The 51,325-nt window shown below is 61.1% G+C and carries 46 protein-coding genes; 15 read left to right on the forward strand and 31 right to left on the reverse strand.

Going from position 1 to position 51,325, the window contains the following annotated elements:
• Nucleotides 1-79: 79 nt before the first annotated feature.
• From glyA to KGA88_RS21315, 4 genes are all read right to left on the reverse strand, one after another.
• Complete coding sequence (gene glyA, locus KGA88_RS21295) at nt 80-1,336, reverse strand: serine hydroxymethyltransferase (RefSeq protein ID WP_223594112.1); 1,257 nt, start codon at nt 1,334-1,336, stop codon at nt 80-82.
• 30 nt (nt 1,337-1,366) lie between these two features.
• The gene (gene gcvH / locus KGA88_RS21300) at nt 1,367-1,750 is read right to left on the reverse strand and encodes a glycine cleavage system protein GcvH (RefSeq protein WP_223594114.1); all 384 of its coding nucleotides are present in this window, start codon (nt 1,748-1,750) and stop codon (nt 1,367-1,369) included.
• A 379-nt stretch (nt 1,751-2,129) separates the two neighbouring features.
• The gene (locus tag KGA88_RS21310; protein ID WP_110660514.1) at nt 2,130-3,638 is read right to left on the reverse strand and encodes a sigma-54-dependent transcriptional regulator; all 1,509 of its coding nucleotides are present in this window, start codon (nt 3,636-3,638) and stop codon (nt 2,130-2,132) included.
• 69 nt (nt 3,639-3,707) lie between these two features.
• Nucleotides 3,708-4,622: a LysR family transcriptional regulator gene (locus KGA88_RS21315; RefSeq protein ID WP_223594116.1), complete on the reverse strand. Its 915-nt coding sequence runs from the start codon at nt 4,620-4,622 to the stop codon at nt 3,708-3,710.
• A 151-nt stretch (nt 4,623-4,773) separates the two neighbouring features.
• Here KGA88_RS21315 and speB point away from each other — a divergent pair, with 151 nt between their 5' ends.
• The 5 genes from speB (at nt 4,774) to KGA88_RS21340 (ending at nt 11,521) form a co-directional block, all read left to right on the forward strand.
• Nucleotides 4,774-5,775 carry an agmatinase gene (gene speB / locus KGA88_RS21320; RefSeq protein WP_095151590.1) on the forward strand — a complete coding sequence of 334 codons (1,002 nt, stop codon included), beginning with the start codon at nt 4,774-4,776 and terminating at the stop codon, nt 5,773-5,775.
• Between the two features lie 53 nt (nt 5,776-5,828).
• A complete protein-coding gene (locus KGA88_RS21325; RefSeq protein WP_223594122.1) occupies nt 5,829-7,340 on the forward strand; it encodes an aldehyde dehydrogenase family protein in 1,512 nt (503 codons plus the stop codon).
• Between the two features lie 219 nt (nt 7,341-7,559).
• Nucleotides 7,560-9,134 carry a purine-cytosine permease family protein gene (locus KGA88_RS21330; RefSeq protein ID WP_223594124.1) on the forward strand — a complete coding sequence of 525 codons (1,575 nt, stop codon included), beginning with the start codon at nt 7,560-7,562 and terminating at the stop codon, nt 9,132-9,134.
• Between the two features lie 2 nt (nt 9,135-9,136).
• Nucleotides 9,137-10,825: a choline dehydrogenase gene (gene betA, locus KGA88_RS21335; protein ID WP_223594127.1), complete on the forward strand. Its 1,689-nt coding sequence runs from the start codon at nt 9,137-9,139 to the stop codon at nt 10,823-10,825.
• Nucleotides 10,826-11,026: 201 nt separating this feature from the next.
• The gene (locus tag KGA88_RS21340) at nt 11,027-11,521 is read left to right on the forward strand and encodes a GNAT family N-acetyltransferase (protein ID WP_223594130.1); all 495 of its coding nucleotides are present in this window, start codon (nt 11,027-11,029) and stop codon (nt 11,519-11,521) included.
• Here the strand turns inward: KGA88_RS21340 and KGA88_RS21345 are convergent.
• Nucleotides 11,499-11,804 (reverse strand): NIPSNAP family protein, encoded by a 306-nt coding sequence (locus KGA88_RS21345; protein WP_056723739.1) that lies wholly within the window; start codon nt 11,802-11,804, stop codon nt 11,499-11,501. The two genes, KGA88_RS21340 and KGA88_RS21345, sit on opposite strands and share 23 nt — an antisense overlap.
• Before the next feature lie 212 nt (nt 11,805-12,016).
• Here KGA88_RS21345 and KGA88_RS21350 point away from each other — a divergent pair, with 212 nt between their 5' ends.
• Together KGA88_RS21350 and KGA88_RS21355 are read left to right on the forward strand one after the other, a co-directional pair.
• The gene (locus tag KGA88_RS21350) at nt 12,017-12,679 is read left to right on the forward strand and encodes an ATPase (RefSeq protein ID WP_223594133.1); all 663 of its coding nucleotides are present in this window, start codon (nt 12,017-12,019) and stop codon (nt 12,677-12,679) included.
• Between the two features lie 59 nt (nt 12,680-12,738).
• Nucleotides 12,739-13,077 carry a hypothetical protein gene (locus tag KGA88_RS21355; protein ID WP_223594135.1) on the forward strand — a complete coding sequence of 113 codons (339 nt, stop codon included), beginning with the start codon at nt 12,739-12,741 and terminating at the stop codon, nt 13,075-13,077.
• Nucleotides 13,078-13,350: 273 nt separating this feature from the next.
• Here KGA88_RS21355 and ppk2 read toward each other — a convergent pair whose 3' ends face one another.
• A complete protein-coding gene (gene ppk2 / locus KGA88_RS21360; protein ID WP_223594137.1) occupies nt 13,351-14,268 on the reverse strand; it encodes a polyphosphate kinase 2 in 918 nt (305 codons plus the stop codon).
• Between the two features lie 177 nt (nt 14,269-14,445).
• Between ppk2 and KGA88_RS21365 the strand changes: the two genes are divergently transcribed.
• Both KGA88_RS21365 and KGA88_RS21370 read left to right on the forward strand, forming a co-directional pair.
• Complete coding sequence (locus KGA88_RS21365) at nt 14,446-15,375, forward strand: Ppx/GppA family phosphatase (RefSeq protein WP_223594139.1); 930 nt, start codon at nt 14,446-14,448, stop codon at nt 15,373-15,375.
• Between the two features lie 208 nt (nt 15,376-15,583).
• Nucleotides 15,584-15,973, forward strand: coding sequence for a c-type cytochrome (locus KGA88_RS21370; protein WP_223594141.1), 390 nt, complete (start codon nt 15,584-15,586; stop codon nt 15,971-15,973).
• On the opposite strand, the gene KGA88_RS21375 is transcribed toward KGA88_RS21370, so the two are convergent.
• On the reverse strand, nt 15,974-16,834 hold the full coding sequence (locus tag KGA88_RS21375; protein ID WP_223594143.1) for a LysR substrate-binding domain-containing protein: 861 nt from the start codon (nt 16,832-16,834) through the stop codon (nt 15,974-15,976).
• A 134-nt stretch (nt 16,835-16,968) separates the two neighbouring features.
• Here KGA88_RS21375 and KGA88_RS21380 point away from each other — a divergent pair, with 134 nt between their 5' ends.
• Genes KGA88_RS21380 through KGA88_RS21395 form a run of 4 tightly spaced genes read left to right on the forward strand, consistent with a single transcriptional unit; the run spans nt 16,969 to nt 21,209 of the window.
• Nucleotides 16,969-18,021, forward strand: a complete 1,053-nt coding sequence (locus tag KGA88_RS21380; RefSeq protein WP_223594145.1) for an agmatine deiminase family protein — start codon at nt 16,969-16,971, stop codon at nt 18,019-18,021.
• Nucleotides 18,022-18,025: 4 nt separating this feature from the next.
• Nucleotides 18,026-18,934 (forward strand): N-carbamoylputrescine amidase, encoded by a 909-nt coding sequence (aguB, locus tag KGA88_RS21385; RefSeq protein WP_110659317.1) that lies wholly within the window; start codon nt 18,026-18,028, stop codon nt 18,932-18,934.
• A 1-nt stretch (nt 18,935) separates the two neighbouring features.
• Nucleotides 18,936-20,036, forward strand: a complete 1,101-nt coding sequence (locus KGA88_RS21390) for an extracellular solute-binding protein (protein WP_223594147.1) — start codon at nt 18,936-18,938, stop codon at nt 20,034-20,036.
• A gap of 48 nt (nt 20,037-20,084) precedes the next feature.
• Nucleotides 20,085-21,209: an agmatine/peptidylarginine deiminase gene (locus KGA88_RS21395; protein WP_223594149.1), complete on the forward strand. Its 1,125-nt coding sequence runs from the start codon at nt 20,085-20,087 to the stop codon at nt 21,207-21,209.
• 149 nt (nt 21,210-21,358) lie between these two features.
• Here the strand turns inward: KGA88_RS21395 and KGA88_RS21400 are convergent, their stop codons facing one another.
• The 19 genes from KGA88_RS21400 to KGA88_RS21490 form a co-directional block, all read right to left on the reverse strand.
• Nucleotides 21,359-21,787 (reverse strand): nuclear transport factor 2 family protein, encoded by a 429-nt coding sequence (locus tag KGA88_RS21400; protein WP_110659314.1) that lies wholly within the window; start codon nt 21,785-21,787, stop codon nt 21,359-21,361.
• Nucleotides 21,788-21,789: 2 nt separating this feature from the next.
• Nucleotides 21,790-22,524 carry an SGNH/GDSL hydrolase family protein gene (locus tag KGA88_RS21405; protein ID WP_223594151.1) on the reverse strand — a complete coding sequence of 245 codons (735 nt, stop codon included), beginning with the start codon at nt 22,522-22,524 and terminating at the stop codon, nt 21,790-21,792.
• A gap of 26 nt (nt 22,525-22,550) precedes the next feature.
• A complete protein-coding gene (locus KGA88_RS21410) occupies nt 22,551-22,751 on the reverse strand; it encodes a helix-turn-helix transcriptional regulator (protein WP_103395545.1) in 201 nt (66 codons plus the stop codon).
• On the reverse strand, nt 22,748-23,122 hold the full coding sequence (locus KGA88_RS21415; protein WP_110659312.1) for a hypothetical protein: 375 nt from the start codon (nt 23,120-23,122) through the stop codon (nt 22,748-22,750). Before KGA88_RS21415 ends, KGA88_RS21410 begins: the two co-directional genes overlap by 4 nt.
• Before the next feature lie 138 nt (nt 23,123-23,260).
• Nucleotides 23,261-23,833: a chorismate mutase gene (locus tag KGA88_RS21420; protein WP_223594153.1), complete on the reverse strand. Its 573-nt coding sequence runs from the start codon at nt 23,831-23,833 to the stop codon at nt 23,261-23,263.
• Nucleotides 23,834-23,914: 81 nt separating this feature from the next.
• Nucleotides 23,915-24,205 (reverse strand): hypothetical protein, encoded by a 291-nt coding sequence (locus tag KGA88_RS21425; protein ID WP_223594155.1) that lies wholly within the window; start codon nt 24,203-24,205, stop codon nt 23,915-23,917.
• A 134-nt stretch (nt 24,206-24,339) separates the two neighbouring features.
• The gene (locus tag KGA88_RS21430; RefSeq protein ID WP_223594157.1) at nt 24,340-24,609 is read right to left on the reverse strand and encodes a PAAR domain-containing protein; all 270 of its coding nucleotides are present in this window, start codon (nt 24,607-24,609) and stop codon (nt 24,340-24,342) included.
• Complete coding sequence (locus tag KGA88_RS21435; protein WP_223594158.1) at nt 24,606-26,162, reverse strand: DUF2875 family protein; 1,557 nt, start codon at nt 26,160-26,162, stop codon at nt 24,606-24,608. The genes KGA88_RS21430 and KGA88_RS21435 overlap by 4 nt, the downstream gene beginning before the upstream one ends.
• Nucleotide 26,163: 1 nt before the next feature.
• Nucleotides 26,164-26,433 carry a PAAR domain-containing protein gene (locus tag KGA88_RS21440; RefSeq protein ID WP_223594159.1) on the reverse strand — a complete coding sequence of 90 codons (270 nt, stop codon included), beginning with the start codon at nt 26,431-26,433 and terminating at the stop codon, nt 26,164-26,166.
• Entirely contained in the window at nt 26,430-28,109 is a 1,680-nt protein-coding gene (locus KGA88_RS21445; protein WP_223594160.1) for a DUF2875 family protein, read from the reverse strand. Before KGA88_RS21445 ends, KGA88_RS21440 begins: the two co-directional genes overlap by 4 nt.
• On the reverse strand, nt 28,106-30,130 hold the full coding sequence (locus KGA88_RS21450; RefSeq protein ID WP_223594161.1) for a DUF3274 domain-containing protein: 2,025 nt from the start codon (nt 30,128-30,130) through the stop codon (nt 28,106-28,108). Before KGA88_RS21450 ends, KGA88_RS21445 begins: the two co-directional genes overlap by 4 nt.
• Before the next feature lie 64 nt (nt 30,131-30,194).
• Nucleotides 30,195-31,883 (reverse strand): DUF2875 family protein, encoded by a 1,689-nt coding sequence (locus KGA88_RS21455; RefSeq protein ID WP_223594162.1) that lies wholly within the window; start codon nt 31,881-31,883, stop codon nt 30,195-30,197.
• Nucleotides 31,880-33,904 (reverse strand): DUF3274 domain-containing protein, encoded by a 2,025-nt coding sequence (locus KGA88_RS21460; RefSeq protein WP_223594164.1) that lies wholly within the window; start codon nt 33,902-33,904, stop codon nt 31,880-31,882. Before KGA88_RS21460 ends, KGA88_RS21455 begins: the two co-directional genes overlap by 4 nt.
• On the reverse strand, nt 33,901-36,456 hold the full coding sequence (locus KGA88_RS21465) for a type VI secretion system Vgr family protein (RefSeq protein ID WP_411740862.1): 2,556 nt from the start codon (nt 36,454-36,456) through the stop codon (nt 33,901-33,903). The genes KGA88_RS21460 and KGA88_RS21465 overlap by 4 nt, the downstream gene beginning before the upstream one ends.
• A 212-nt stretch (nt 36,457-36,668) precedes the next feature.
• On the reverse strand, nt 36,669-38,231 hold the full coding sequence (locus tag KGA88_RS21470; protein WP_110659321.1) for an amino acid permease: 1,563 nt from the start codon (nt 38,229-38,231) through the stop codon (nt 36,669-36,671).
• A gap of 160 nt (nt 38,232-38,391) precedes the next feature.
• The gene (locus tag KGA88_RS21475; protein ID WP_223594166.1) at nt 38,392-39,552 is read right to left on the reverse strand and encodes an iron-containing alcohol dehydrogenase; all 1,161 of its coding nucleotides are present in this window, start codon (nt 39,550-39,552) and stop codon (nt 38,392-38,394) included.
• A gap of 3 nt (nt 39,553-39,555) precedes the next feature.
• A complete protein-coding gene (locus KGA88_RS21480) occupies nt 39,556-40,947 on the reverse strand; it encodes an aldehyde dehydrogenase family protein (RefSeq protein WP_223594167.1) in 1,392 nt (463 codons plus the stop codon).
• 7 nt (nt 40,948-40,954) lie between these two features.
• Entirely contained in the window at nt 40,955-42,328 is a 1,374-nt protein-coding gene (locus KGA88_RS21485; RefSeq protein ID WP_223594168.1) for a glutamine synthetase family protein, read from the reverse strand.
• Nucleotides 42,329-42,613: 285 nt separating this feature from the next.
• Nucleotides 42,614-44,203: a winged helix-turn-helix domain-containing tetratricopeptide repeat protein gene (locus KGA88_RS21490; RefSeq protein WP_223594169.1), complete on the reverse strand. Its 1,590-nt coding sequence runs from the start codon at nt 44,201-44,203 to the stop codon at nt 42,614-42,616.
• A 259-nt stretch (nt 44,204-44,462) separates the two neighbouring features.
• Between KGA88_RS21490 and KGA88_RS21495 the strand changes: the two genes are divergently transcribed.
• Both KGA88_RS21495 and KGA88_RS21500 read left to right on the forward strand, forming a co-directional pair.
• Nucleotides 44,463-45,215, forward strand: coding sequence for an SDR family oxidoreductase (locus KGA88_RS21495; protein ID WP_223594171.1), 753 nt, complete (start codon nt 44,463-44,465; stop codon nt 45,213-45,215).
• 44 nt (nt 45,216-45,259) lie between these two features.
• Nucleotides 45,260-45,673, forward strand: coding sequence for a cupin domain-containing protein (locus tag KGA88_RS21500; RefSeq protein ID WP_110660400.1), 414 nt, complete (start codon nt 45,260-45,262; stop codon nt 45,671-45,673).
• A gap of 64 nt (nt 45,674-45,737) precedes the next feature.
• Here the strand turns inward: KGA88_RS21500 and KGA88_RS21505 are convergent, their stop codons facing one another.
• The 5 genes from KGA88_RS21505 to KGA88_RS21525 all read right to left on the reverse strand — a co-directional run bounded on the left by KGA88_RS21505 (nt 45,738) and on the right by KGA88_RS21525 (nt 50,852).
• The gene (locus KGA88_RS21505; protein WP_223594173.1) at nt 45,738-46,100 is read right to left on the reverse strand and encodes a hypothetical protein; all 363 of its coding nucleotides are present in this window, start codon (nt 46,098-46,100) and stop codon (nt 45,738-45,740) included.
• Between the two features lie 240 nt (nt 46,101-46,340).
• Nucleotides 46,341-47,033: an RES family NAD+ phosphorylase gene (locus tag KGA88_RS21510; protein WP_110660398.1), complete on the reverse strand. Its 693-nt coding sequence runs from the start codon at nt 47,031-47,033 to the stop codon at nt 46,341-46,343.
• Entirely contained in the window at nt 47,027-47,431 is a 405-nt protein-coding gene (locus KGA88_RS21515; RefSeq protein WP_223594176.1) for an antitoxin Xre-like helix-turn-helix domain-containing protein, read from the reverse strand. Before KGA88_RS21515 ends, KGA88_RS21510 begins: the two co-directional genes overlap by 7 nt.
• Before the next feature lie 147 nt (nt 47,432-47,578).
• Nucleotides 47,579-49,168 (reverse strand): ArnT family glycosyltransferase, encoded by a 1,590-nt coding sequence (locus KGA88_RS21520; RefSeq protein ID WP_223594178.1) that lies wholly within the window; start codon nt 49,166-49,168, stop codon nt 47,579-47,581.
• A 187-nt stretch (nt 49,169-49,355) separates the two neighbouring features.
• Nucleotides 49,356-50,852 (reverse strand): methyl-accepting chemotaxis protein, encoded by a 1,497-nt coding sequence (locus tag KGA88_RS21525; RefSeq protein WP_223594180.1) that lies wholly within the window; start codon nt 50,850-50,852, stop codon nt 49,356-49,358.
• Nucleotides 50,853-51,325 lie beyond the last annotated feature (473 nt).

The following is a 51,325-nucleotide window of genomic DNA, read 5'->3' on the forward strand; positions in this document are numbered from 1 at the left end:
TGTCAGTCGACATCAATATTGACTGACACACCGCCTTCGCGAGCAAGCCCGCTCCCACAAGGGGGTTTGTGTTGTGGGTTCAATCGCGGTAGACCGGGAAGTCGGCGCACAGGGCGGCCGCTTGTCGTGCGACATTGGCCTTGATGTCGGCATCGCCGAGGTGATCGAGGATGTCGCAAATCCAGCCGGCCAGGGCAATGCTTTGCGCTTCCTTGAAGCCACGGCTGGTGATCGCCGGCGTGCCGATGCGCAAGCCCGAGGTCACGAACGGTGACTGCGGGTCATTGGGTACCGCGTTCTTGTTCACGGTGATGCCGGCACGCCCGAGAGCAGCGTCGGCATCCTTGCCGGTCAGGCCCTGGCGGATCAGGCTGACCAGGAACAGATGGTTGTCGGTACCGCCGGACACCACGTCGTAACCGCGCTCGATAAAAACCTGCGCCATGGCCTGGGCATTGCGGATCACCTGCGCCTGATAGGTCTTGAAGCCTGGCTCCAGCGCTTCCTTGAAGCACACGGCCTTGGCGGCGATCACGTGCATCAGCGGGCCGCCCTGACCACCGGGGAATACCGCGGCGTTGAGCTTCTTCTCCAGCTCCGCATTGGCCTTGGCCAGAATCAAACCGCCACGCGGGCCGCGCAGGGTCTTGTGCGTGGTGGTGGTGACCACATCGGCGTAGGGCAGGGGATTGGGGTACAGACCCGTGGCCACCAGCCCGGCGACGTGGGCCATGTCGACGAAGAAATACGCACCGACCTTGTCGGCGATCTGGCGGAAGCGCGGGAAATCCAGGGTCTTCGAATAGGCCGAGAAGCCGGCGATGATCATCTTCGGTTTGTGCTCGACCGCCAGGCGTTCGACTTCGTCGTAGTCGATCAGGCCGGTGCGGGTGTCGATGCCGTACTGCACGGCGTTGTAGAGCTTGCCGGAAAAACTCACCTTGGCGCCGTGGGTCAGGTGCCCGCCATGGGCCAGGCTCATGCCCAGCACGGTGTCGCCGGCTTGCAGCAGGGCCAGATAAACCGCCGCGTTGGCCTGGCTGCCGGAGTGCGGCTGGACGTTGGCGTAGTCGGCGCCGAACAGCTGTTTGGCGCGGTCGATGGCCAGTTGCTCGACCACGTCGACGTGCTCGCAGCCGCCGTAGTAACGCTTGCCCGGATAGCCTTCGGCGTACTTGTTGGTCAGGCCGCTGCCTTGTGCTTCCATCACCCGTTGGCTGGTGTAGTTTTCCGAGGCGATCAGTTCGATATGGTGTTCCTGCCGCGCATCCTCGGCGTTCATCGCCGCCAGCAGTTCGTCGTCATAGCCTTTGATCTGGTCGTGCTTGCTGAACATGGTGTGGTCCTTGTGTGGAAGGGGTGGGCTTCAAGCGTCGGCGTGTTCTGCGGTCAGGCGTTCATAGGCGTCTTGATCGAGTAGATCGCTGAGCGCCTCGATGTCGACCGGTTTGAAGCGAAAGAACCAGCCTTCGCCCAAGGGGTCTTCGTTGACCAGTTCCGGGCTGCTCTCGAGCGTCCCGTTGACCTCGACCACTTCACCGTCCAGCGGCATGCCGATACTGCTGGCGGCTTTCACTGATTCCAGCACCGACACTTCAGCGCCTGCATCGAAGGCGCCCAGTTCCGGCACCTGAACAAACACCACATCCCCCAGCGCCTGCTGGGCAAACGCCGTGATGCCGACGGTGACCAGGCCATTGCTCTCAAGGCGCAACCATTCGTGATCGACGGTGAAACGCAATTCGCTCATATCAACTCCTTATTGTTTTGCGCTCGTGGCGGGGCGACGAGCGGGGTTGGAGGAGTAATAGCAAGGGCGGTGCCAATGTTTTTTATTTGTTATAAATCAATGACTTGAAGTGATTTTATTCAGTGCGACAGATTTCATGCGTATTGAAATCAATACAGGCGGGCAGGGCTGTGGGCGCAGACGCCGTAAATGCGGGAGGGAAAGGTTTTGTCTTGATTTCGCTACGCTGTATCGATTTGAAGACAGTTGGCCCGGCAACAACACTGATCCCCTGTGGGAGCGGGCTTGCTCGCGAATGCGGTGTGTCATTCACCGTCGATGTTGTCTGACACGACGCTTTCGCGAGCAAGCCCGCTCCCACATTTTTTCCGAGCCAGGTTCAGGGTTTGGTGGGAATCCCGTACTTGCGCAGGCGAATCGCAATCGCGCTATGGGACGTCTGCAACCGCGCCGCCAGCAACCGACTGGACGGATAGCTGCGATACAGCTGTTCCAGCAGGTTCCTCTCGAAGTCGCCCACAGCCTCTTCCAGGCTGCCGACTTCGCCGTCGTTCTGCCGCTCCACCGCCGTGCGGGCGATGTCCAGGTCATCGATGTCCACCAGCGGGTTTTCGCAAATCGCCGCCGCGCGAAAGATCACGTTCTGCAGTTGCCGCACGTTGCCCGGCCAGCGGTTGCCGAGCAGGGCGCTGAAGGTGCTCGGGGCCAAACGGCACGGCGGTCGCTGGATCTGCGCGCAGGCCTGTTGCATGAAGTGATTGGCCATCAGCAGGATGTCGTGGCCGCGCTCGCGCAGTGGCGGCACTTGCAGGTTGAGCACGTTGAGGCGGTAGAACAGGTCTTCACGGAAACGCCCTTCGGCGACCATTTTTTCCAGGTCGCGGTGGGTGGCGCTGAGTACCCGCACGTTGACCCGGACCTCTTTGTCGCCACCGACCCGACGGAAGCAACCATCGCTCAAGAAACGCAGCAATTTGGCTTGCAGGTACGGCGACATTTCCCCCACTTCATCGAGGAACACCGTGCCCTGATCCGCCAGCTCCAGCAGGCCGAGCTTGCCGCCCCGTTGCGCGCCGGTGAAGGCGCCGGGGGCGTAGCCGAACAGCTCGCTTTCGGCCAGGCTCTCCGGCAGTGCCGCGCAGTTCAGGGCCAGGAACGGTGCGTCGTGCCGTGGGCTGATGGCATGGCAGGCGCGGGCCACCAGCTCCTTGCCGGTGCCGGTTTCACCCTGGATCAACAACGGCGCATCGAGGGCCGCCACCCGTTGTGCACGGGCCTTGAGTGCGCGGATCGGCGGCGATTCGCCGAGCAGCGCATCGAAGCCTTCGGCATGGTCGTGATGCAACGCCGACAGGCGTTCGCCAATGCGGTTCGGTTGATACAGGGTGAGCAGGGCGCCGGCGTCGGTGATCGGCATCGCGTCGAGGAGCAAGGTCTGGCCGCCGAGGCTGACCTCGTGCATCGGCAAGCGGAAATGGTGAGCGATCAAGGTGCGTTGCAAATCGGCATCGTCGAACAGCGCGGTCAGCGATTCACCGGCCGGTTCGCGACCGCACAGGGCGATCAGTGCCGGGTTGGCCAGCAGCACATGACCTCGGTCATCCACCGCCAGCACCGGGTCGGAACTGGCGGCCAGCAACGCGTCCAGTTGCAGGCGCCGGCGTTGCCCCGGAAGGATGTCGACCATGGTCACCGCTTGCACGCCGCGCACGTCGAAAAGCGCTTCGCGCAGCTCCTCCAGCACCTCGGCGCCAAGGGTCGGGGCGTCGATGTAAACGTTCGGCGGGACCATCTCCACCGCGTCCAGGTTGAAACTGCGTCCACCGAGCAGGGCCAGCACTTCCTGGGTGATGCCGACGCGGTCGATGAAGGTGACGTGGATGCGCATGACGGGCCTGCAAGGTTGGCGAACTAAAATCAGTATGCCCGGCAAATTTTGAATTTGGCGAGCGTCACATCACGGCTTGGCGGTTTTACGGGCGCTGGCGGCCAGGTCCTCGAGGAACGCCTGGAGGATCGGCGGCGGTGCCGTGCCGCGCCGGGTGATCACGTCGAAAGGCGATTTCAGACGCAGACTCCCGGGGGCCAACTGGTGCATCTCGCCGCTCTTGACCCACTGGGCGGCGAAGTGCTCAGGCAGGAAGCCCAGGTAGGCGCCGGAAATGATCAGGATCGCCGTGGCTTCGATGTTGTCCACGGTGGCCGCCGCCTTGCTCACGCCCAAGTGTTCGAGGTCGTATTGCTGCATGTAGCCACGCACGACGATGCGCCCCGCAGCGACTTCTTCGAGCAGTTCCTCACCTTCGGCGTGGCTGCCGTACAACGGGTGACGCCGCCCGCAATACAAGCCCAGGGCTTCCTGATACAGCGGTGATTGCAGCAGGCCCGGCACATGGATCGGGAAGTGTCCGATGGCCAGGTGCAAGCGACCGTCGAGCACCCGTTCTTCGAGTTCCGCCGGGGTGCCGACGTACACGTTCAGGTGCACGTCATGGCCCCGTGAAACGAAGCGCTGGGTGGTGCGCGGGATCGGCGAATCGGGGTCGGTGATCGTCGTGTCGATGATCCCCAGGTTGAGCTTGCCGCTGATGTGCTGCTTGAGCACGTCGGCGTCCATGCAGAAATTCTCCACCGCCGACAGCAGGCGCTGGGTGGCTTCGTGAATCGCCACGCCCTGTTCGGTCAGGCGAAAGCCGCTGCGCCCGCGCTGGCAGAGTTTGACCCCGAGACGGGTTTCCAGGTGGGTCATCTGTTCGCTGATGGTCGACTGCCCGGCATTGAGCGCCGCCTGAGCGGCCGAGAACCCCCCGCAGCGGACAATCGTGGCAAACACCCTGAGCAGTTTCAGGTCGACATCGTGCAGCTGGATCATCTGGCACCTCCGGCACGTGGATGCATCGGGAATGCCGATATGAGTATCTGATGTTTAGCATTTTTTCCACGAAAACCTGCGCCCATAGTCTTTCCAACGGCGGTCGCCTTGCAGTCCGTCAAGCCGATAACAAGAAGTGGAGAGGCTAGAAATGTCGAACAACGGTTATGAATCCGGTCGCCTGAACCTGCCATTCGTGGGTCATTGCACCTTTGGCAAATCCCCGGTGTGCACCGACTGGGATGCACTGGATGCCGACGTCGCGGTGCTCGGCGTGCCCAACGACATGGGCACCCAGTGGCGCTCCGGCGCACGCTTCGGACCACGCGGGATTCGTGAAGCATCGACGCTGTTTTCCTTCGGCCACGCCGGCGCCTACGACCACGAAGATGACGTGATGTACCTCACCGCATCGGACGTGCGCATGGTCGACGTCGGTGATGCCGACATCGTCCACACCGACATGGTCACCAGTAACAAGAACACCGAATACGCCGTGCGCAAGATCCTCGACGCCGGCGTGATGCCGGTGGTGCTCGGCGGCGATCACTCGGTGCATGCGCCAGTGATCAAGGCCTTCGAAGGCCGCGGTCCGATCCACATCATTCACTTCGATGCACACCTGGATTTCGTCGACGAACGCCACGGCGTGCGCTACGGCCACGGCAACCCGCTGCGTCGTGCCTCGGAAATGAACCACATTGTCGGCATGACCCAGATGGGCATCCGCAACGTTTCGTCGTCCAACCGCGACGACTACGAAGCGGCCCATGAAGCCGGCTCGAAAATCCTCTCGGTGCGTGACGTGCGTCGCCTTGGCGTCGAGGGTGTGCTGGCGCTGATCCCGCAGAACATCAACTACTACATCACCATCGACATCGACGGTTTCGACCCGTCCATCGCCCCCGGCACCGGCACCCCGAGCCACGGCGGCTTCCTCTACTACGAAGTGCTGGAAATCATCCAGGCCCTGGCCAAGCGCAGCAAAGGCAACATCGTCGGCATGGACCTGGTGGAAGTGGCGCCGGTGTACGACCCGACCGGCATGACCTCGATCCTCGCCGCGCAACTGTTGCTCAACAGCATCGGTTTCATCTTCCACGAGCGGGGCAAGGTGCGGGCGGCCGCCGAGAGCGAAACCGCATCAGCCTGATCATCGAAACCAGTGACCCGGCAGGCTCTGACTGCCGGGCAGAGAGAGTAAAAATGGACACGATCGTCAAAAGTTACCTGCAAAAATTCGGCGTCAGCGAAGCCACCCAGACCTTCCTCAGCAAGGTCCAGAAAATGTTCATCGGTGGCGCCTGGGTCGAATCCAGCAACGGTGAAACCTCCGATGTCATCGAACCCTCGACCGAAGGCCTGATCACCCGCATTCCCATGGGCACCACTGACGACCTGGACCGCGCCGTGCAAGCCGCACGCGCCCAGTTCGACGGCGGCGCCTGGCGCCAGGCCAAACCGGCCGAGCGCGAGCGCATGATGCAACGCCTGGCCGACCTGATCGAACAGAACGCTGCTGAACTGGCGGAAATCGAATCGATCGACATGGGCAAATCGGTTGCCTTCGCCAAGGACGTGGACATCCAGGGCACCGTGGATACCCTGCGTTATTTCGCCGGCTGGGCCACCAAGCTGCACGGCCGCACTGTCGAACCTTCGCTGCCGGGCAACTACCTGGCCTATACCCGCAAGGAAGCGGTGGGCGTGGTCGGCGCCATCGTGCCGTGGAACTTCCCGCTGCAGACTATGGCCTGGAAGCTCGGCGCGGCGCTGGCGACCGGTTGCACCGTGGTGGTCAAGCCCGCCGAACTGACTTCGCTGTCGGCCCTGCGTTTCGCCGAGCTGGTGCAGGAAGCGGGCATTCCCGACGGCGTGATCAACATCGTCACCGGGCGCGGTAGCGTGGTCGGCGCGGCCATGGCCACCCACCCGGGCATCGATAAACTGACCTTCACCGGCTCGACCCCGGTCGGCCAGACCGTCGGCCGCGCAGCGCTGGATGACATGAAGCGCCTGACCCTCGAGCTCGGTGGTAAATCACCGGTCATCGTCTGCGCCGATGCCGACATCCCGGCCGCTGCCCAAGCGGTCGCCAACGGCGTGTTTTTCAACTCCGGGCAGGTATGCGACGCCGGTACACGGGCCTATATTCATAGCAGCGTCTACGACGAATTCCTGCGTGAACTGATCGCCTACACACGCACCCTGAAAATGGCCCCGGGCCTGGACCCGGACTGCTTCATCGGCCCGCTGGTCTCGGCCCTGCAGAAGCAGCGCGTGACCGAGTACATCGAGACCGGCAAGGCCGAAGGCGCCGAACTGGTCTACGGCGGCCAACCGATCGATGGCCCTGGCTTCTTCGTCGAGCCGACCATCTTCGCCAACTGCCGCAACGACATGCGCATTGTCCAGGAAGAAATCTTCGGCCCGGTGCTGGTCACCGCACCCTTCGACGATGAAGAGGATGCACTGGCCCTGGCCAACGACTCGCCTTACGGGCTGGCCGCGGCACTGTATTCCAACGACCTGGGCAAGGTGCACAGCCTGATTCCGCGCTTGAAAGCAGGCTCGGTCTACGTCAACGCCCACGGCACCCTCGACCCGTCGATGCCGTTCGGTGGCTACAAGCAGTCCGGATTCGGCAAGGACCTGGGCGCCGAGCAGCTCGACTACCTGCTCGAAACCAAGGCGGTGTGGATCACGCTGCCAAGCTGACGCGCTCCCACAATCAAAACGCATCTGCAACAACGCCAGGTAGGCATGGGCAACACTGAACTTGTGGCGAGGGAGCTTGCTCCCGCTGGGGCGCGAAGCGGCCCTGAAAATGGGACTGCTGCGCAGTCCAACGGGAGCAAGCTCCCTCGCCACAGGGGAGTCGTTCACCCGAAAGAACGCGGTTATCTCGTCATGATCTTCCAACAATAAGAGTCCATCATGAACACTAACGCCAAGTCCGCCACGAGCGTGTCCAGCCTCGACGAAAAATCCGTCGTCGAGGCGCATTCGATCGACTTCATCCCCGAGAGCGAGCGCACCGACAAACTGTCGAGCCAGGGCCCGTTCTGGTTCCTCGGCAATTTCACCTTCTTCACCATGACCATCGGCTTCGTCGGCCCGAGCGTCGGCCTGACCGCGCTGTGGACCACCCTGGCCGGCACGCTGGGCATCATGTTCGGCACGCTGTTCATGGCATTTCACGGCTCCCAGGGCCCGCACCTTGGCCTGCCGCAGATGATCCAGTCCCGTGCGCAGTTCGGTTATCGCGGGGTGATCCTGGTGCTGCTGGCGACGCTGTTCGTGTTCGCCGGCTTCAACATCGTCAACCTGGTGTTGATGATGCAGGGGCTGCACACGTTGTTCGGCTTCAACCCCGCGGTGATCGCGGTGGCGGTGACCATACCGGCGGCGGTGCTGGCGATTCTCGGCCATGACTGGATGCACCGCAGCTTCAAATGGGCGCTGTTCCTGTCGTTGCCGCTGTATGGCCTGGTGACCATGGCGGTGGTGATGGGCTGGGTGCCGGATGCAGTGCTGCCGGCACTCGCGGAAGGCGAAGTGGCCCGTGAGCCGCTGGGTTTCAACTGGACCGGTTTCATCGCGCAGTTTGCGGCGGCCGCCAGCTACAACATCGCTTACGCGCCTTATGTGTCGGACTACTCGCGCTACCTGCCGAAAAATACCTCCAGCGGCAAGCTGATCGCCGTGGTGTTCCTCGGTGCCTCGTTGTCCGGTGCATGGATGATCTCCGTGGGTGGCTGGCTGGCCGATCACCTGCACTCCACTGACGTGCTGGTGGCCCTCGGGCAAGTTGGCAACACCGTGTCGCCGCTGGTGGGCACGGCGGTGGTGGTCGTCACCATCCTGGCGTTCCTGCCGGTGATCGCGATGAACATCTACAGCGCCAAGCTGACCACGCTGACCTGCGTCGACTCGATCAAGCACATCGAACCCACCCGCAGGGCGCGCATCCTGGCCATCGGCTTCGTGATCCTGCTGCAACTGGGCGTGGCCCTGAGTATCCAGAGTTCCGGCAAAGGCCTGTCGGTGCTGGGGATCTACCTGGTGGTGATGCTGTACTTTCTGGTGCCCTGGACCTCGGTCAACCTCACCGACTACTTCTTCGTGCGCAAGGGCCGCTACGCCATCCCGCACTTCTTCATGCCCCACGGCAACATCTATGGCAGCTGGGGACTGCGCGGTATCGCCGCCTATGCCATCGGCTTTATCTCGATGATCCCGTTCTTCTACATCTTCGACGGCGTTGAACAGCGCGAAGTGTATGTCGGCCCGCTCGCCAAGGCGCTGGGCAGCATCGACATCGCCTGGCTGGTCGGGCTGATCGTGTCAGGCCTGGCGTACTACTGGCTGAGCCGTTCGATCGACCTCAAGCAAGAAGAAGTGGTGATCCAGCAGATCGAGAAAAACTCCCCGCAATACACCACCGGCGACACGCTGACCCACAAACAGCAGCCACAGCCGGTATTCACTGAATCGACGGTCGGGAGATGACCATGATTACGCAAAAATACGACTACATCATCATTGGCGCTGGCTCGGCAGGTTGTGTGTTGGCCAACCGCCTGAGCGAAGACCCGGCCACCTCGGTGCTGGTCCTGGAATTCGGCGGCAGTGACAAGAGTGTAGTGATCCAGATGCCGAGCGCATTCTCGATCCCGATGAACACCAAGAAATACAACTGGCGCTACGAAACCGAGCCGGAGACCCACCTCAACGGCCGACGCATTCACTGCCCACGGGGCAAGGTGCTGGGCGGCTCCTCGTCGATCAACGGCCTGGTGTACATCCGTGGCCACGCGCTGGACTTCGACGAGTGGGAATCCCTGGGTGCCGAAGGCTGGGGCTATCGCAACTGCCTGCCGTACTTCAAGCGCGCCGAGAGTTACGAGTCGGGTGGCGACAGCTACCGCGGGCAGACCGGGCCGCTGCACACCACCAACGGCAACCACATGAAAAACCCGCTGTACGGCGCCTGGGTCGAAGCTGGCGCGGAGGCGGGCTACATCAAGACCGAAGACTGCAACGGCTACATGCAGGAAGGTTTTGGCGCCATGCACATGACCGTGAAAAACGGTGTGCGTTGCTCAACCGCCAACGCCTATCTGCGCCCGGCCATGGGCCGTCCGAACCTGACGGTGATCACCCACGCGATGACCCGTCAGGTCATCCTCGAAGGCAAGCGTGCGGTGGGGGTCATGTATGACCACGGCGGCCAGACCCACCAGGTGTATTGCAACCGCGAAGTGCTGATCTCATCCGGGCCTATCGGTTCGCCGCACCTGCTGCAACGCTCGGGCATCGGCCCGGCGGACGTCCTGCGCAAGGCCGGGATCGGCGTACGCCATGACCTGCCGGGGGTAGGGGAGAACCTGCAGGATCACGCCGAGGTGTACATCCAGTTTGGCTGCAAGGAACCGGTTACCCTCAACAGCAAGATGGATCCGCTGAGCAAGCTGATGATCGGTCTGCGCTGGCTGCTGTTCAAGGACGGCCTGGGCGCCACCAACCATTTCGAGGCCGGTGGGTTCATCCGTTCCGAGAAGGGCCTGCGCTGGCCGGACATCCAGTTTCACTTCCTGCCGGCAGCGATGCGCTACGACGGCAACAAACCGATCAAGGGCCACGGTTTCATGGTGCTGACCGGGCCGAACAAACCGAAAAGCCGTGGTTATGTGCGCGTGCGTTCGGCCGACCCGTACGAGCATCCAGAAATCCGCTTCAACTACCTGGAGCGCGAAGAGGACCGCGAAGGTTTCCGCCGCTGCATTCGCCTGACCCGCGAGATCATTGGCCAGAAAGCCATGGACCGCTTCCGCGACGGCGAAATCGCCCCGGGCGCGCAGGTGACCAGTGATGAAGATCTCGACGCCTTCGTCCGTGACAACCTGGAAAGCACCTACCATCCGTGCGGTTCATGCCGCATGGGCGAGGACGACATGGCGGTGGTCGATTCCGAATTGCGCGTACGCGGCATCGCCGGCCTGCGGGTGATCGACTCCTCGGTGTTCCCGACCGAGCCGAACGGCAACCTCAATGCACCGACCATCATGCTCGCCGAGCGGGCGTCCGATCTGGTGCGTGGCGTGCAGATGCTGCCATCAGCGGATGTGCCGGTGGGGTTGGTCGAAGGCTGGGAAAGCAGCCAGCGTAGCTCCTTGCCAGGGCGTAACGTGCGCGTTTGACTGAAACACACCAACACCCCTGTAGGAGCTGGCTGGTCGGGTCGCCGCATCGCAGCGATGGCGGCCGGCCTGACACACCGCGCCGACTGGTTCGCCAGCAAGCCGGCTCCTACAGTTGATCTTCGTCGGGACAAATTATCCGTCGCTGGTCCTTCGTCATTGCTAGTCTGTAATTCCTTGAGACCGCAATGGAGCACCCTCATGGCTATTCAGGCCCTGCGCGCCGACGCATCGCATATCGACCAGATCACCCCTTTGTTTGACGCCTACCGGATGTTCTACGAGCAGCCGTCGAACCTGGCGCAATCGCGCGCCTTCATCGCCGAGCGACTTGCCCGGGACGAGTCGGTGATTTTCCTTGCCCAGGACAGCGACGGTGAAAACCTCGGCTTCGTCCAACTGTTCCCAACCTTTTCCTCGATCGACGCCCACCGTACCTGGCTGCTCGGTGACCTGTTCAGCACACCCGCCGCCCGGGGCAAAGGCGTCGGCACGCTGCTGATGAACACCGCCCGGGATTTTGCGAAGCTGGCCGGCGGCAAAGGCATGACCCTGGAAACCGCCACCGACAACTTCACCGCCCAGCGCCTGTATGAATCCCTGGGCTGGGTGCGCGACCCTGGTTACTACACCTACTGCCTGGATCTGAAAAAAGACTGCCCCAGCGATCCTGTCAGCCAAACACCGGACGCATGAATGAACGCTCGTAGCTGAGGATGAATTTCTTCTCTTCGGCGTATTTGAACGCCGCGATGCACTCCGGATCATTCATCGACTGCTGTCGGTAATGCTCGTACGCCGCCAGGCTCGGGAAGGTGAACAGCGCCAGGGCGATGTTGTTGGCGCCCTCCGAAGGCAAGAAGTAGCCGTGGTGCTGGCCGCCGAATTTTTCCACCAGGGGAATCCACAACTTGCCGTAGTGCTCGAAGGCTTCGAGCTGGTAGGGATCGAGCACGTATTTCAGGTAGCAGGTCACCATTGTTCCATTCCTTGATCGGGTTTTGAGTGCAGACGCCACTGTAATGAACCGTGGGCGCCCGGCACAGCCGCTTGTTCGACATCGACCGGTAAGTTTGCGCCAGATGCACTATTGGTTCAGTCAATAGTCACCATCAAGAATCGCAAGTTCTGTTTTCTGCGCAAAGGCGGAAAATTGCCAGCATTGAACACGCTGCTCAAGGAACCTGCGCGATGAAAATCTTGACCCGACTGGCTGTGATTGCCCTGTTGCTGGGCAGTGTTGCATCCACCGCATCGGCCTACGCCGAGGACGCACGCGCCTGCCATCTGCCGCCCATCATGGCGAGCCAGGGCGGATTGCAATACGGGCAGACGGTCGGGGTGCTCTACAGCGAAAACACCGTGGAAAACCTGCAATACCTTGAGCAATACCACTCGGTGGCCGTGAATGGCGCGAAAAACGCACTGGATGCGCGGATTCGCCAGGCCTTTGTCGACAGCTCCGATCCGCAACTGGCCATCGACTGGCTGGTGAGTTCGCTGCACAAGACTTTTCTGTCGGTGACGGTCTACGACAACCTCGATGCGCTGGTGCAGGCGCATCCCGATGTAGTGGTGATGCTCGATACCCACAACCAGTTGCTGACCCAGCGCAACGACCGGGTCGAGGCGCGTTTCGCCGCGCGGTTCTACGACGCCAGCCTGCAGTACATCGGCAAGGCCGAAGGCGCGGTGGCAAAACAACTGCCGTCGGTGTGGGTGCATGACAAGGCAGCCCCCGAGATTGCCGCGCAGATCGAGCAGCAACGCGACCTGCAACTGACCGCGTTGAAACAGTTCGATGCGTCGTTGAAGGCACTGGTATCCGCCGGATTGACCGCAGCTACAAATTAACTGTCCCGACATCCATTGAATGGCGGGCAAGCCAACGATTTTTTTCCAGGACCTGATTGATGCGCACTTTTTTCACCCCGACTCTGGCAATCGCTTCGCTGCTGCTGTCCGGTTGCGCCACGCCGAACGACCCGACGATGACCTTGCAGACCAGCAAGTCGCCCGAGGAATACACCCATTGCGTGGTGCCGAAGTTGCAGCACGATGCACTGGCGCCGACGGTGTCGCAGACCCAGCGCAGCTACCGGATTGTCGTATCAAGCAAAGTGGCGGCGGACAACGTACTGGAAACCTACAAGGCCTCGAACGGCGGCAAGGTGTTCCTGTACGAGCGCAAGCTGCTGGCCTCGGCGTTCGTGCCGTCGACGTTCGAGCGTGCGGCGCAGGAATGTTTGTAAGGCGGATTTCAGGCAAAAAAAAGCCGCCGGGAAAGGCAGCAGAAAGTTAAAGCACGCATTGGATGACCTGAGTATGGCACCCGCTTCATGACGATTCGATGACGGCTTGATGGTCATTCATCAGGATGCCGAAAATCCTGCTGCGAGTGATTAACTGTGGCGAGGGGGCTTGCCCCCGTTGGGTTGCGAAGCGACCCCAGCAATCTTCGGGCATATACGACTGCTGCGCAGCCGAACGGGGGCAAGCCCCCTCACCACAAATCTTGTGTCGAGTCAGTAAACCTCCGGCACGATGATTTCCTGCGGTACGGGCCCCCGTGAATAGTCTTTCTGGCGCTCGCGCTGGGGCAATTCGATCACCGGCAACTCGACTTCTTCATACGGCATCTGGTTCAGCAGGTGATGAATGCAGTTGAGCCGCGCCTTCTTCTTGTCGTCAGCCTGCACCACCCACCATGGCGCTTCGGCGATGTGGGTGCGCTCGAGCATGATTTCCTTGGCCTTGGTGTAGGCCTCCCAGCGGCGGCGCGACTCCAGGTCCATGGGGCTGAGTTTCCACTGCTTGAGCGGGTCGTGAATGCGGCTGAGAAAGCGCAGGTTCTGTTCCTGGTCGGAAATCGAGAACCAGTACTTGATCAGCTGGATGCCGGAGCGGGCGAGCATGCGCTCGAATTCCGGCACGGTGCGGAAGAACTCTTCGTACTGGTCGTCATTGCAGAACCCCATGACCTTTTCGACCCCGGCGCGGTTGTACCAGCTGCGGTCGAACAGCACGATTTCCCCGGCGGCGGGCAAGTGCGAAACGTAGCGCTGGAAATACCACTGCGTGCGTTCGCGGTCATTGGGCGCGGGCAGGGCGGCGACCCGGCAGACCCGGGGGTTGAGGCGCTGGGTGATGCGCTTGATCACGCCACCCTTGCCGGCGGCATCGCGACCTTCGAACAGGATCACCACCTTGTGCCCGGTCTTGACCACCCAACTCTGCAATTTCACCAGTTCGCCTTGCAGGCGAAACAGTTCGGCGAAGTAGCGGCGTCGGGCTTCTTTCTCGCTGCCATCCTCGATGTGTTCATCGAACAGGGCGTCCAGGTTGTGTCCGTCTTCCGATAATTCCAGTTCCAGCTCTTCGTCACTGATATCGAGCAGCTCGCGGTGGATGCGCTGGATCAAGGTGTCCTGATTGGAAAGCATGGTGAGCACTCGGGTCGTGGGTGGCACAGCCGATCCTGGTCACAGTTTGTTACGAATTGGTGATGGCCACTGGTGTCATCTGGGTGTCATCGAAGCCATGGCAACATCCTCGCAATCCGTCTCGAGTGCCCGGTAGGCCGCCAGCCTGCCGGCAGATGAATGTGCAAGGAACCCCGTATGAAAGACGCCCCGCTGTTTGCCGCCATCGACCTGGGCTCCAATGCGTTCCGCCTGATGATTGGCCAGTCGGTGAGGCGCAACCAGCAGATGGTCATCCAGGAGGTGAAGACCTTGCGCGAACCGGTGCGTCTGGCCGAAGGCCTGCAGGGCGGGGCGCTCGATGAGTTGGCGCTGGACCGTGGCTGGCAGGCGCTGGCGCGGTTCGGCAAGAAGTTGCGCGGTTTCGAGGCCGGGCGCGTGCGGGCGGTGGCCACCAGTGCCGTGCGCGAAGCAGACAATGCGCCGTTGTTCCTGGCCAGTGCCGAACGCCACCTGGGCTTTCGCATCGACGTCATTTCCGGTCACGAAGAGGCACAACTGGTCTACGCCGGCGTGGCCCACACCTTGCCGGCGCAAAGCACGCGGCTGGTGGTGGATATCGGCGGTGGCTCCACGGAAATGATCATCGGCCGTGGCGACCAGTTGCTGGTCACCGAAAGCATTGCCATTGGCAGCGGCACCTTCGGCGCACATTACTTCCATGGCGGACGGATCGTCGCCCAAGCGCTGCTGGAGGCAGAGCGCGCGGCGACGGTGCAGTTCGAACGCATTGCCCGCCGCTATCGCGCCATGGGCTGGCAGCAGGCGATCGGCTCTTCCGGGACGGCGCGGATGCTGGCCAAGGTGCTCAAGGCCAACGGCTTGAATGATGACGACCAGAGCGGCATCACCTACGGCGGCCTGTTGCGCCTGTCATTGCGCCTGCTGGAAGTCAAACATGTGAAACATCTCAAGCTGGCGGGCCTGCCCACCCATCGCCTGAGCATTTTGCCCGGCGGCCTGGTGGTGATGCTCGCGGCGTTCAAGGTGTTCGGGATCACGCATATGATTGCGTCGGAACCGGGTCTGCGGTTCGGCGTGCTGCATGGATTGATGAGCAAACACTGAAATCCCCGCAAGATCATCCAGCAGGCCGGCATTCCCGGGAAACTGTAGGAGCCGGCTTGCCGGCGATGGACTCACGTGCGCCGCGTTTATCCAGTTCTTACGCGTTATCGTTAACGATTATCGCTGGCAAGCCAGCTCCTACAAGGGATTTGGGATCTCCCCGGCCTGCATGTTCCAATACCCGGCATCGCCAGACTGGAAACGGAACATGAAGAACATCGCAGCACTGCCCCTCGCCCTGGCGCTCAGCGCTGGCCTGTTCAGCATGCCCACCCTTGCAGCAGGCGATGCCCAGGCCGGGGAGAAAGTGTTCAAGCGCCTCTGCAGTGGCTGCCATCAGATCGGCGAGTCGGCTCGCGCCTTTTTCGGCCCGCAGCTCAATGGCGTGATCGGTCGCCACTCTGCCGTCACCACGGACTACGTGTATTCCGATGCGATGAAATCCGCCAACCTGGTCTGGGACCGCGACACCCTGATCGCCTATCTCGAAGCACCAAAGAAAGTCGTCCCTGGTACCCGCATGATTTTCTGGGGGCTCAGCGATCCGGAAAAGATCGAAGACCTGTTGGCCTATCTGCAAACTTTTCCGGCGCAGTAATCACTCGCTGGCAAGGTTGTCGACCAGCCATTCGGTAAAGGCCCGCGCCATCGGGATGTTCTCGCTGTCACGGTGGGTCAGCAGTGCCCAGTTCGGGCCACGGATGGTTTGCTCCACCATCGGCTGCAACAGCCCGGTGGCCCGCGCCTGACGACTCAGCAACTGGCTGACCAGCGCAATGCCGAGCCCCATGCAGGCCGCGTCCAGCAGTAAACCCGGATCGGAAAAATTCAGCCCCTGATCCATCTGCCCCACATCAATTCCCGATTCCACCGCCCAGTGGCTCCAGTCCATTTCCCGCTCGCCATGCAGGGTGGTGCGCTGCTCAACCGGTACGGCCAGCAGGCTTGGATGGCAGGCCGGGTAGAGGCGGTCGGCGTGCAGCACCTTGAAGCTGCATTCGGCCTGGGAACTGATGTCGTCGCGCACCGCCAGGTCGATGGTCTGGCTGGTCATGTCCGGCACTTCATCGGTGCTGAACATCCACAGGTCGACCTGCGGATGCTGGCGCCGGAAATCCCCCAGGCGCGGCAACAACCAGTGCCGGGCGAAGGCCGGCGTGGTGTTGAGCACCAGTTGATTGGGTTTCTGGTACTGCCCCAACCGGCGAATCCCTACCGCCAATTGCTGCAACAACGCCTGGGTGGTGCTGAGCAAGTCGTGACCGGCATCGGTGAGGCTGACGCTGCGCCCGCTGCGATGGAACAGCGGTTGTTCCAGGTACGCCTCAAGGCTGCGGATCTGTTGGCTGATCGCCGACTGGGTGAGGTGCAACTCGTCGGCGGCCTTGTGAAAACTGCCCAGCCGGGCGGCGGCTTCGAAGCCGCGCAGGGTACTCAGGGGCGGCCAGTGTTTGAGCATATCGATAAGCTCCTCTAATCAGTTGCCTGCAAAATCCATCGTTTGTTTGCCCGTTTTACCAGTCGTAGCATGCATGCCAAGACCGCCAAGGCCGTTTTCATTGAACACAATGACTTAACTCAGAGGTACTTGTCATGCAGCAGAACGAAATTCAAAACAGTGGTTGGATGATGCCGGCCGAGTGGGTCACCCACGCCGCCACCTGGATGGTCTGGCCGCACAACAAGGCCCTGTGGGAGTCCGGCTGGCGTGTGACCCTGCCACAGGTTCAAGAGGACTTCGCCCGGGTGGCCAACGCCATTGCCCGCTTCGAACCGGTGAAACTGGTGGTCGACCCTTCAGCCGTCGCCAGCGCCAAGGCGTTGTGCGGGCCGAACATCGAGCTGATCGAACTGGCGGTCAACGACAGCTGGTGCCGCGACTCCGGCCCGAGCTTCGTCTGCCACCCGCAGCAAGGCCTGGCCGGTGTGAGCTGGCGCTTCAATGCGTGGGGCGGCAAGTCGGCCCACGATCTGGACGAGAGCCTGGCCCGCCGCGCGCTCAACCACCTGGGCCTGGAGTGTTTCGGCACGGCGCTGAGCAACGAGGGCGGCGCCATTCACGTGGACGGCGAAGGCACGCTGATCACCACCGAATCGGTATTGCTCAACCCCAACCGCAACCCGGGCGTAACCAAGGCCGAGATCGAAGAGATCTTCACCCGCCTGCTCGGTGTGAAGAAAACCATCTGGTTGCCGGGCGATCCGGACTACGTGACCGGTGACATGACCGACGGCCACGTCGATGGCGTGTGCGCCTTTGCCCGTCCCGGCGTGCTGCTGGTGGACGCCACCCACGACAAGCAATCGGTGTACGCCGAAGTGGCCCGCGAGAACCGCCGCGCCCTGGAGCTGGCCACCGACGCCCAGGGCCGCAAGTTCGAGCTGATCGAGCTTTATGAGGCCAGTGATGCGGTGGACACCGAGACCGAAGTGTTCTGCGCCTCCTACACCAATTTCTACATCGCCAACGGCGCGATCATCATGCCGGCCTATGGCATCGACGCCGATAACGTTGCCGCCGAAGTGTTGGCGCAGGCATTCCCGGGGCGTGAAGTGGTGCCGGTGCGGATCAACCATCTGGCCCATGGCGGCGGCGGTGTGCATTGCATCACCCAGCAACAGCCGGCCTGGCCGGTGCGGGGTTGATGCCATGACGCTGCTGACTATCGCCACCACCCAGATGCCTTGCACCTGGGACCTCAAACACAACCTCGACGAGGCCGAGCAATTGGTCCGCGAGGCCGCGGCCAAGGGCGCGCAGGTGATCCTGTTGCAGGAACTGTTCGCCACGCCGTATTTCTGCATCGAGCAACACCACAAACACCTGGCGCTGGCCGAGGAGTATCGCGACAGTCACGTGCTCAAGCGCTTCGCTGCGCTGGCCAAGGAACTCGGCGTGGTACTGCCGCTGAGCTGGTACGAGAAAGCCGGCAACGCCTACTTCAATTCGTTGAGCGTGGCCGACGCCGATGGCCGTCTGTTGGGCGTGTACCGCAAGACCCACATCCCCAACGCCATCGGCTATCAGGAGAAGGAGTACTTCAGCCCCGGCGACAGCGGTTTCCGGGTCTGGGACACCGCGTTCGGGCGCATCGGCCTGGGCATCTGCTGGGACCAGTGGTTCCCGGAAACCGCGCGCTGCCTGGCCTTGATGGGCGCCGAAGTGCTGCTGTTCCCGACCGCCATCGGCTCCGAGCCCGGCTGTGCCACCCTCGACTCGCGCGATCACTGGCAGATGACCATGCGCGGTCACGCCGCCGCCAACCTGCTGCCGGTGGTCGCGGCCAACCGTGTCGGCCGAGAAGCGGCGACCACCGATCCGACCCTGCAAATGAACTTCTACGGCTCGTCGTTCATCTGCAACCACAAGGGTAAATTGCTCGCCGAAGCCGACCGCGACAGCACCGGCGTGCTGGTGCACAGCCTGGACCTGGCGGCCATGCGCGAAGACCGCCTGACCTGGGGCATCTATCGCGATCGCCGTCCGGACATGTACGGCGCCTTGCTGACCCAGGACGGTCGCCAGATCCACTCACGCTGGGCAACCCAAGGGGTGTGACATGAACACGATCAACAAGCGGTGCCTGGCTATGGGGCTGGCGTTGAGCTGTGCGGTGCCGGCGTTGCACGCCGAGGAGAAAACCCTGCGGCTGTACAACTGGGCCGACTATTTTGCCGAAGACACCCTGAGCAAGTTCACCGCCGAAACCGGGATCAAGGTGATCTACGACGTCATGGACGGCAGTGAAACCCTTGAGGCAAAAATGCTCGCTGGCGGCAGCGGCTACGACCTGATCTTCCCCGGTGACACCGTGGCCGAACGCCTGATGCGCGCTGGCAGCCTGCAACCGCTGGACCAGTCCAAAATCACTGCTTTGGCCGACGTCGAGCCCGGATTGCAGAAACTGCGCTCGCACTATGAGCATTCGAGCAAAGCCACGGTCCCGTACACCTGGGGCACCATCGGCCTGACCTACAACGCCGAGCAGATCGCCCAGCGTGCGCCGGACGCGCCGGTCAACAGCCTGGACATGCTGTTCAAACCGGAACTGGCGGCGAAGTTCGCCGACTGCGGCATCTCGATGATCGACTCGCCGGACGAAGTGCTGGCGGTGGTGCTCAACTACCTCGGCCGCGATCCGCGCAGCGCCAAACCGGCGGACCTGGCGGCGGCCAGTGACATGCTGATGAAGATGCGGCCATACATCCGCAAGTTCCAGTCGCAACCGGTGACCGACCTGGTCAACGGCAACCTGTGCATGTCCCTGGGCTACAGCGGCGACATGACCCAGGCGCAGCGCACGTCTGACAGCGCCGGCAAGAAAACCACCTTCCACTACCGCATCCCCCGTGAAGGCACCACGGTGTGGATGGACACCATGGCCATTCCCGTCGACGCCCGTCACCCGGAATACGCCTACGCTTTCATCAACTTCGTCATGCGCCCGCAAAACATGGCGGCCATCAGCAACTTCACCGGCTACCCGACCTCCAACGCCAAGGCGCGGCCGGACGTCGATGCGGCGATGCGCAACAACCCGGACATCTACCTCGATGAAGCCACCTACGCGCGGTTGATTCCCGGCAAGGACATTCCCCAGGCCGACATGCGGGCACGCATGCGCACCTGGACCAAGTTCAAGACCGCAACGGTCAAATGATCACCGGCCGGCCCGCGGGCCGGCCAAACCCGGATTTCAGGAAAATACATGCCGACACGTCGAACATTCATCAAGCAGGTATCAGTCGTCGCCGGATTGGGCGCGGTGGCGTCCATGGGATTGGGCTTCGGGTCCATGCCGGCGCGAGCGGCCAGCCAAGGCAAGGGGTACATGCCCGATGAAGGTGATAAACACCAGCGGGCCTTCATTGCCTTCGGGGCGCAGGACGCGATCTGGGAAGATTTCACGCCCCACGTGCAAGACGCCCTGGGCCTGATCGCCCGTACCATTGCCGAATACGAGCCGGTCACCGTGTTCTGTCGCCAGAGCGAACGGCGCCTGGCCGAAACCAAATGCGGCAGTCGCAACACCACCTTCGTGATCGCCGAGCTGGACGACATCTGGATGCGCGACATCGGCGCCAACTTTGTCGTCGATGGCAGCGGCGGCCTCGGCGCCGTGGACTTCAACTTCAACGGCTGGGGCAACAAACAGCAGCATGCGGACGATGCGCAACTGGCGGCGCTGGTCGCCAAAAATGCCAAGGCGCAATACCTGCGCAGCGAGCTGGTCGGCGAGGGCGGTGCCATCGAAGTGGATGGCCACGGCACCGGGATCATGACCGAAAGCAGCTGGATCAACCGCAACCGCAATCCCGACTGGAGCAAAGCCGAGGTCGAAGCAGAGCTGAAGGAACGCCTGGGGCTGCGCAAAATAATCTGGCTGCCAGGCATCAAGGGCAAGGACATCACCGACGCCCACGTCGACTTCTATGCACGCTTCATCAAGCCCGGCGTGGTCATCGCCAACCTCGACAACGACCCCGAGTCCTACGACTTCAAGGTCACTCGCGCCCACCTGCAGATCCTCGAAAACGCCACCGATGCCGATGGCCGCAAATTGCAGGTGCATACCCTGTCGCCGCCGCTCAACCCGCGCAACAGCCGGTTCAGCAAGGACAACCCGGACTTCGCCGCCGGCTACATCAACTACTTCGTGATCAATGGCGCGATCATCGCACCGGAATTCGGCGACAAGGAAGCGGATGCCAAGGCCTTCGACCTGCTGTCCGAGCTCTACCCGGACCGCGAAGTGGTGCAGCTCAACATCGACGCGATCTCCGCGGGCGGGGGCGGGATTCACTGCGTGACCAGTCACCAGCCGCTGGTGTGAGGATTCCAGACGTTACACAAAACCTGTAGGAGCGAGCCCGCTCGCGATGGACTCAAGAACGCCGCGTTTATCCAGCAAGCACGCGTTTTCGTTAACGCCCATCGCGAGCAGGCTCGCTCCTACAAGGGATTTTTGGTGAATCAGGTAAATCAGGTCTTGCTGGCTTTCAGGTAAGCCCCGAGGCGTCGGCCCATTTCTTCACCCAGCGCCTGCAAGCCACTCAGTGGCCGCACCATCACTTCAAACTCGACAATCCTGCCCTGTTCGTTGAAGCGGATCATGTCGATGCCCTTGAGCTCTTTCTCGCCGACTTTGGCGCTGAATTCGAGAATCACGTTCAAGCCATCCGCCGTGGCCAACTCACGGTGGTAGGCAAAGTCCTCGAACACGTTCATGACCGTGTTGAGGATCATCGACACCACCGGCGCCCCCGGATACGGCGTGTGCGCCATCGGCGAGCGGAACACCGCCTGCGGGTCGAGCATTTCGGGCAGGCCGCTCAAGTCGCGGTTGCCGATCATCGCGTGCCACTGCTTCAGGGACGCTGCGACATTGGGGTTCAGGTTCAGCTCAGACATGTTCAACTCCTGTTTTTTATTGTTGTGGTGCGAAAACCCTGGTCGATCACCCTGGCGGCATCGTCGGCCCATTGCCGGTAAAGCAGCGGCCCCGGATGAAAGCCATCGCTGGCCATCAGGCCCGGTTCGGGCACCAGCGGGGTGGTCAGCATCGTACATTGATCCATTCGATCTGCCAGATCCGCCAGATGTGCGTTGAAAACACGCGCCCGGAACCCCAGAAACCAGCGCAGCGGCTGCGGCAGGGCGGGGAACAGGTGCATCGGCGGAAGGGGCGACACGACAATCTGCCTCACCGCAAACCTGTCGCACAACAGCGCCATCAAGCGCCGTTGCCGAGCGAGCCACTGATCCAGGGTGAGTGAGCTGGTGACATCGTTGACGCCAATCGACAACAGCGCCACGTCGAACGACTCCACGGCGTGCTGTTCGAGCAGTTCCAGCAACCCTTGCGAGTCCAGGCCTGAGCGCGCCCAGAGTTTCCACGACACCTGATATTCATCGGCCAGGCGCCCGACCAGTCGACCGCTCAGGGCTTCACCTTGAGTCGCCGCACCCACGCCCGCCGAGGCGCTGTCACCGACAATCAACAAGCGCAGAACCTCGCCGCTGCCGGCCTCGCCCTGGCGTTCACCTTCGGCCTCCGGCAGTTTGGGCGTCATCCACCGGGTGTACAGGCCTTGCGCAAGCAAGACCGGGCCGAGAAGGATTTTTGCGAGGGTTTCAGTGTGGCTCATGCATGGGGGCCTGAGGCAGGAATGGATTAGCCCGCGAGCTCATCATCAAAAATACTCTCAATGGGCAGTTCAAACGCCCGGGCAATCTGAAACGCCAAGGGCAGGCTGGGATCATAGCGGCCATTTTCGATGGCATTGATGGTCTGCCGCGAAACATTCAACAACGCTGCCAGATCCACTTGTGACCACTTGCGTTCGGCGCGCAGTTCCTTGAGACGGTTTTTCATTGATAACGCCGCTTGGCAAGTCTAAGGCCGATCATCCACATCAGGCCCATCACTGGCCACACACAGACCCAGGACACGTGTGGAAAGCCGACATTCTCCAGAAAGCCGTAAGTGAAGGTCAGCAATGCCGAAGCGGCAAAGGCAAAACCGAGCGCCTCGTACTGAATGCGCAAATGCATTTCGTCCAGCGTGCGCATATTGCGCACCACCGCCCAACACATCAGCCCCGCAGGAATCACAGGCAGTAGCGTGATGATGATCTTCAGCGCCATGGCCATCTCTTGCTGATCCTTGAGCAGGATGAGCGACACGATCAGCAATATCGAGTACAGCGCCGTCGCAGCGCCCATTTCCATGTAATAGCGTTTCATTGCTTGCTCCTGATGTAAAAGACCCTTTACATACTCGCCGGAGATTTTATCGATGTAAAGGGTGTTTTACATCTGTGGGGCTGCCGATGAAAAAGCCCGGCTGATTGGGCCGGGCTTTTTGTCTGGATCACTGCACTGTCATCGACCCACCACGCACAACTCGCCCGTCGCCCGAATCATCGCCTGGCCATGCAGGTAATCCTTGATCAGCGCGGAGCGTTCGGTGGCCAGCCATTGCGGGCAGTTCGGGTCCTTGCGGTAGGGCAGGAACGCGGCGTACTGCTTGAGCAGCAGGTTTTGCAGTGTGTCGAGCTTCGGCCGGATCTGGTTATTGAGGTCCGGCCGTGGCGTATCCGGTGCCTTGTGCGCCGCTTGCCATTGTGCGAACCGGCCGTATTGCACCAGTTTGCTCGCTTCGATCTGGGCGGCGATCAGGTCGGCGACATCATCGGGGTCGAGCTGGCGCTGGGTCGCCTGCTTGCGCGCGTTGGCGATGACTTGCGCCTCCCGGGCGTTGTCCTGGATCGGCTTGCCGCTGTCCCACTTGGTCAGCGCCACCAGTTCACTGATGTACAAGCGCTCATTCATCGTCGCCAGCAACGGTTGCAGGGCATCGGGCGCCGGGGGCGTGGTGCTGGCCTGGGTGCCGCCAGCGAGCAAGCCGAGCAGGGTACAGGCCAGCCAGTGCGGCAGGCGTAGGGAACGGGGCATGGACGGAATCTCCTTGGACGCAGAAATCACTCCGGCTTGTGTATCACAAGTGCGGCCAGGGAACGATAGGTTGCGAAGGATTCAGGCGAGCAGCCGTTCAATCTGCGCCAGTTCCCAGGTGCTGAGCAAACTCACCGGGTCGGTACCGAAGCGCTGCCCGATGTCGAGCGCATACTCGCGGCCATCGGGGCATTGGCCGTGCAGGCAGTGGCGCAAGTGGCCGGCGTCGACCTCCAGAGTCAGTTGCCAGCCGTCGATGTCGACCTGTACATGACCAGACTTGCAGTGTTCATCGAGACGCTTGAACGTGCGAATACCCTGGGCGGCGTCGCGCAACGGCTGGTAAACCTCGCGGGCGGTGAGGGTGGGCACGGGTGTCTCCGGGGTGGAATCGGGGAGACACAGGATAGATCATCAGCCTGCAAAAAAGCCCGGCTGATGAGCCCGAGTATCACTCCGGGGGCCACCGGTCGCCCCGCAACAAAGAGAAAATCCGGTGTTTCGGTCTAGACCACCTGCACATTCTGAGCATTGCTCGCCACCGCATGACAACCGCAGGCCAGGAGATGGCCTTGCAAAACGAGCTCAATGCCGTTCATACGCCGGCGCGGATGCCCTTCTACGAAGGCAAACTCGCCCAGATGCAGTGGACAGGTAGCTTTGTCGCCCAGCACTGCAGGAGTTTTTCCATTGAGGGTATGCGTGCCTTCGAGCTGGCAGGAAACCACCTTGCCGCCACTGCTGGTGGCATCGCCAAGGCAAATGGGATGGCTCATGTCCTGGGTACTCCGCCGTTAGGGGAGCCGAACTTGAAGGGATCGGCACCACGGTTCTCGCGGTTCTTTTCTTTTCGTGCATCGTCCGGCGGGCGGATCATTTGTACTGTCAGGCTGCCGTCCGGGCCGGCGTAGACCACCGCGCTGGCTCCGCCGTCCAGGTAGCTGGCGATGGTTGCCAGGTTGATTTCCACCAGGGCCCCACTAACCCCGGTATTGCCCAGACGCCGACCGATGTCGTAACCCTCGTCGACATTACCCAACTCGATGCCATGGCCGTCCGTGTTCAGGCCTTGCAAGGCGTTAGTCAGGGCGATTTCTGCGTCCCGGTTGTCGGTGGTGTCATAGAACACGCGGACCGGTTGCTGCCCTTTGGGTAACGTCTCCAGGGCTTGCAGCCAGCCTGCCTGCAGGGCCTTGGCCTGCAACGCCGGTTTTAGCCGCTGACCGTGTTCATCCTGCATCGAGACCTTGATCGGTCGGTGTAAAAAACCCAGCACCGGCGCGGCGTCGAACTCTTTGACCTGGTGCTGGGCCCAGCGGATGGGTAGCCAGGGGGAGGGTTCGAACTCTCCTGGCCCGCGGTTGCTGATGGTTTGCCAAAGGGCGGGGAGTTGGGATTGCCAGTAGGCGGTGGACATGGTGCCGGGAGCTAAGGGATCTTGAGCGCCTTTGGCACGCTCCGCCTCTTCGTACACATCTAGAAACTCACGGGATTGTTTCCAGTAAAACGCCCACAACTTACCCAAATCAGTGTCTTTGTTCTGGTTGTCCTCACGTTCGTGGGTGGCATAACGGCGAATGTACCGATCCACCCTATCCGAGCGAGTGACCAGCAGTCCGGTCATGCTTTCGTACACCGTGGGGACGACATGGCCGTTCTGCAAGCCAGGGGTACCAGCCACGCGTAAACCGTTTCGCGTGACGTCGCCGTCCTCGCTCACGATCAAGGCTTGGGGCACTTCGGGGTTGTCATCAAAGAACTGGAACAATCGCTCGATCATGCCTTGGGCATGGGTTGTATTTTCCGCGTCCTGCCATAAAAAGAGCGTGACGCCCAAGGTTGCGGCATTGCGACCGCCGAGGATATTACTCGCCGCCCCGGTATCTGAAGGTTGCTTGGGCGGTGCGATGGAAAACACCGGGATTGGCCAGTACGCTACTGACGCGCCTGCCGAATGCTTGAACGCCACACGGATTTTGATATCTCTGGAGTTTTCTCTGGATCGTAGTGATGCCTTGTAGTCCTTGGGATCTCGTGAGTAAATCGACACAAAGTTGTTCTTTTTTTTCTTGATGAATTGCCAGATCTCCGATTGGTGGTCCTGGTAGATCCCAAGCCCAGCCCCGCGGATTTCCAATGCGTAAGTCCGCACTTGCGTGGCTTGCTGCTCGGCGATTTGCGCCATGACGTTGGCTTTATAGGCGGCAAGTCCTGCCTTTTCACTGGCCACGGCCTTGCCCCACCAGTGGACGCTGAAAATCAGCAGCAAGGGGCCCAGGATGGCGGCGATTCCCCAGCGCAGTACCGGGTTGATCTTACGAAGCTCCACGTCAGGTAACCCGTACGTTCAAAGCATTGCTCGCCACCGCATGACAACCGCAGGCCAGGAGATGGCCTTGCAGTACGAGGGGAATGCCGTTCATACGCCGGCGCGGATGTCCTTCGACGAAGGCAAACTCGCCCACGTGCAGTGGGCAGGTAGCCCTGTCGCCCAGCACCGCCGGTGTTTTTCCTTTGAGGGTATGCGTGCCTTCGAGCTGGCAGGAGACGACGCTGCCGCCACTGCTGGTGGCATCGCCCAGGCAGATGGGATTGGTCATGGTTTTGCTCCCGGCATGCGAAACCTGAACGGGTCGGCACCGTGGGTTTGCTGGTTCTTCGTTTTACGGGCTTCGTCTGGCGGGCGAACCATTTGCACGGTGACGCTGCCGTCTTCGCCGGTGTACACCACCGCGCTGACACCACCTTCCTGATAGCTGGCAATTGTGGCGAGGTTGATTTCGACCAAAGCGCTACTGACGCCGGTGTTGCCCAGGCGCCGACCGATGTCGTAGCCCTCGTCGACATTGCCCAGTTCGAGGCCGGATCCATCGACATTGAGGCCGTGCAACGCAATGGTCAGGGCAATTTCGCCTGAGGTGTTGTCGGTGCTGTCGTAAAACACGCGTACCGGTTTTTCATCCTTGGGCAGGGTTTCCAGTGCCTTTAGCCAGCCTGCTTGTAGCGCCTTGGCCTGTAGCGCGGGTTTGAGTGGTTTGCCGTTGTCGTCATGCATCGGGATTTTGATCGGGCGGTGCAGGTAGCCCAGGACCGGGGCTTTATCGAACTCCTTGACTTGATGTTCGGCCCAGCGCACCGGTAGCCATGCGGAGGGTTCGAAATGGCCGGGGCCTCGGTTGCTCAGGGTTTGCCAGAGGGTGGGGAGTTGGGATTGCCAGTAGGTGGAGGACATGGTGCTGGGGGCATTTGGTTCTTCCACACCCCTTGCCCGCTCAGCATTTTCATACCAATCGATGAACGCAGCATCACGATTCCAGTAGTACGCCCACAACTTGCCCATGTCGGTATTTTTGTTCTGGTTGTCCTCTGAATCGTGGGTGGCAAAGGGGCGGATGTAACGGTCTACCCGATCCGAACGGGTGACGAGCAAGCCAGTCATGCTTTCGAATACAGTCGGGACCGCATGGACGTTTTGCAGGCCGGGGGTGCCGCGCTTTCGGTAAACGCTTTGGGACACATCGCCGTCCTTGCTAACGATCAATGCCTGTGGCACTTGTGGGTTGTCGTCAAAAAATACGAAAAGCCGTTCGATCATTGCTTGGGCATGAGCGGTGTTTTCGTCGCTTTGCCAGAGAAACTGTGTCACCCCCAAAGTGGCAGCATTTCGACCTGAGTTGATCAGACCAGCAGCTTTGTAGCCTTTTTCATAAGGATCTGGTGGTCCCAACGCAAACACCGGAATTGGCCAGTAGGCCACTGAGTCGCTGGCTGAATGCTTGAACGCAACGCGTATGTTGATTTTTTGGGTGATCTCTCGAGAACTCACTGAAGTGTCATAATCCTTGGGGTCTCGCGAATAGATCGAAGTGAAATTGTTGTTGGTCTTTTTGATTTCCCGCCAAATTGATGATTGATGCCAATTATCAACGGCAAGCCCCGTTCCCCGTATTTCCAGCGCATAAGTACGCTCCTGGGTAGCGATGTGCTCGGCTCTTTCGGCCATGACTTTTGATTTGTAGGCCGCGAGCTCTGCCTCTTCGTAGGCTACGGCCTTACCAAACCAGTGCCCGCTGTAGGTCAACACCAGCGCGCCAAAAATACTTGCTGCTCCCTTAAGCATCACGGCGCTCATATCCCCCAACTCCCTGTTTTCAGCCTGTGCGGTGTAGATGACGACGAGTAAAAAACCAAGCCCAATAGCTATCAGTACCCCCGCAGTCCAGAGATAGCCCTTCAGCTTCGGCCGCTGTGATTTGTCCTGCTGGCGATCCCTCATGCACCTTTTCCCTTCGAGCCGATTATTAGTGCTGGCGGCGTTAGCGAAACCAGCTCGTTTGAAGGAAACTTACCCTTGTCGTAATACTGATAACTGGCCTTTACCAACGCCCGCGCCTTTGCACTCAGTCGCGACCAACCCAGAAAACTGCTGACTACTTCAAATCGATTTTCATCCATCTTCCAATCCGCAATCGCCACCAACACCTCCCGCATCACCGGATCATCCAGACACTTGGCCTGCCCAATCGCAATGTCCATCGCCGTCACCCAGCGATGGTTCTGCGGGCTACGCAAAACTGCCGAGTGATAGCTGTTGTCAGTCCATTCCTTCTGATCAACTTGCATGCGCGCACGGATTTCGCTAGGGGTTTCCTCGCGGTAGATGCGGTAGTGGTCCTTACGATTGAGCATCGGATTGCCGGACACCGGTGTCTGGCGCAGGGCCCGAGTCTGGTCGTCCGGCTCTTTGCCGTGATTCCAGCGAACAAGCCCTTCGTCCAAGTCGAGTCGCTTGTCGCTGTTGGTCACATAAACCCATTTGAAAGAGGCACCGGGGTTGCCCAATGCAGCGTTTTGCGACACCGCATCCGGTCGATCCTTTCCTGCCTCATGGGTAGACCCCGTCACGGCTTCGCCGCCGAACATCTGCGGCGCATGGGGTGGATGCAGTTGTTCGGCATTGATGTTGCGCGTCTGGCCTTCACTGATCCCGGCTTGCGAGGCTATCGCGGCAACTGACCAGCCACCGGGATAGCGCGGCTCCCCCTCGGCGCGTGTGAAGTCTGGTTGAGCAGCCTTGCCCACGAGTACCGGCTCGCCGTCACGCAGGCGCTTGGTCCACAGGCGCTGGTAGAAACGCAAGGACTGCAACGCGGACATGGCCGGCTGACCATCGGGCAACTCGTCCGGCACGCCATAAGTACCCATGCCTTGCACATCATCCAGCGCCACGGTGGTGTCGTCCGGGCAGAAATACAGGTAGACCTTGCCGCGGTTGTCGCGCTCGGGAAACACCAGGGTTTTCCCGTCGGCACTCAAGCGCTGGCCTTGTTCGGGTGACCAGCGCGGCCCCGTGCGACCACCATAACCCGGCACGCCACAACTCATGGTGCTGAGGGGTGGTTGCTCATGAGGTGATTGGGTGGTGTGTTGCACGATGTCGATCAGGGTTTGCAGGGTTCGCAAGTTTTTCGGCGTCGCGTCCGGCAATACGGAATAGGGCGAAGCCACCATGATTGCGCAGTCGGCGCAGCGTTCTCCGCGATCTACCAGCATAGCTTGGGCGAGCAAGGTGATCAGCGTGCCCTGGCTGTGCCCCATGATGGTGATGGTTTCATCGGGGGAAACGCGACGGATCTCGCTGACCAGCATGGCCAGCCGGGTGGCCGCGAGCACGAAATAACGCCGGTTCGGTCCCTTGCCCATGTACAGGGAGTTGGGCATCGTGGGTTGTACCCAATGGCGCAGCCACTTGGCGAAACCCTCTTCGTACATCTCCAGCAGATTGTTGGTGGCATTCGAAAAGAAACCGCCGCCCTTGGCGAAGTGACGGTCCAGACGATTGTCGAACCGGTCCTGGAATTGATGCCGCAGCCTAGCCGGATCGCCATTTTTATCGCGTTTTATCTCTCCGGGTTCGGCTCTGTAGCCCCAATAAAACGGGATCATCAGGCTGCGGGTTTTGGGCGCCTCAGTGTCGCGCTGGTAGAGGTAAGTATCCGGATCGTCGAGTATTTGCCCCTCGTTATCCTTCCACGCCTTCCTGGGCGTACTGTTAGCCTCGTTGTACTTGGCCCCATACCGCCCCGCCTTCAAATCCGGCCGATCCAGCCGCTCGTTCACCCCCTGGCACAACCCGGTTTCCACCGACTCATAGGACGCGCCGGGGTCATTCACGCCGTGCAGGAAAATCACCACCCCCGGCAGGTCGGCGGGCACTTCCATTTTGCGCACGGTGTTGCAGTTGGGCATCAGGCGTGTGGTGAGTTGCGCCACGCAGTACGGATCTTCGCTGCTCATTGGCGGTCACCGTTCGGGCCTTTGTCACGTAACGCCGATGCATCGCCCAGGCAGAGGGGATTGGTCATGTCCTGGGTACTCCGCCGCTAGGGGAGCCGAACTTGAAGGGATCGGCACCCCGGTTCTCGCGGTTCTTTTCTTTGCGGGCCTCGTCCGGTGGGTGGATCATTTGCACCGTCAGGCTACCGTCCGGGCCGGCGTAGACCACCGCGCTGGCTCCGCCGTCCAGGTAGCTGGCGATGGTCGCCAGGTTGATTTCCACCAGCGCCCCACTAACCCCGGTATTGCCCAGACGCCGACCGATGTCGTAACCCTCGTCGACATTACCCAACGCGATGCCATGGCCGTCCGTGTTCAGGCCGTGCAAGGCATTGGTCAGGGCGATTTCAGCGTCCCGGTTGTCGGTGGTGTCATAGAACACGCGGACTGGTTGCTGACCTTTGGGTAACGTCTCCAGGGCTTGCAGCCAGCCAGCCTGCAGGGCCTTGGCCTGTAGTGCCGGTTTTAGCCGCCGGCCCTGTTCATCCTGCATTGAGACTTTGATTGGTCGGTGCAAGTAACCCAGCACCGGCGCGGCGTCGAACTCTTTGATCTGATGCTGGGCCCAGCGTATCGGTAGCCATGGGGAGGGTTCGAACTCTCCTGGCCCGCGGTTGTTGATGGTTTGCCAAAGGGCGGGGAGTTGCGATTGCCAGTAGGCGGTGGACATGGTGCCGGGGGCATCGGGGTTTGCAAAACCCTTGGCACGCTCCGCCTCTTCGTACACATCCCGAAACTCACGGGAATGCTTCCAGTAAAATGCCCACAGCTTGCCCAGGTCCGTGTTTTTGTTTTGGTTATCCTCAGGCTCGTGGGTGGCATAACGACGGATGTACCGATCCACCCGATCCGAGCGAGTGACCAGCAGCCCGGTCATGCTTTCGTACACCGTGGGGACGACATGGCCGTTCTGCAAGCCAGGGGTGCCAGGCTTGCGATAGACATCACGCGTCACGTCACCGTCCCGACTTGCGATCAGCGCTTGTGGAACTTGGGGGTTGTCGTCAAAAAACTGGAACAGCCGCTCGATCATGCCTTGCGCGTGTGAGGTGCTTTCATCGTCCTGCCAGAGGAACTGGGTTACCCCCAAGGTTGCCTTATTACGGCCTGAATTGATCAAACCGGCGGCTCGGTAGCCTTTCTCATAAGGGTCTGGAGGACCTAGCGCAAACACCGGGATTGGCCAGTACGCCACTGACCCGTTCGCTGAATGCTTGAACGCCACACGAATGTTGATGTTCCTGGTTATTTCCCGGGAGCTTAAAGAAGAATCATAATCCTCGGGGTCTCGAGAATAGATTGAAGCGAAGTTGTTGTTCTTTTTTTTAATTTCTCGCCATATCGACGATTGATGCCAATCATCCACTGCCATCCCCACCCCGCGGATTTCCAACGCATAAGTCCGTACTTGCATGGCTTGCTGCTCGTTGATTTGCGCCATGACGTTGGTTTTGTAGGCGGCAAGCCCCGCCTTTTCACTGGCCACGGCCTTGCCCCACCAATGAACGCTGAAAATCAGCAGCAAGGGCCCCAGGATGGCGGCGATCCCCCAGCGCAGTACCGGGTTGAGGTTACGAAGTTCCACGTTGTTTTCCTGTGCCTTGATGTGGGCCAGCCAGACGAAGCCGAGCCAAAGGACCAGCAGTACGCCGGCGATCCAGAGATAGGGTTTCAGTTTCGGTAACGTTCGGGGACGGTCTTGAGGATCGCTCACAAAGCACCTCCTTTTTTAGCGGCGCTGGCAAGCAGAGTGGGGGGTGTCAGCGAGACCAGATCGGAGGGCGGAAATTCTCCCTCCTGGTAATATTGATAACTGGCCTTCACTAATGCCCGAGCCTCAGCGCTTAGTCGCGACCAACCTGGCAACTCACTGGTTTTCCTGAATACCTCTTCATCCATCTTCCAATCCGCTATCGCCACCAACACCTCGCGCATGGCCGGTTCATCAAGGCAATGCGCCTGGCCAATGGCAATGTCCATCGCTGTCACCCAACGCTGGTTTTCCGGGCTGCGCAGGATCGCCGAGTGGTAGGAGTTGTTTCCCCAGGTCTTCTGGTCATGCTCCATGCGTGCCCGGGCCTCGCGTGGGGTTTCCTCGCGCTCGTGGCAGGAACTGCTACTGGAGCGGGCCGCGCCTTTTCGTACGGCGCGCGTGTGGTCTTCCGGGTCTTCGGACAAGCCGTTGAAACGGGCTAACGCCTCCCGCTGCGAGGTGTTCGGGGCGTCATACTCGGCGGGCATTTTTATCCACAAAAAGGTCGCGGCGTCTTTGCCAAGCGCGACGCTCTTGGCCACCTCATCGGGTTTGTCCAGACCTGCGGTGGTCGAACTGCCGGTTAGCGCTTCGCCACCGAACATCTGTGGCGCATGGGGCGGGTTCAGGGCCTCGGCATTGATCAGGCGTTCCTGCCCCTTGGCTATCGGCGCTTGCGAGGCCACTCCGGTGACAAAGGACGCGCCCGGGTAGCGGTGCTCGCCCGGCGCGCGGATGAACTCAGGTTGTGGCGGCTTGCCCACCAGCACTGGCTCGCCGTCACGATGGCGCTTGGTCCACAGCCGTTGATAAAAACCCATCGATTGCAGCGCCTTCATCGCCGGCCGACCATCCGGTGTTGCATCCGGCACACCGTAGGTGCCTATGCCTTGTACGTCGTCCAGGGCCACGGTGGTATCGTCCGGGCAAAAATACAGGTACACCTTGCCGCGATTGTCGCGCTCGGGGAAAACGCTGAGGTTGCCGATCTTGTTCAGGCGGGTCCCTTGCGTCGGTGACCATCGAGGGCCGCTGCGACCGCCATAGGTTTTGGCTTCCCTGAGCGCGGATAACGGTGGCTGGGTATGGGGCGTTTGCGTGACCGCCATGACGATACGGATCAACGTGGCGAGGGTGTCATGGTCTTTGGGGGTGACCTTGTGCAGCAAGCTGTAAGGCGAGTCCACGAGAATCAGGGTGTCGGCGCAGCGCTGCCCCTTGTCCATCAACAGGGCCTGCGCCAGTAACGCAATCAGGGTGCCTTGGCTATGGCCCATGAGGGTGATGGTTTCATCGGGGGATACCCGGCGAATTTCCCTGACCAGCATCGCCAGACGGTGAGCGGCCAACACAAAGTAATGCCGCAGCGGCGCATTGGCGAAGAGCAGGTAATTGTTCGGCTTGATCAATTCGACCATGCCGGTTTTCCGGTTGGCCTTGAAGCCTTCACCGTACATCTCTTCCAGGTTGTTGGTGGCATTGACAAAAAAACCACCGGCCTTGGCAAAGTGGCGATCCAGGCGATTGCCCTGGATATCCTGAAACTGGTTGCGCACCCTGAACGGATCACCGGCGTCATCGCGCTTGACGTGTTCCGGCGCGGCGCGATAACCCCAGTAGAACGGGATCATCAGGCTGCGGGTTTTGGGATCGTCCGTGTCGCGCTGATAAAGATAAGTGTCAGGGTCGTCGAGTATTTGTTCTTCTTTATCTGTCCACGTTTCCCGAGGCGTTTTTTCAGCCTTGTGGTACTTGCTCCCATACCGCCCCGCCTTGAGATCCGGCCGATCCAACCGCTCGTTCACCCCCTGGCACAACCCGATTTCCACCGACTCATAGGACGCGCCGGGGTCATTCACGCCGTGCAGGAAAATCACCACCCCCGGCAGGTCGGCAGGCACTTCCATTTTGCGCACGGTGTTGCAGTTGGGCATCAGGCGGGTGGTGAGTTGCGCCACGCAGTACGGATCTTCACTGCTCATTGGCTGTCACCGTTCGGGCCTTTGTCACGTAACGCCGACACTTGCGCCTGATGCATCTGCTCGCGCTCCACCCGCTCCGTCATTCCGCTTGAATCTGTCAGTCCTTGCACTGTGCCGCCATCCTCCAGTTTGATTTGGTAAGCATGTTCGACCGCCAATCGGGCGCTGTCGTCGCCGTGGCCGGGGTAGTGAATGGCCAGGCGTTGCGCGGCGGGGTCACGACCGAATGAGGGCACCGAGGCGCTGTCAGTCTTGGGCCCCACCCAGTCATGCTCGCCGGCATGCACAATGGCCTTGCCTTGCGTGCCGATCTCGACTCCGCCGCCGATCCTGATGTAGCTGCCGTCATCGGCCACCAGGCGAATGCTGGGGGCGGTGATGAGGATTTCGCCTTCGGCTGCCGAAAGGTGCAGGTTCTTTTGCGCGTTGAGCACCATGTCGTCGTCCTGGGCTTGCACCAGCACCTTGCCGCGATTGGCAATGGCGCTGATGCCTTCGTCCTGGGCGAAGGCGCTGATCCCTTTGCCGGCGTGCAGGCGCATGGCCGCGCCGCTGGTCAACTGCAGGTGATCCTGGGCGGTGGTGTCGTGATTCTCGCCGGCGTAGTGCACCTGTGAACGCGGCGTGGCGCTGGCAATGCCGGCCTCGGCCGCCAGCGCGAGCACCGGCTCACCCGAACTGTTGCTGGTCGGTTCGGGCCACTGACTCAACGACCGACGCAACGCCTCGATGCCCTGGGTGTCGACCTGTCGACTGCCTCGGGCAGCGGCGGTCTGGCCGAGGGACTGGAACAGTTCGCCGCACTCGGCCAACAGCTTGAGCAGTTCTTCACGGTCCAGCTGTGAGCCCTGCGCCTCGTGGCGAGCGTAGGTGGTCAACAACATCCCTTGAGCCGCCCGCAGGGCGATCGCGGCATCGCTGCGCAGTTCGGCGCCCTGGCCGCGCGCCTGGGCCTGCCCATCGGTTCGCGGCGTGACGAGTTTGCCCAGATTCAGCGCGGTGGCCTGATGACTCGTGCCCAGTCGGGCACGCAGCGCGCCGGGCGTATCGTCGAAGAGCAGTTCGTTGAAGCCCTTGCCCTGATGTTCCCGGGTCCGGATCCCCGCTAACGTTCGATTGCCCGGTAGCCCCGTGGCATTGCTGAAGTGCGGGGGGAAATGGTCGGCGTTGTAGAGCACCGACGTCACCAGGGGGCGGTCGATATCGCCGCCGAGGAACGTGACCAGCACTTCCTGACCGATGCGCGGCAAAAACTGATGACCGAAGCCGTCGCCGCCACTGGGCATGGCGACCCTTAGCCAGGTCGTGCATTGGGCAGGATCCTGCTCCCGTTGCCAATGGAAGCGCACTTGCACGCGCGCCAGCTCGTCGGTGAAAACCTCTTCGCCTTCCGGGCCCACCACAATGGCGGTGAGCGGCCCGGAAATCGTCGGCCGGGGCGTCATGATCGGTGGGCGATAGGCGATCTTGTGACGGATGCACACGAAGTTGTTGTCGTAGCTCGCCGGTTGATCGGTCAGATAGTTGTTGCCACCCCGGTGCTCCACCTTGAGTAAGAGGAATTGGCGATCATCCACGGGGTCACCATCGTGATCGAAGTGCTGAGTCAGTTCGAAGGTGTAACCCGGCAGCATGGCGCGGCAGTTGCTGGCGCCCTCAAATGTCTTGCCCTGTACCTCCAGGGCTTCGAGTCGATGACGCACCAGCGCTTCGCCATCTGCGGGCATCCCGTGGCTGTAATGACCGGGAAAGTCGTAGATTTCGTAGGTTGGAACATCACCTTGGATATTGACACTGGGCATGCTGACCGGCAGCGGATTGCGCGGTTGCTGGTAGTCGAAGGTCTGGATAGCCATCTTGCCGGACTGCAAAACCCGATGACTGCTCCAACGGGTGATCGAGTCGGCGGTCTCGGTGACCGAGGCACTGTGGTAACGAATCCGCGGTTGCCGGGCTAACGGTTCGAGGCTGCGGGAATGGTCGGTGATGATCAGGCGGTGTTCTTCCTTCGAATGATCGAAGTAGAAAAACAGACCCTCACGTTCCAGCAGGCGCAAGACGAAGTCCAGATCGCTCTCGCGGTATTGCGTGATGTAGCTGTGCGACTTGAGCGACTGCTCCAGACGGAACTCGAATCTGGGCAGTACGCCATAGTTGGCGAACACCGTGCGCAGAATGTCCTCGAGGGTTTGCTCCTGAAAGATCCGCGAGTCGAAGCGTCGCGACAGCATCCACAGCCAGGGGCTCAAGGTGGCCGAATAGTAAGCCAGGCTGCCGTCACTTTTCTGCAGGCTGAATCGACTGATGTAACCGTGGATGTAACGTGCCTCGCCGGTCGACAGTTCAATGTCGAGCAGCGCGGGTTGCCCCATCAATGACTTGAGTTCCAGTCGTGCGTCCTGGCTGATCAGCGCCAACTCGAAACTGAATAAGGTCGACATCCCTTCAGAGCCGGAAAAGCGTTCGAGCAGCAATTCTTGCGGGTTTTCAATCGGGGAGGTGAATGTGATCAACCGCCGGTTCTGCGGCGAAAAAATCTTTGTCAGTTCCATTAACAAGCTTCCTGCGGCATCAGCAATCCGTGTTTGCCTCAGGAAATACGCGTCCATGCCCCTGGACAAACCCAAAGGCGGGAATTAAGACGCTTATGAAATAACTTGTATGTAGGGCGATTCCTTTTTTGGATTAAGAATTGTCCGCGAATCGGGAAGTCTGGCCCTGACTCAGGGGCCAACCTGTTTCAGGACCAGACAAGTGCACGCCATCAACTTCCGGCTTGCTTGTTCAACGCCGCCTCCGCCGCCGCAATTTCAGCCTGGCGCTTGACGATCATGTCGCCCACCGGTGGCCCCTGGAACCGTCGCGCTTCAAAACCGAACCAGACGATGGCGGTCAGCACCAGGAAGCCGATGGTGATGTACAGCGCCCAATCGTTCGGTGGCTGGATGCCGATCACGAAGATGATGATCATCGACAGGACCGAGAGTATCGCGAACACCGAGTACCAGAATCGCCCCATGTTCCACGGCCCCATGGTCGGCCACTTCGACGTCCCGTAGGTGAACAGGCCGAGCACGATGGGGATGGCGAAGGAGAAGAACAGGAAGATCACCGTGCAGGACACCACGATCGTGTAGACCGGCGTTGCCCCGACCGAGATCACCGACGAGCCCCAGTCGAACAGGACGGCCAGGGTGGCACCGGTCCAGATCGCCGCCACCGGGCTGCGAAAGGTCGGCGACACCGAGGCCAGGGCTTTGGAGCAGGGCAGGCCACCGTCCCGGGAGAAGGCGAAGATCATCCGCGAAACCGAGGTGACCGTGGCCAGCCCGCAGAGCACCTGCGAGATGAAAATCGCCACGTAGAGCACCAGTTTCAAGGTCGGGTTGACCTGGGTGTTCATGGCCCAGAAAAACACGTTCCAGCCTTGTTTGGCCGCCTCGTCCATGTTCGGCAACATCAGCACGAACGCGCTGAGCATCAGCCAGCCGAACAGCAGCGACCAGACCACCGACATGACCATGCCGCGCGGCACCGACATGGCCGCGTTGCGGGTTTCCTCGGAGGTGTGCGCAGAAGCGTCATAGCCGGTGATGGTGTAGATCGGCAACAGCAGGCCGAGCATGAAGATCCAGCCGTTGGAGACCTGCGGCCAGACGCCGCCACCCGCCTCGCCGGAGTAGTTGCCGAAGGTCCACAACCGCGCAAACTCATAGCTCGGTGCCGACATCAGGCAGACGATGGTCAGCGCCAGCGCCGTGGCGAAGATCAGGTAACCGGAGAAGTCGGTGAGCTTGGCGGTCAGGCCAATGCCCAAGTGGTTGCACAAGGCCTGCACGCCGGTGAGGATCGCCAGGAAAATCACCCGGACCGTGGTCGTGTCCTCCATGCCCAGCGCCGGTCCGAAGGCGCCGAAAAAGAAGTAGTAGGTGCCGACGTTGATCGCACCCAGCACCGTGACCAGCCCCAGCAGGTTGAACCACGCGGTCAGCCAGCCCGTGAAGCGGTTACCCAGGATCGAACCCCAGTGGTACAGGCCGCCAGCGGTGGGGTAGGCCGAGGAGATCTGCGCCATGGCCATGGCGAACACCCCGGAGATCAGGCAGCCGATCGGCCAGCCGATCCCGATGGAGATGCCACCCGCGCCCGAGGTGCCCTGGGCCAGCGAGTTGATGCCACCGGAGAGGATGCAGATGATCGAAAAGGAAATGGCGAAGTTGGAGAAAACTCCCATGCGTCGTGAGAGTTGCTGGGCATAGCCCATGCTATGCAGCACCTTGACGTCATCGTCGTGCGTTTCGGTGCCCGGCTGGCTTGCTGGGTTCATCATGTGTGCCCCTTCAGGTTTTGGACAGGCCGAACTGAGCCGCCGTAGGCTCGACCTGGGTTTTCTGTGGGGGCGAGCCTGCTCGCGATGGACTTGACGATGATGCGGGGTGTCAGGTTGCCCGAGTCATCGTTGACGTCCATCGCGAGGAGGCTCGCTCCTACAGACGGCCGTGAAACGCCGCATCGAAAATCTTTGCCACGCCGTCCCGGGTCAGGGGCAGCGGGTTGCCGCCGGCGGAGGGGTCGACGACCGCCATGTCTGTCACCAGGTCGGCCTGTTTATCGTCCACCCCCAATTCAAACAGGGTGTGCGGCACGGCGATGTCCTTGCGCAGCTTGAGGACGAAGGCCAGGAAACTGTCGAAGCCGGGTGAGGGCAGGCGCAGGTACGCTGCCAGGCGAGTGATGCGCTCCTCGATGGCCGAACGGTTGAACTGCAGGACGTAGGGCATCAGGGTGGCATTGGTCATGCCGTGATGGGTGTCGTACAGCGCGCCAATCGGATGGGCGAGGGCATGCATCCCGCCCAGGCCTTTCTGGAATGCCGTGGCGCCCATCGCCGCCGCCGCGAGCATTTGCGCGCGCGCCTCGAGGTCCGACGGCGTGTGCACCGCCTTCACCAGTGAGTTGGCGACCAGGCGCATGCCTTCCACGGCAATGCCGTCTGCCAGGGGGTGAAAGCCGGGGGCGCAGTACGCTTCCAGGCAATGCGATAACGCGTCCATGCCGGTGCCGGCGGTGATTTTGGCCGGCATGCCGACGGTGAGGGCCGGGTCGCTGATCACCACGCGCGGCATCATTTTCGGGTGGAAGATGATGCGTTTGGTGTGGGTGCGCTCGTCGATGATCACCGCTGCGCGACCGACTTCGGAGCCGGTTCCCGCCGTGGTCGGCACGGCAATGACCGGGGCGATGCGGCTGTCGTCGGCACGGGTCCAGTAGTCGCCGATGTCCTCGAAGTCCCAGACCGGGCGGGTCTGGCCGCTCATGAAGGCAATCAGCTTGCCCATGTCCAGGCCACTGCCACCGCCGAAAGCGATCACGCCATCGTGCTGGCCGGCGCGCCAGGCATCGAGCCCGCCGGCCAGGTTGGCTTCCACCGGATTGGGCTTGAGGTCACAGAACAGCGCCACGCCAAGACCGGCGGCGCGCAATGCTTCCAGCGCCGCCGTGGTGATCGGCGCGCGCGCCAGGCCGCTGTCGGTCACCAGCAAGGGGCGCTGGATACCCTGGCTGCGACAGGCGTCGGCCAGCTCGGCGATGCGCCCGACACCGAACCGAACGCTCGTGGGGTAGTTCCAGTTTCCTGTCAGGTTCATGGTCTACACCTCGTGACGCAGATGAAAGGATTTGGCCCGGGTCAGATGCTCGTAACCCAGTGGCGACAGAGTGACGCCGCGCCCACTGTTCTTCACGCCGGTCCAGGCCAGTGCCGGGTCCAGATAATCGCAGCGGTTCATGAACACGGTGCCGGTGGCGATCTCGTTGCCCAGGCGTTCGGCCGCTGCGAGGTCCTGGGTCCAGATGGACGCGCTGAGCCCAAACTCACTGTCGTTCATCAAGGCGATGGCTTCTTCATCACTGGCCACCGGCATGATGCCGACCACCGGGCCAAAGCTTTCGTCGCGCATGACCGACATCTGATGGTTCACGTCCACCAGCACTTGCGGTGCCAGGTAGGCGCTGCCCGGAACGTCGGTGGGAAAGGACTGTGGATCGATCAGCGCCGTCGCGCCCTGGGCCAGTGCTTCGGCGATCTGGCCACGCACGAAGAAGGCGGCGCCCGGTGTGACCAACGGACCGAGGGTGGTGGCTTCGTCCAGCGGGTTGCCCAGCACGTACTGGCGGGTCAGTTCGGCGAAGCGCTCGACAAACTCCGGGAAGATTTTCTGGTCGACGTAGATGCGTTCCACGGCGCAGCAACTCTGCCCGGAATTGAAGAAGCTGCCGTCCACCAGATTTTCCACTGCATATTCAAGGTTGGCGTCTGCCCGCACATAGGCCGGGTCTTTTCCGCCGAGCTCCAGGCCCATACCGAGAAATTGGCCGCTGGCGGCGCTTTCGATGACTTTGCCAGCCTCCACGGAACCGGTGAAGTTCACTTGCTGCACGCGCCCGCCAGCAATGATCGCCCCGGTCGATACATGGTTGAGCAGCAGATTCTGGAACAGCCCCTCGGGCAGTTTTGCGCGACGCATGGCCTCGGCGAAACGCTCACCTACCAGCAGGGTTTGCGACGCGTGCTTGAGGATCACGCTGTTGCCGGCCATCAGCGCCGGGATAATCGTGTTCACCGCCGTCAGATAAGGGTAATTCCACGGGGCAACCACCAGCACCGTGCCCAGCGGCTCGCGTTTGATATAGCGCCGGAAACCCGCCACAGGCACCGGCTCTACGGCGGCCAGGGCTTGTGGTGCGATCGCGATCATGTGCCGGGCGCGTTCGGCAAAACCGCGCAGTTCGGCGGCGCCAAAACGCACCGGTCGCCCCATCTGCCAGGCCAGCTCCGGGACGATGTCGGCCTGCATCGACAGCATCGCCTCCACTGCGGCGCTGCAAAATGCCGCGCGTTCGCTCAACGGGCGGCGTTGCCATGCCGCCTGTGCGCTGGCAGCGGCTGTCAGCGCCCGCTCGACCTGCGCCGCATCGGCCACCTCGCGTTCGGCGTAGACCCGGCCATCGACCGGGGAGATGAGCTGAATCTTCTCTTTCATGGCTATCTCAATAGCGCTCGAAACCGCGCTGTAATTCCCAGTCGGTGATTCGCCGGTCGTACTCTTTCTGCTCCCACTCGGCGGTGTGCACGTAATGCTCGACGACCTCATCGCCGAACGCTTCGCGCAACATGCTGGAGGCCTTGAGGGCGGCGCTCGCCTCGCGCAGTGTCTTGGACACTTCCGGCAGATGCTCATCGAGGTAGGCGTCGCCTTCGAACGGCGGCGCCAGATCGAGCTTCTCGTCGATACCCGCCAGGCCCGCGGCGATCAACGCAGCGAAGGCCAGATAGGGGTTGAGGTCGGCGCCGCCGATGCGGCATTCGATGCGGATCGATTTGCTGCCTTCGGCACACAAGCGAAAGCCGGCGGTGCGATTGTCGCGGCTCCAGACCGCCCGCGTCGGCGCAAAAGTGCCAGCCTGGAAGCGCTTGTAGGAGTTGATATAGGGCGCGAGAAAACAGGTGATGTCGTTGGCGTACTTGAGCTGCCCGGCGACCCAGGCCCGCATCAGTTTCGACATGCCGAACTCGGCTTTCGCGTCGTAGAACAGCGGCTTCTTGGCGTTCTTGTCCCACAGCGAATTATGGATATGACTGCTGGAACCGGCGGCGTCGTAGCGCCACTTGGCCATGAAGGTGATCGCCTTGCCCTGCAACTGCGCGATCTCCTTGCAGGCGTGCTTGATGATGACGTGGTGGTCGGCCATGGTCATGGCATCGGCGTAGCGGATGTTGATTTCTTCCTGGCCCGGGCCCCACTCACCCTTGGAGTTTTCCACGGGAATGCCCGAGGCCTGCAAATGCTTGCGAATCGCCCGCAGCACCGGCTCTTCGCGGGTGGTCTGGAGGATGTTGTAGTCCTCGATGTAATGGCCGGCGGTTTTCGGTTTGTGATAGTTGCGCTTGTGGATCGCCTCGTAAGTCTCATCGAACAGATAGAACTCGAGCTCCGAGGCAAACATGCCGGTATAGCCGCGCTCACGCAGGCGCTCGACCTGTTTTTTCAGAATCGCCCTTGGGCTGTGGGGCAGGTCCTGGCGATGGTGGTGATCGAGTACATCGCACAGCACCAGGGCCGTGCATTCAAGCCAGGGCACGCGCCGCAGGGTGGACATGTCCGGCTTGAGCACAAAATCGCCGTAGCCCTTGCTCCAACTGGCCGCGGCGTAACCCGGCACCGGCTCCATGTCGATGTCGTCGGCCAGCAGGTAGTTGCAGCAGTGGGTTTCTTCGTGGCCGCTGTCGATGAAAAACTCGACCTGGAAGCGCTTGCCGACCAACCGACCCTGCATGTCGACCATGCAGACCAGTACGGTATCGATTTCGCCGGCGGCAGCGGCGCGCTTGAGTGCATCAAAGCTGAGGAGGGGCTCTGTCATCACGTCGATCCTGCGTGAAAGGTTTGGGCCAGTCTGAGATCGCTGTTGCAGACGCTCTCCAGAAACACCCAAAACCTGCAGAACCGAGCATCATGAGCAACGAGTTGCTCAAAGCTTAGCCTACTGTTGCAATGTGTGAATTTTGCCAGGTGAATGCCAACGCACGACCTGGTCCCTGTAGGAGCGAGCTTGCTCGCGATGAACGCAAGAGCACCGCGTTAAGCCAGTCATCACGCGTAATCGTTAGCGACCATCGCGAGCAAGCTCGCTCCTACAGGGTCGCCTTCACTCCGGCAAGCCTGCCAGTCGTAGTCCATCGACGAAGCGGGCGAAATCCTCGGGCCGTTGAATCGGCAGCCAGTCCTTGAGGTTGCACAGGCGCAAGGAGGGATCGATTTTTTGCAGACGCTGCATCGCCAGATTCGCTTTATCCATGCGATCGCCGAGCGCATGACTGGCCGCCACCAGTGCCGCCGCGATCAGCAGGCTGGGCAGGTTGCCCAGGGCCTTTTCCGCCCAATCCGCAGCGGCATCGAAGTGTCCGGCGAAGAAATGCGCGAGCGCCATCCCGACCTGCATCCTGAACATTTCCGGGTCCAGCGGACTCAAGCGAACGGCATGGTTCAAATGCTCGATGGCGGCGTCTGTTTCACCGTGCAGCGCCCGCAGGATACCGCCCAGAAACCAGGCGGGGGCGAGGTTGGGATTGAGCAGGCGCGCCCTGTCGAGCAGGGCAATGCCGCCGTCGACTTCGCCAGCGAGATGAGCCAGCGCATGTCCGCCGCGGGTCAACGCGACGGCATCATCGCGGCCGAGGGTCACGGCCAGGCGCGCCAGCCGTATGCCCTCGGCGATTTCCGCAGGCCGATCGGTCATCCAGTCATTGAGCTTGCGCCAGAAATGACACCAGGCGGCCATGCCATAGGCCGAGGCAAATTCCGCATCGAGTTCGATGGCCTGGTAGAACATCGGCAGCGCCTGCTCGATAGCTTCCCGGCTGCCGCTGTGCAGCTTTGCCATGGCGCGCAGGTAATAGTCGTAGGCGTCCAGGCTTTCCGTCGGCTTGCGCTTGGCGCGTTCGATTTCTGCCCGTTCCAATTGCGGCGCGATGGCACCGACGACGCTTTGTGTGACTTGGTCCTGCAGCTCGAAGATATCGTCGAGCAAGCCTTCGAAGCGCTCCGCCCAGAGGTGCGTCCCGCTCGTTGCGTCGATCAGTTGCCCGGTAATGCGCACCTTGTTCCCGCACTTGCGCACGCTGCCTTCGAGAACGTAGCGAACGCCCAGCGCCTGGCCAACCCCCTGGGCGTCCACCGCCTGGCCCTTGTAGGTGAAGCTCGAATTGCGCGCGATGACAAACAGCCAGCGGATACGCGACAGGGCGGCGATGATGTCCTCCACGACGCCATCGGCGAAGTATTCCTGCTCCGGGTCGCCGCTCAGGTTCTGGAAGGGCAGGACGGTGATCGAGGGTTTATCCGGGAGAGCAAGGGTAGAGGAGGGGATTTGCTTCGGGGCGGCGGTCGAGCCCTCATCGATGTCAGGCTGTTGCGCTTGCCCGGTCATCTCGTCGTTGAGCCGGCCAACGAAGCGGTAGCCCTTGCGGGCGACGGTGCGTACCAGGCGCTGCTCCTCACCGGTGTCACCAATGGCCTTGCGCACCGCATTGATGTGGCTGGTGATCGTCGATTCCGAAACGATCCGGCCACCCCATACTGCCTTCAGCAATTCGTCCTTGCTGACGACGCGCTCGGGATTGTTGACGAACAGCAGCAACAGGTCGAAGACCTGCGGTCCGACGGCCACGACCTGCCCGCGCAGGGTCAGCTCCCGGCGCTCCTGATCGAGTACGTAGTCTTCAAACGCGAATGGCAAGTTGAGCATCCCCTGGCGAAGCGCCCTCAACTCCGTGTCCCAGGCGGCTGGCGGTTGGTAACTGGGGAAGATGATACGGCAGCTCGACACCCGCTGCACCGTCTGCGGCAAGGGCGGCTGGAGGAACCTCAGTAGCCTTGGACATAAATCCAAGCGCTCGCCAAGGCAAACCCAAGCCCGGCGCAAGGACTTGCCCGGTGCGCGCAGGCAATCTCTCTACACCGACGCAATGGTTGCAGTCGACAAGTGGAGAAAAGTCATGAAGATCGTCGTCATCGGAGGCTCCGGCCTCATCGGATCGAAACTTGTGAACACCCTTCGCGAGCGCGGCCATGACGCACTCGCTGCCAGCCCCAGCACCGGCGTGAACAGCATCACCCGCGTAGGCCTGGCCGAAGCGATGGATGGCGCTGATGTGGTGGTCGACGTGGCGAACGCGCCGTCGTGGGAGGACCAGGCCGTTCTCGATTTCTTCGAAACCTCGAGCCGTAACCTGCTGGCCGCCGAAGCCGCTGCCGGGGTTCGTCACCATGTTGCCCTGTCGATTGTCGGCAGCGAACGGCTTCCCGATACCGGCTATTTCCGCGCCAAGGTCGCGCAGGAAGCCCTTATCAAGGCATCCGGCATGCCTTACAGCATTGTGCGTGCCACGCAGTTCTCCGAGTTTGCCGGCGGCATTGTCCAGTCTTTCGCCGTTGGCGAGGAAATTCGTGCTTCGCCGGCGCTGATCCAGCCGATCGCGTCCGACGACGTAGTAGCGGCGCTGGCCGATGTCGTGCTGGCAGCACCGGTCAATGGCACGGTTGAAGTCGGCGGCCCGGAAACCATGCCGATCGACGAACTGGCCAGGCGCTATCTGCGAGCGACCCAGGACAACCGCAAGGTCGTGCCGGACGTGCATGCGCGCTACTTCGGCGCGGTGCTCAACGACCAATCGCTGGTTACCGGCAAGAACGCACGCCTGGGCGCGATCCGCTTCGACGACTGGCTGGCCCGGTCGACAGCACAGTAACGCAGCGCACCCGCACATTTTCCTACCCATCCAGGAGAAATCCCATGGTTACCCGATTGCTAATGGCCGCAGTCTTCGCGGCACTCTCGATTAGCGCAGCGTCGGCCGCCGAGCCGCCCCACGGCAAGGTGACGGTGGTGTTCGATCGTCCCATTCCCAACATCCCTGGCAAGAGCATGAGAGGCGTGGTCGTCGAGTATGGGCCGGGTGCCGCATCGCCGGCCCACACCCACCCGAGAACGGCGTTCATCTACGCAACGGTGCTGGAGGGCTCGTTTCGCATCCAGGTCAAAGGCCAACCGGAAAAGATCTACACCGTCGGCGAAAACTTTGTAGAGGAACCGGGTTCCGTGCACCTGGTCAGTGCCAACGCCAGTGACACTCAACCGGCTCGCCTGTTGGCGGTGTTCGTTCTCGACACCGACGAAAAAGTACTCGTGACACCGATTAAAAAGTGAATCACGAAAAAGCCCGGCTGTTGAGGCCGGGCTTTTCGTTGAGTCCTGCGGTAAAACACTGCATTCAGACAGCGCGGCTTTCGATCAGACGATCCGAACCGCCTTCGGCAACGCGGTTTTGCAGGAGCTTGTCAGAGCCGCCTTCAGCGACGCGGTTTTGCAGGAGCTTGTCAGAGCCGCCTTCAGCGACGCGGTTTTGCAGGAGCTTGTCAGAGCCGCCTTCAGCGACGCGGTTTTGCAGGAGCTTGTCGGAGCCGCCTTCAGCGACGCGGTTTTGCAGGAGTTTGTCGGAACCACCCTCGGCCACACGGCTTTCAATCAGACGATCCGAGCCGCCTTCAGCGACCACGGGTTGAGCAGAGGTAGCGGCGAAAGCGTTAACTGCGAAAACCGAGAAAGCGATGCTGAGGAGGGTTTGGCGTTTCATGATGGTGTGCTCCGGGGTGCTTATGGGTTGGTATGGAGCAGATGTTACGCCGGGGATTTTTTAAGAGAACTTCATTGAGATGATGGTGACTATCGACGCAGTCAATGGTGGATTCGCTGATCTCTGTGGGAGCGGGCTTGCTCGCGAAGGCGTTGTGTCAGTCGACAACATTGCTGGCAATGCCGACGCATTCGCGAGCAAGCCCGCTCCCACAGGTTTTCATGTGCCTGACAACGAGGCTCAAGCCTCACTGATCTGACTCACACTGGTGATCTGCCCATTCCAGACCATCTCGTAATGCGCCGTCTGCACAATCGACGATACCGGCCTCGGCGTCATCAACGCCCAGCAATGACTGCCCGGCATGCGCACCGAGTGATACCGCAAACCCGGACAACCGGCATCCCGCACCGCCCGCCCCAGGACACGGGAATGGCTGTAGTCGTCCGGCGCATACACCGGATCGCTCATCGGCAAGGCCGCGGCATCCTTCATCCCGCCATCGCCAAACGCACAGGCCAACCCGCGAAACACAAACCGCTCATAGTTCAGTCTCGGTACCTTCGACCAATACAGACCCTGGTGATGCCTTACCTCAGCCAGCGCCGCCTCCATCGAATCCGCCAGGTACAACACGCCAAAACTGCCATCACTGAAACGCGAACCCGCCGGGTTCACATGAGTAAACGGCGCAATAGCATAAGAACAACCGGCAATTCCGAACGGAATCTCGCTGCGCGCAATCAACTCCAGCTGACCCACCTCATTCCTCAATCGCGGATTGGTCAGCGCCTGAATCTCGAACAACACCTCGAATTCATCCGCGTCCGCCACGTCATCGAACAACGCAATAGGCGGAAACTTCGAATTGACCAAGCGATAAGCCTGCAACGACCCACCTGCAAACACCGCCAGCTCACTCGCCATCACCATAACGCACCCCGCAGCATGTCGATGCGGCGGAAGGTTTCATACAGCGAAATCATGTCGCCCTGGGCCATGATTTCCAGCGGCGAACGCCCGTTGAAAAATTCGTTGTCATTGGCCATCGAGGCAAAGCCATAGACGTTATCCGGGTTGTCGAACACCAACCGCAACGTCGCATGCATGTTCAGCACAAAGCTGATGCGCTGCATCTGGTCCGCATCCAGCGCCACCGCCCAATCCGGGTCGCGCTGCCGAGCGCGGGTGTAGGTGCTGCGGGAGATGCGCAGGATGCGACAGGCCTGGTCGCTGGTGGCTTTCCACTTTTCCAGAATGCTCACGGCGGCGCGCAGGCCGGTGACGCATTGGTTTTTGGTGAAGGATTGAGCTTGGATGGGGACGGCCATGTTTGTGTGCTCTAATTGCATCTGTAGATTCAAATGTAGTTTGAATGAATCTGTAGAGCAATATTGTCGCGACCAGTGGGTGCGCACACTCAAACACAACGGGCACCTCGCAGGCGCCCGTTTTTGTGGATTGATCACCTCAACGCATTATTGATCCAAAGCCTGAGTTACCGCTTGCCCAGCCACCGTCGTTTTCCCATGGGGAATAAACGCCGCACTGCCATTTTCCTTTGAATGAAACAACCGCGCGCCGTTGTTGGGTTTGGTGGTGATCAGTTGATGATCGACCGTCAGATAACTCAGCGGCAACTGATGGATGTCCTTGTACTGCTCCACGATGATCGTGCGTTCCGGATTCCAGGTCTCGCCACTTTTCTTTTCCAGCCACGCCATCAGTGCAGCACTGTCGCCGGTTTGTGGAATGTCCGAATCCGGGAGCACGTAATAGAACGGCGAGCCGTGATTTTGCAGGTACATGGGCAGCTTGTTGTCGACATCCACCAGCACCATGCGCCATTCATTCCACGGCGCCGTCTTGATGGCTTCGGCACGCACATCCCGGGTGAACTGCATGACACCGCCGGCACCGCCGTTGGTCCAGGGATAGACTACGCCCAGGACCAAAAACAGAAACCCGGCCGCCCCGGCAATACCCTTGGTCCAACCGGGCTCGCCGGCTTTACCGGTCGCCTGACGCGCGGCCATGCGCCGGGTGACCCACCAGGCCGCCAGCAACTGCGCAAACGGTACCAGCGGCAATACGTAATAGCTGCGCCGGCTGCCACTGGCGGTGAAGAACAGGAACAGCAAGCCGAGGCCCAGGATCAGCCAGCGAACATTGGCTTCGGTGTGCTTCCAGCTGCGCACGGCCACCCACAAACCGAGCATCCAGCAGGGCGCCCAGGGCAGGGTGTAGACAGGCAGGTAAAGCAGATAGGTATAGATCGGGCCAATGTTGTCGAACGGCTTGAAGAAACGAACCACGTTCTCCTGAAACACCAGGCCCAATCCGCTCGGCCCATAAGTCGGCGTGCCATAGCGGTGGGACAGCAGGAACGGCAGCATGTACACCACGCCGCCCACCAGCATCGCCAGAAACAGTCGTGGGTTGAGATGGTTTTTCCAGCGCTTCTCACTGAGCAGATGCGGCAACAGCATCAGCCCCGGCAGGATGAACCCGATCAAGCCCTTGAACAGCGAGGTTAGCGCCAGCATCAGGAAAAACACGCTGTACCGACTCAGCCGTGTGTCGTCTGGGCCGCGCCAATACCACCAGACCGCCGCCAGCACACCGCAAACCGTCAGCACGTCCGCCGTGGCGACCCGCGCCCAGAACACGAAAAAGAACGTCGTCGCCAGAAACCAGCCGGCAATCAGGCCAGTGCCTTTGCGATAGAGCCGCTCTCCGATCAAATACACCAGCCAGACACTCAGCCACGCCGCCAACACCGAAGACAAACGCAGCGACCAGTGCCCGAGGCCGCCCATCAAATGGGCAGTGGCCGTAATCAACCAATAGGAAGGCAGCGGCTTGTCGTAATAGGGCATGCCCTTGAGGTAAGGGTCGAAGTAATCGCCGGTTTGCAGCATTTGCAACGCAATGTTCGCCCAGCGCGTTTCAGCGCCCCAGAGCTCCCTTGCGCCCAACCCGAACAGCAAAAGAAATGCGGATACGCCAAGCAGAAGGATCAGCGCACCCCGGTCACTTTTCAGAAACCTGACTAACGAATGGTTCATCACTATTTCGCACGTTGCGCTCGCCGTGGCGACGCTGGAGCAACAAGGCTATCGGGCGAAATGTGATGGGATTGTCAGTAGATCGAGAACAAACCATTAGTGCGGAAGGGAAGGTGTGCGCCCAATCCGTTGAAATCAGGCCGTGACCTGCAGGATGAAAAATTGTTCATGCCGATCACGGCTCCCATCATTGATGAAACGTCCGCCCCAGCGCATCCAGGCGCGTGGCAATCGGCGGTAGTTGACGACTGCTCAGCGCCAGCGTCTGCACATCATCCGCCGTGTTCTGCGCAATGCTCTGCACCGACTGCAAGCGCCCGACAATCTCGAAACTCGCCGTGGATTGTTCGCGGGTTGTCGTGACAATCCGCCCATTGAGCTCATCGATGTGCGAGATGTCGCTGCCAATGGCCTGCAACATCGCCGCCGCCAACTGACTGTCCTCGACACAGCGCTCCACCCCTTCGCGACTGTCCTGCATGGCCTCCACGGCTTTGCGGCTGCCTTGCTGCAAGGCCTCTATGATGGTCCTGATTTCCTTGGTGGACACCGCCGTGCGCTGCGCCAGGCTGCGCACTTCATCGGCCACCACGGCAAAGCCCCGGCCTTGCTCGCCGGCGCGCGCCGCTTCAATCGCCGCGTTGAGCGCCAGCAAGTTGGTTTGCTCGGCAATGCTGCTGATCACCTCCAGCACTGTACCGATCTGCTGAGCCTGCCCGGCCAGCACCTGCACGGTCTGGTTGGTGCCTTCCAGGCGCGAGGCCAACTGAGTGATTTCCTGTTGCGCCCGGTTCACGCTTTCCTGCCCGCGGCTGATCTGCACGCTGGCCTGGCCGGCATGTTCAACGGCATGCTCGACATGCACCACGATGTGCTCCATTGCATCGCCCATGCGCTGCATCGACCCGGTCATCTGCGCGATTTCCGTCAACTGATGCTTGGCGCCTTTCTCCAGCGTATTGCTCGCCTTGGCCAACTCCTGGCCCAACTGACCCAGACCCTGAGAATCACGCACCACGCCGTCCACCAGCGCCGTGATCTGCATCAGGAATTGATCGAAACGCTGCGCCAGCGACACATGCACCCGCGCCTTGTCGCCCTTACCCGTATCGACTGAAAGCTGTGAAGTAGCGGCGAGCATCTTGTCCAGCATGTCCTGGCTCTCCACCGCATCGGCCTGGCTGTGCACCGCCAGATAGAGCAAAGCGACCGTCTCCATCAGTACATAGAAAGCGTGCACGAACACCATCGTCCAGCCCCCGTGATGGGCCATCACAAACACCGGAAAACCCTGATGCTGCAGCACATGAAACACCACGTGATGCAGCGCAATCGTCAGCGCCGCCACCAGGATCGGCAGCCAGTCCCGATAAAACGTCAACACTGCCAACAACGCAAAAATCCCGAAGTGCGACTCAATGACCCCCTCGGCCTGATTGATGTGCAACGCCGCCATCACCATCAAGCCCACGCCGAGCAAACAGCGCATCCACCGCGACCCGCCGATGGCGCGATACAGCAGCGTCAACAACACACTGGTACCACCGCCCACCAACAGCGCCTGCTTGAATGTGTCGTGCCAGAACGCCAGGCCCACCGCGAACACGAACATCAGCCAGATCAGGCCCAGCATGACGCGGTCGGCTTTGCGGTAGTGGTCGAGGAAACGAGGGGGGAAGGGCATGTACGCTTACTCCATGTATTCGAACCGGGAAGAAGCAGGGGTTGGACTGATACCGGAAGACAAGCCTGTCACTGTGGCGAGGGAGCTTGCTCCCGCTGGACTGTGCAGCAGTCCCTTTGTTGGGGCCGCTTCGCAGCCCAGCGGGAGCGAGCTCCCTCGCCACAGGTTTTATCGCTTTAGCCTTGGAGGCAAATCGATTGCCGGCATGGTCGCGGTGTATTTGAGAAACCGTGGAGAGCGTAGCCCTTGGCCATCATTCTTGGCCGGTACGACGTCGCGGGTGGAAAACAAAGTCCGATATAGAGGCAAGTAATGCTGAAGTGACGGGGAGTACGACGGGTTCCCCTGCAAAGCCTGTCGTGCACCCGAGGTCCTTACGACTTCTTCGGCGGATAGTTACCGCGCAAGCCTCCGGACTTGTTACCGGTTTTGCTCGGCAGGTTCGGCACGAACGGGCGGGATCTGGGCTGGGG

The sequence above is a fragment of the Pseudomonas sp. A-R-19 genome, assembly GCF_019956575.1.
GTDB lineage: Bacteria > Pseudomonadota > Gammaproteobacteria > Pseudomonadales > Pseudomonadaceae > Aquipseudomonas.

Bases quoted from the DNA above. Each gene is read 5' to 3' on its own strand.
- KGA88_RS21390 (WP_223594147.1), top strand. From the start codon at position 18,936: ATGAACACGATCAACAAGCGGTGCCTGGCTATGGGGCTGGCGTTGAGC.
- KGA88_RS21495 (WP_223594171.1), top strand. From the start codon at position 44,463: ATGAAGATCGTCGTCATCGGAGGCTCCGGCCTCATCGGATCGAAACTT.
- speB (WP_095151590.1), top strand. From the start codon at position 4,774: ATGTCGAACAACGGTTATGAATCCGGTCGCCTGAACCTGCCATTCGTG.
- betA (WP_223594127.1), top strand. From the start codon at position 9,137: ATGATTACGCAAAAATACGACTACATCATCATTGGCGCTGGCTCGGCA.
- KGA88_RS21370 (WP_223594141.1), top strand. From the start codon at position 15,584: ATGAAGAACATCGCAGCACTGCCCCTCGCCCTGGCGCTCAGCGCTGGC.
- KGA88_RS21420 (WP_223594153.1), bottom strand. From the start codon at position 23,833: ATGCCCCGTTCCCTACGCCTGCCGCACTGGCTGGCCTGTACCCTGCTC.
- KGA88_RS21450 (WP_223594161.1), bottom strand. From the start codon at position 30,130: ATGAGCAGCGAAGATCCGTACTGCGTGGCGCAACTCACCACACGCCTG.
- KGA88_RS21415 (WP_110659312.1), bottom strand. From the start codon at position 23,122: ATGAAACGCTATTACATGGAAATGGGCGCTGCGACGGCGCTGTACTCG.
- gcvH (WP_223594114.1), bottom strand. From the start codon at position 1,750: ATGAGCGAATTGCGTTTCACCGTCGATCACGAATGGTTGCGCCTTGAG.
- KGA88_RS21480 (WP_223594167.1), bottom strand. From the start codon at position 40,947: ATGAAAGAGAAGATTCAGCTCATCTCCCCGGTCGATGGCCGGGTCTAC.
- KGA88_RS21315 (WP_223594116.1), bottom strand. From the start codon at position 4,622: ATGATCCAGCTGCACGATGTCGACCTGAAACTGCTCAGGGTGTTTGCC.
- KGA88_RS21355 (WP_223594135.1), top strand. From the start codon at position 12,739: ATGCGCACTTTTTTCACCCCGACTCTGGCAATCGCTTCGCTGCTGCTG.
- KGA88_RS21330 (WP_223594124.1), top strand. From the start codon at position 7,560: ATGAACACTAACGCCAAGTCCGCCACGAGCGTGTCCAGCCTCGACGAA.
- KGA88_RS21510 (WP_110660398.1), bottom strand. From the start codon at position 47,033: ATGGTGATGGCGAGTGAGCTGGCGGTGTTTGCAGGTGGGTCGTTGCAG.
- ppk2 (WP_223594137.1), bottom strand. From the start codon at position 14,268: ATGCTTTCCAATCAGGACACCTTGATCCAGCGCATCCACCGCGAGCTG.
- KGA88_RS21325 (WP_223594122.1), top strand. From the start codon at position 5,829: ATGGACACGATCGTCAAAAGTTACCTGCAAAAATTCGGCGTCAGCGAA.
- KGA88_RS21445 (WP_223594160.1), bottom strand. From the start codon at position 28,109: ATGAGGGATCGCCAGCAGGACAAATCACAGCGGCCGAAGCTGAAGGGC.
- KGA88_RS21485 (WP_223594168.1), bottom strand. From the start codon at position 42,328: ATGACAGAGCCCCTCCTCAGCTTTGATGCACTCAAGCGCGCCGCTGCC.
- KGA88_RS21465 (WP_411740862.1), bottom strand. From the start codon at position 36,456: ATGGAACTGACAAAGATTTTTTCGCCGCAGAACCGGCGGTTGATCACA.
- KGA88_RS21340 (WP_223594130.1), top strand. From the start codon at position 11,027: ATGGCTATTCAGGCCCTGCGCGCCGACGCATCGCATATCGACCAGATC.
- aguB (WP_110659317.1), top strand. From the start codon at position 18,026: ATGACGCTGCTGACTATCGCCACCACCCAGATGCCTTGCACCTGGGAC.
- KGA88_RS21525 (WP_223594180.1), bottom strand. From the start codon at position 50,852: ATGCCCTTCCCCCCTCGTTTCCTCGACCACTACCGCAAAGCCGACCGC.
- KGA88_RS21500 (WP_110660400.1), top strand. From the start codon at position 45,260: ATGGTTACCCGATTGCTAATGGCCGCAGTCTTCGCGGCACTCTCGATT.
- KGA88_RS21345 (WP_056723739.1), bottom strand. From the start codon at position 11,804: ATGGTGACCTGCTACCTGAAATACGTGCTCGATCCCTACCAGCTCGAA.
- KGA88_RS21440 (WP_223594159.1), bottom strand. From the start codon at position 26,433: ATGACCAATCCCATCTGCCTGGGCGATGCCACCAGCAGTGGCGGCAGC.
- KGA88_RS21475 (WP_223594166.1), bottom strand. From the start codon at position 39,552: ATGAACCTGACAGGAAACTGGAACTACCCCACGAGCGTTCGGTTCGGT.
- KGA88_RS21310 (WP_110660514.1), bottom strand. From the start codon at position 3,638: ATGCGCATCCACGTCACCTTCATCGACCGCGTCGGCATCACCCAGGAA.
- KGA88_RS21380 (WP_223594145.1), top strand. From the start codon at position 16,969: ATGCAGCAGAACGAAATTCAAAACAGTGGTTGGATGATGCCGGCCGAG.
- KGA88_RS21470 (WP_110659321.1), bottom strand. From the start codon at position 38,231: ATGAACCCAGCAAGCCAGCCGGGCACCGAAACGCACGACGATGACGTC.
- KGA88_RS21460 (WP_223594164.1), bottom strand. From the start codon at position 33,904: ATGAGCAGTGAAGATCCGTACTGCGTGGCGCAACTCACCACCCGCCTG.
- KGA88_RS21395 (WP_223594149.1), top strand. From the start codon at position 20,085: ATGCCGACACGTCGAACATTCATCAAGCAGGTATCAGTCGTCGCCGGA.
- KGA88_RS21350 (WP_223594133.1), top strand. From the start codon at position 12,017: ATGAAAATCTTGACCCGACTGGCTGTGATTGCCCTGTTGCTGGGCAGT.
- KGA88_RS21515 (WP_223594176.1), bottom strand. From the start codon at position 47,431: ATGGCCGTCCCCATCCAAGCTCAATCCTTCACCAAAAACCAATGCGTC.
- glyA (WP_223594112.1), bottom strand. From the start codon at position 1,336: ATGTTCAGCAAGCACGACCAGATCAAAGGCTATGACGACGAACTGCTG.
- KGA88_RS21400 (WP_110659314.1), bottom strand. From the start codon at position 21,787: ATGTCTGAGCTGAACCTGAACCCCAATGTCGCAGCGTCCCTGAAGCAG.
- KGA88_RS21365 (WP_223594139.1), top strand. From the start codon at position 14,446: ATGAAAGACGCCCCGCTGTTTGCCGCCATCGACCTGGGCTCCAATGCG.
- KGA88_RS21430 (WP_223594157.1), bottom strand. From the start codon at position 24,609: ATGAGCCATCCCATTTGCCTTGGCGATGCCACCAGCAGTGGCGGCAAG.
- KGA88_RS21520 (WP_223594178.1), bottom strand. From the start codon at position 49,168: ATGAACCATTCGTTAGTCAGGTTTCTGAAAAGTGACCGGGGTGCGCTG.
- KGA88_RS21505 (WP_223594173.1), bottom strand. From the start codon at position 46,100: ATGAAACGCCAAACCCTCCTCAGCATCGCTTTCTCGGTTTTCGCAGTT.
- KGA88_RS21410 (WP_103395545.1), bottom strand. From the start codon at position 22,751: ATGAAAAACCGTCTCAAGGAACTGCGCGCCGAACGCAAGTGGTCACAA.
- KGA88_RS21375 (WP_223594143.1), bottom strand. From the start codon at position 16,834: ATGCTCAAACACTGGCCGCCCCTGAGTACCCTGCGCGGCTTCGAAGCC.
- KGA88_RS21405 (WP_223594151.1), bottom strand. From the start codon at position 22,524: ATGAGCCACACTGAAACCCTCGCAAAAATCCTTCTCGGCCCGGTCTTG.